This window comes from Streptomyces sp. NPDC107500, from assembly GCF_055582785.1.
On the sequence record NZ_JBVJPF010000002.1, the window covers coordinates 914072 to 970052 of the forward strand.

Consider the following 55981-nt stretch of genomic DNA (forward strand, 5'->3'; position numbering starts at 1 on the left):
GCTTGACCTCCTGTGCCGTCAAGTGAGAGGCCAGCTGGCCCATTCGGGCATCCCACGCTTCGAAATCTCTGCGTAAACCGGTCAAGAGGTCTGGCGAAAGACCCCGGACACGCTGCACAGTCTCTTCTAGATCGACGCGGTGGTACCAGCGTTTCAGAACCTCCGTGAGCTCCGGCCTGTCGGCCAGCCCTGGCCTGTTGCTCAGGAAGGCGTCTGGGAGGGTGATCTTCATCAAGCCTCTGGTGACGAGGAACTGCGTGCACCCCCTCGCCGTTCCGGTGGCGGACTCGTGCAGGAGATCCGTGGGCAGGAAGGTGAAGGGGTCCTCCGTGTTGTCCAGGACGGCGTCTACAACCCGGTCGTCCTCAAGGCACCAGACTGCCTTGAGCTCGTCGCGGACCTTCTCCGGTGGATGTGTCGACAGTCGGCGTCCCGCCCACAACTCGATCAGCAAGGCGTGCAGTCCGTACACATCCCACCACTGTTCCCACGGCACGCCGCCCTTGCGGACCGTGCGGAGGACCGGCATGACAAGGTCGCGGGCCACCACCGATCCGGGTACTCCTGGGAGGACGAGGCCGGTCGATCGAAGTCGATCGCTAATGGTCTGCGGAGAGCGGCACTCAATGTCGTCCGTCGCGACGCGGGTCAGCACAGTGGCGAGTGTCAGTTGATCATCCGCGACCCATGAGGGGAACATGTCGGAGCGGCATGTCTCTGGCCTGAGACCGTGGCAGACCCGAGCTGCGAGACTGTCAACCCACGTAGTGCGTAGGCGCAGCAGATGGTCATGCATCAGTTGTCCCAGCCTCCCCAACAGTGGGCAATCATCACGCCAGTATGTCTGTGGTACCTGCAAGTCATCGTGGGATCAGGCGACATTGGGCCATCAGGTCGCGAGGATCCTGCACCCGCTGTTCGGAAGGGCATACGACGATGCCGCACGCGCCCACCACAGTCACCCAGGTAGTGATCGTTCTTCTTCTGGTGCTCCCCGGCGTGACTTACCAGTTCGTCCGCGAACGCGCCCGTGGCCCGGTCCCGGGTCACAGAGACCTCGGAGAGCGCATACTCCGAGCCGTGACCGCGGGTATCGCTCTCGACACCCTCTACGTCCTGCTCGCCGGCCCATGGTTGGTGCATCTCGTCTACGACCGTCGCCGGGGCTGGCTGACCGGCGCGGCCGACAACCCTCGCGTCGCCGCGCTGACGGCGACGACCCTGTTGATCGTGGTGCCGGCCGCTGCCGCCTGGCTCACCTCATGGCTGGGCTCGCGAGGAAGCCGGTCCACCTACGACCCGACCCCCACCGCATGGGACAAGGTCTTCCAGCGCAGGAGCCACTGTCTGGTACGCGCCCGTCTGAAGAGCGGCCTCTGGGTAGGCGGGTACTACGGGGGGCGGTCCTACAGCTCTGGCTATCCGGAAGCCGCAGACCTGTACTTGCAGACCGCATGGGCCATGTCCGGCGCCGGATCCTTCGAACGTCCACTGCCGCGTTCCGGCGGAATCTATATTCGGATGGATGATGTGGAGTTCCTCGACTTCATCGAGGTACTTCCCGGGGCCGAAGAAGGGGACACGGCAGGTGACCGAGACACGACCACAGTTGGACCCCAACGGGAAGAGGGGGTACCGGCCCGTCGGCAATCGGCCCGAGCCGACTCAGGCTCCGCCGACGCCGGCTCCGACCGCTGAGCCGGACAACGGCGCCGGCACGGCCGACGAAGAATGAAACGGCGCTCAACACCCCGCCCTGGACCAGGCACTAGGTCGCGAGCCAGGTCGACCTGTGGAACGTGGCGGTCACCCGGGCCAAGTCGCAGCTGCTCACCGTCGGCAGCCTCGCGTTGTGGCAGGAGCAGAGCGGCTTGCCGGCCCTCCTCCCCGCACGCTCGGCGCCGCTGGAAGCGGGCGACGACGGCGCTCCAGCCGAAGCGGGCACGCCCGGCCCTGCGGCCGAGGCCCGCGAGGATCTCGCCGACCGCCTGCAGCGGTAACTGACCGGACGGGGGATCACCGATCTGGAGCGGACGTACTCGTGGGCGGGCGCCCGGTGGACCTGCTGTTCACCGACGCCGGCGAGAACACGGCGGTGCTCATCAACCTCGGGCCGGGGCCCGGCTCGGACCCGTGCGGCACCTCCGGCTCCTCCACGCGCGAGGTGACCTGCTCACCGGCCTGCCCTCCGGGGGCCACGGCGCCAAACCCTGTCCGGTGAGCCGGACGGTGCGGGTACGCGCCTGGCGGATCCTGTCGGGCGAGCCCGCGCCGGCGCCGCTGATCGACTGAGCCGCGCGTAGGACGGCCGGGTTCCTCGGAGCCTGGCCGACGGCCCGTTCACTCGTCGGACAGGCTCCGTACGACGTGGGTCATGTGCTGGAGGTTCCCCGCCTTCAGCCACTCCGTGGGCCCGCCCACACCTTCGCTGCTCGTGAGCGGGCCGTTCACACAGTCACTCAGCCACTCCTCACCCGGCCCGGCCCCAGAACCCCGGAATTCAGCCAGTTCGACGATCCGGCGGGCCGCGGCACGGTTGACGGCGACCCGGTCCGGCCCTCGGGTCAGTGTCTTGACGACGAAGTACGAACTGTCGGTCGTGTAACGGAGCGCCCCCCCCAGGGCGGGCCACCCTTCCTCCCCGGCGTCGGGGCCTGCGCGAGGGCGCCGGGGGGCTGCACTCCGTAATCGCCGTAGCCAAGCAGCGGGGCGTAGGCGCGCCCCGTCGCGCGCGCCTCGTGCCACATGCGCCACTCCGCCCGCGACACCTCGCACGATCCCTCCTCCAGCATGTCGGCGGTGGCCCGCGGAAAGCCGCCTCCGAGCAGGGCGGCGCCCCGCCAGACGGCCAAGGGCATCAGGGCGTCGAGGGCGCGCAGCGCCTCCTTGCCCGCGTCGGGCCGGTCGTCGAGGACCGCGCCCATGTCGAGAAGCAGATGCAGGGGCATCTCCGGACCGGTCAGCGCCAGCAGGCCCCTGACGCCCTCTCCGAGGCGGCCGTCCCACTCCCCCGTGACTCGCACCCGTACGCCTAGGCCGCGCTGGCAGCGCCGGGCCGTCTCCACGGCGGCCGCTTGCTGCTCCGCGGTCCTCTCCGGCCCGGTGACCGGTCGAAGCCGTCCCAACTCGCAGTAGACGGCCAGCGCTTCGGCGAGGGCGGCGGTTTGCGCGTCCTCAGCGAAGGGAGCGTCGATCCATCCACCGTGACGGCTCACGGCACTCACCCGATCGACGTACGTGCCGATCATCGTACCCAGCGTCTCCGGCAGCACCCCGGGCAATGGCGGCAGGTTCCACAGCGGCCTGATCGCAACCTGGACGTCCGGCCAGAGCCGCCGGAAGGCCCCGGCCGCGTGCGGCTTCGTCGGCAGAACGGGAACGTAGAGCGGTCCGGACATCGCGGTTCCCCCCTCGGCACCGTCCGTGCGCGTCCCTTCCCGCCAGGGTTCATTCACCTCGGAGCAGTTGAAAAGAGGGAGATTTCGGCCCGCGTGGCCGATGTGCGCAAGTGCCTGGTGAGGGTGTGACGCGAGTGTCCGCTTCGTGATGCTCGGTGGTCGGTCAGACCGCTTGAAGGGTGGTCGGCCATGAGCAAGGGGTGTCACCCTGGGACTTTCCTGGGACTTCCGGCTGCATCAACAGGCACGAACGTGAAACAACCGAAAGCCTATTCGCGCAGGTCAGCGCCCCGTGATCGACTATCACTGCAGGTCATGGCGCTGGCTGGTCTCTCCCGGGACATCTGAGGGGCGGGATGTCGTGCCCCTTGGAAGCAAGGGGCACAGCGTGGCAGAGGTCGGTTGACCTGTGGGCTCGATTGCCGCCCGGGAAGAAGTGGTGCACCGAGCCCAGGTTGGCTTCGGGTGAGGCTTGGCCTCCAGTCACGTTGTTGAACCCATGCCCGGTCTCCCCGCGCGCCCGGCCTGTTCGGCGGCCTCCGCCAGCAAGCCGTCGACGAGCCTCGCCAGCAGTCTGTCCGCGTCCCGGGCGCTACGGCCCGCCATGGCGAGCTGTACCGCGCTCTCGGTGTCGGCCTCGGCCAGGGTGACCAGCGCGTCACAGACGATATGGGTACTGTCGCCGTACTCCTTACGGATGGCATGGACCGCCTCGGCCGCGATGGTCGCGGCGGTCTCAGGGGCGAGGTCGACCAGCCTACTGGCCATCTCCTGCAGAGCGTGTTGGCGGAACTGCGCCTCCAGGGCGCAGGCTTCCAGGGCCACCCGGGCCGCCCAGTCCGGATCGAGCTCCGCGGCGACCACGACGAGGCTCGTCAGCACCGGCATCCGGTCGTCCGCGGTGAGGTCGCGGGCCATCCGTTCGCACTCCTCCAGCAGCTCCAGCGCCTGCGCGGGCCGTGTGCGCACCAGCCCGGAGGACAGCACGGCCAACCCCCATGCGTAGTCGCCCTGCGGGAATTCCAGGAGCCCCTGCCGCCTGCGCTCAGGGTCCGCAGAGCCCCGGGCGGCGGCGATCCACAGCCTGGCGGTGGGGCCCTGTTCCTCGTCCTGGGCTTCGGCCGCCAGCAGTTCGGCTTCCTGGTACAGCTGCTCCGCCCGCGCGGGGTGTTCGGGGGCCAGGCTCTGGGCGATGTCCGCGAGGGCCAAGGTCCGCAAGTCCTCCGGGATGCGCCTCGCGACGGCCAGGGCCCGCTCCGGGTCCGTGTCGCGCAGCTCGGCGGCCACGGTGTACAGAGCGTTGGCCCGTTCCTCCTCGTCGACCATGGTGCGGGCGAGCCGTTCGGCGGCTTCCAGGTCCGTCTCCAGTACGCGCTGGAAGATCCGGGACAGTGCCGAAGTCCGCTCGTTCTCGTCGGAGAGGCTTCGGGCGACGCGCTCGGCCGTCTGCGGATCCAACGGTGCAAGCGTGGTCACCAGCTCCAGCAGCGCGCCCTTCCGCTGGTTCGGTGTGGGGAGGTCGCGGGCGACACGCTCGGCGCGCCGGGGGTCCTGGGCCGCCATTCCCTTCACGACCTGGTCGAGGATGCCCGCGGACCGCCACTGGTGAGTCTCCGCGGGCAGTTCCCGGGCGATCCGTTCGGCACGGTGCGGGTCCGTCATGGCCATCCGCTCGGCGACCTTCGCCAGCGCTTCGACCCGTGCAGGGGCGGAACCGAGTCCCCTGGCGATGGCCTCCGCTTGCGCGGGTTCAGTAGGAGCCAGCGCAGCCGCCGCCGCGCTCAGCGCCGCCATGCGCGTCTGCTTGGTGCGAAAGCCCCTCACCTCCGTTGCCATGTCCAGCGCTCGCTGCGCGGCCGCCTTCGAGCGCTGTGCATCCACCGGTGCCAGCGCTGCGGCCACCTCAGCGAGCGCCTGTGCCCGCGCCACCACGTCCGGCGCGCCCACGGCAGCGCGAAACGCCTCCACGACGAGTGCCGTCCCGTGCTGGGTGTCGCCGCGGAGTCGTCCGGCAGCCACTTGGGCCAGTGCCCGGGCCCGGGCCCCGGCTTCGGTGATCCTGGCGGCCACCAGCTCCGCGCCGGCCAGCAACCGGGGGTGCCTGCCCTCTGCCCGTTGCCGCTGCCGTTCCCGGCGTTCCAGCGCCCACTCCCGCGCTGTGGGCACCGGCTCGCGTCCGCCCCTCGCGGCGGTCGTGGTCGGCCCCGGCCCCCTGCCTCCGGCGTCTCGCGCGTCGTGGTTCCGCTCGTCGACCATCGTCGCCAGATCGGGCGGCAGCCACGACTGCGCCATGCCGTTCGCCGCGGGCATCGTGTCCAGGATGTGGGCCGGCGTCGGCCGCGCGGCCGGGTCCTTGGCCAGGCACTGCGCAGCAAGCCCGGCCAGGCCGGCCGGTACCCCGGTGAGGTCCGGCTCCTCGTGCACCGCCCGGTAGTTCACCACGTGCGCCGCACCCGTGCCGAACGGTGCGCGGCCCGTGGCCGCGTACGCGAGGACCGCGCCCAGCGCGAAGACGTCCGCCGCCGGCCCCGCGTCGCCGCCCACCACGTACTCCGGCGCCATGAATCCGGGCGTTCCGATCGCCAGTCCCGCTCCGGTCAGCCGCGTCTCCTGCGCCGCCTGCGCGATGCCGAAGTCGATCAGCCGGGGGCCGTCCGCCGCGAGCAGCACGTTGCCCGGCTTGAGGTCGCGGTGCACCATCTCCCGCTCGTGCACCGCCGCGATCCCCTCGGCGAGGCCGGGCACCAACAGCCCGAGCGACCGCTCCGGCAGCGGCCCGAGCCGACGCACCGCCGCCTCCAGGGACGGCCCGGGGACATACGCCGAGGCCAGCCAGGGCGGATCGGCATCCGTGTCCGCGTCCACCACCTGCGCCGTGTAGAACCCCCCGACCCGCCGGGCGGCCTCCACCTCGCGCGCGAACCGCCGGCAGAACTCCGGATCCGCCGCGTACTCCGCCCGGACCACCTTCACCGCCACCAGCCGCCCGCCGCGCGAGTGCCCGAGATACACCTGCCCCATACCACCGCCGCCGAGCCGCTTCAGCAGCCGGTACGGACCGACCTCCCGCGGATCCCCGGCCAGCAAATTCTCCACGGTCCCCCCTGTGAACGTCTCTGCGCGGCAACGCTCTCCCGACCGTGACGCCACGTCAACAGCAGCGGTTCCACGGGGCAACCGCTCAAGCGTGAAACGACAACCCCGCCCGGCCCGAAGGCCGCGCGGGGTGGGACGCAGGCGGGGCCGGAGGGACGTGTCGTCCCTCCGGCCCCGCCGTGCTGCCTGGGCCCCGCCGGCCTCCGCGCGGGACCGGTGTCCCTGGGGCTCAGGCGGTCAGTGGGTCCGCCGGTCAGTAGGCGGAGTCGACGTTGTCCATGGAGCCGTACTTGTCGGCCGCGTAGTTGCAGGCGGCGACGATGTTGGCGACCGGGTCGGTGATGGAGTCCTTCGTGCCCTTGACGTGGTAGGCGTCGAAGGTGGGCTGAATCGTCTGGAGCAGGCCCTTCGAGGGGATGCCGTTCTGGGCGTTGACGTCCCAGTTGTTCTGCGCCATCGGGTTGCCGGACGACTCGCGCATGATGTTGCGGTGCAGACCCTCGTAGGAGCCCGGGATGTTCTTGGCGTCCATGACGTCCAGGGCGGTGCGGATCCAGCCGTCCAGGTCGTCGCCGTGCTTCTTCTCGCCGGCCTTGACGATGTCCTTGATCTTGTCGGTCTGGGCCTTCGTCTGCGCGGAGGAGGCCTTGGCCGGCTCGGCGGCGTGCGCCGGGCTCGGGGCGAGGGTGAGGGTGACGGCGGCGGCGCCCGCGGCGGCGAGGGAGGCCACGGCGGACTTGCGGATGTTGGGGCGGCGCAGGATGGCGTGCATGGGTGTACCTCTCCATTCGGGAACGTGATGGGGAGGCCGACGGGGGGTCGGCGACGCGGTGTCCGCGTTGGACGCGGCTTCGCGTCATCAGGGCCGGTGTCTGGATCACGGACGGGCTCTTCCCGTCCGGTCCCGGCGCTCGGCTCCCCGGTACGTCGAACACATTGCGGAACGCCCGGGCGCCGCGACAAGTGTGTGACCTACTACGCCGCTTCGCAGACCGGCCCTGTGATCGCCCGGGGCGGCTGGCGACCACGCGGGCGTGCGGCCGTCGGTCGTCTACTAACCCCGGCGCAGTGTGACGTGGGCCCTGTGCGCGCCCTCACAGAGCCGGTCGCCCGGCGCATACCCCTCGTCACCCTGCGGAGGCGGAAGCCTCACTCAACGGGACGGCACGGTCACCTTTCGGGGTCGCCAGGAAGGTCGGCGTCACCGCACCGCACGCACTCCGCCCAGACCGTCTTGCCCGGGCCTCCCGGCCGGAGGTGCCAGCCCCAGCGGGTGGCGAGACCCGCGACCAGCAGCAGCCCTCTGCCGCTGGTCTCCTGTGGGGCGGCGGCGGGCAGGGCGTCCGGTTCTGGTGGTGTGCGTTCGGAACGGGTGTCTGTGACCTCGATCCTGACCGTGCGGGCGGGTCCCGCGGCATGCAGGAGCAGGTGGAAGTCCCGGCCGGGGACATGGCCGTGCCGTGCCGCGTTGGCGGTCAGCTCACCGACGATCAGCACGATCTCCTCGTGCCGGTCGGTGCCGTACGGGATTCCCCAGGCGTCCAACCGGTGTGCGGCCAGCCGGCGGGCCAGGCGGGCACCCCGTGGGGTGGAGGTGAAACGCATCTCGAAGGTGCGGTTCAAGTTGAGCTTGGGACAGGTGGGTTGGGTGGTGCTGATGGGACTGGGGAGTTGACTCGTCACGCCGACCACGGTGCCGTCGGTCGCGTAGCGTGACCAGTGGTGACGCACTGACGCGGCCCGTTGTACGCGTCGGGGCGGCACGGGTACGAGCCGCGCGGCGTGACGAGGCCGCCGGGGCGCCGTTGGGCCAGGGAGGCGGTGGCGATGACCGAGGTGGCACGCGAGGGGGCCGACGCCGTGGTGGCGGACGACGCGGGACGGGCGACGGCGGACACGTCCGGCCAGGCCGTGGTCGTCGCGTTCGGGCAGACGATGAAGACGCTGCGGGTACGGGCGGGGCTGGAGCGGGAGGAGTTCGGGCGGCGCATCGGGTATTCGGCGTCCACGGTCGCGTCGTACGAGCAGGGACGGCGGATCCCGTCGCCGAAGACCATCGAGCGGGCCGACGAGGTTCTGGACGCGGGCGGGTTGCTGACCGTGTGGAAGGAGCAGGTGGAGCGGGCTCAGTATCCGGTGTTCTTCCAGGGGATGGCGACCCTGGAGAAGGAGGCCATCGAGCTGCTCGCATATGACGCCCTCGTGGTCAAAGGCTTGCTTCAGACCGAGGAGTACATGCGAGCGCTGCTCGCCATGCGGCGCCCGGTCCTGGACCAAGAGACCATCGAGCAGCGCGTGGCCGCTCGGCTGGCCCGGCAGGACATCTTCGACCGTCGGCCTTCACCTCTGCTGAGCTTCGTCATGGACGAGTCGGTACTACGGCACCGGTACGGCGGCAAAGGCGTGCTGCGAGGTCAGTTGGAACATTTGCTGTTGGTCGGCCAGAAGCGCAACGTCGAAATCCAGGTGATGCCAACCGTCTGCGAGGACAACGCGGGCGTGAACGGGCCGTTCACGGTCGTCACGCGAAAGGACGGCACGAAGTTCGTCTACGCCGAGGCACAGTCGACCAGCACCCTTCAGACCGACCCGGAGCAGACGGCGCTTGCCGCGGCCCGCTATGGGATTATCCGATCACAGGCTCTCACTCCGCGAGAGTCCCTTGAGTTCATCGAGAGGTTGCTGGGAGAGCTATGAACACCGCCGAGTACTCGACCGTCGCACCCGACCTCACCTGGTTCAAGAGCAGCTACAGCGGAACTGAGGGCGGCGACTGTGTCGAGGTCGCGGCCAGTACCGGAGTCGTACACATCCGGGACTCCAAGGCCATGGCCGGACCCGTCGTCCGTGTGTCACGCGAGGCGTGGGCCGGGTTCGTCGGGGAGGCCTGACGGTCGTACGTCAAGCGTGAGCCCATCCTCCCGATCGAGGAGGACAGGGCTCAGGCAGGTCACCCCTACTTGGGCAGGTAAGGACTCGGCTTGCCATACCAGCTGAACCGCAGGGTGTCGCGGACGCGGGTCGCCGCGAGGAACAGCAGTGACCGCGCCTTCAGCTCCTCGCGGGCGAGGCGCCGGGGGTCCGTGTCGCGGTAACGCTGGACGACGTACGCGCGGGGGATGACGCCGTCGGTGTCCAGGTAGGACATGACCTGGTTGACGGCGGCGGCACGCTCGAGGGCCTGGCCCCAGGTTTCGCGCCCTTCCTCGTCGAGCCGGTTGTACTCCTGGCGTCGCTCGAAGCAACCGATTCCCTGGCATCGTTGCAGGTCACCGGGGTGGCCGGTCCCTCCTGGGACATCTGAGCCACGACCACGCCGCTCCCGCCCCGACCCTCTCAACGGGAGCAGCCACGGCAAGCACCGTTGCAGTGGTGGCGGTGGCTATTTGGCGGCCCTGCGCGGCCGGCCCAGGTTCTCCTCCAGGAAGCGCCCCAGGGTGTCGTCCACCTTCTTCTCGACTGCCAGTCGGTGGCAGGCCTGGCGGCCACTGCTCGTGGCGCTGATCATCTCACTGCGCCCGCCCTTGACTATCAGATAGTCGCAGCCGAAGAGGTACTCCAGGAACTTGCGGGCCAGCGGCACGTTCCGCTCGGCGGCGCCCCGCTGCTGGACCCCACGGCGCTGGTGCTGCGCCCCGTCTGCGAGGACCTTGCAGATCTTCTCGATGACCTCGAAGTCGGGGTTGGTGGCGAACACGTAGTACGGGTTCACGTCGTCGGTGATCCCGCCCAGTGCCCGCAGATGACCGACGAGGTGCTCGCCGGTGATGATCTGGGTGCCCCGGGAGGTCTTGACCACGGCGGTCGAGTCCCGGTCCAGGTCGGTGAAGTCGGCCTCGGCGCACTGGAGGCCGGTGATGTCGCAGTCCATGATGAGGGCCCGCTCGAACGAGGCTCCGTCGGCCACCGCCTGGGACAGATTGCACGCCTCGAAGATCGAGTCGGAGAAGTTGGACCGCTCGATCCGGGCCCCGCGGAAGGAGACTCCCGACAGTTCGGTCTCGGAGGCGTTCAGCCGGTGCAGATCCGAGGACCGGTTGTCGGCGGAGAAATCGACCTGACTGAGCCGGGACTTGGAAATGTCCAGACCGGGGCCGACGATCCGGGCGAGGATGTCCCGCTTGTCCTCAGTGGCGAAGGCGTTCTGGAGGAGCGCGGGCCAGAGCAGCGTCAGGATGCGGTCCAGGCTCTTGCTGTAGCTACGGTTGGGCCAGCCCATGGCGAGCTGCGCGAGGGAGCCCTCCAGGACGTCCTTCGGCATCGACCGGGCGAAGGTCAGCATCGCGTCGGTGAGCTGGATCTGCCGTGGCAGCGAGCGGCCGGCCTGATGCTCGCTGACCATGAAGGTGAGGGCGAGGTACTCGCGCAGGGAGTTGTGCGAGAACTGCCAGGCGTACTCGCCGGGTTCACGGGAGCGGGTGAGCGTGGAGGAGGAGCGCAGGTCGTCGAAGAGGGCGTCGGCGGCGTCGGCGGTACCGGTGGCCCGCTGTTTGACGAGATAGCCGTGGAAGCGCTCCTCGATGAGTTCCCGGAAGGCGGCCTCGCGGATCGACCGGCGGCTTTCGGAGGAGAGCCGGACCGCGAGATGCCGCAGGAACTCGAGGCGTTCCGACGGAGGGAGGTTCTTCACCCGAGCCCAGTCGCGCAGCATCAGCTTGTTGATGATCAGCTCGTAGATCTGCCACTCGGTGAGCTTGCCGCCGCTACCGCTGGCCTCGTCGCGCTTGAGTTCCTCGACGACGTCCAGGAGATAGCTGACGATGACGGGTTTGCCGCCGAGGGAGTGCTCGCGGGTGCTCTCGGGGCGGAAGACCCGGCTGAGGATGCCGGTGACCGCCTTCTCGCCCGCGGGGTCGTTCCCAAGGCGCTTCTTCACCAGCTGGATCGTCTGGTCCGGGCTGAGGTCGCGCAATTGCCGCTCGGCGCGCTGGATGACGAACTGCTCCAGCATCCGGTCGACCTGCTGCTCCTGTTCCAGGACCTCCTTGTCGAGGGATGCCGCGCCGATCTCGGACCGGGTGTCGAGGTTGCGGTAGAGCACCTCGAAGACCTGAAGCTCCTCGGCCTCGGTGAAGTAGTTGGGCCGGCTGGTGAGGATGCCCCGGACGCCGTCGCCGGAGAGTTCGGTGAGCGCCTCCAGGCATGCCCTGCGTTCCCGCACGTTGAGGAATTGGGCCATCTCGTCGTAGCCGTCGAGGATGAGCATGACCCGCCCGTTGGCGATCATGGACTCGACGAAGCTTATGTTGAGGTGGGCCAGTTCGTTGCGGTCGAGGAAGTGGTGGAGCAGCCCGCGGGCGTCGAACTGGCGGCTGAAGTCCCTGAGTTCCACCCGGAACGGCAGCCTGGTCAGCCGACCCTCACGGTAGTCGCTCATCCAGCGCCGCTGGAGGACCCGAGTGAGGGCAGTCTTCCCCGTGCCGTACTCGCCGACGACCACCACCCAGCGGGACGTTTCGGTCTCGTCGCCCACCCAGCGGGTCAGCCACTCGGTGGCGCGGTGCACGCCTTGGTCGTCGTCGAAGTCGGGTTCCTCGTAGACCTTGTCCAGATCGCGCAGGGACTCGGCGAACTCACCATCCCCCAGGATGTGCTCGATATACGGGTCGGTGCGCTCGAACTGCCGGAAGAGCTCCTGGAAGGTGTAGACCAGAATTCCTTCCATTTTCGCGTGGTCGCGCGCCTCGTCGGTGAATCCACCGGACGAGACGAGAACCTGCTGCGAACCGAGCACCTGTTTCCGCGCCAGGGCCAGTTTCGCTATGAGCCCCTGATGCTTGACCATGTTCACATGGTCGATCGTGACTTCGATGAATACCTTCTGCTCGACCAGTCCCGCCATCTGTTTCGCAAGGAGCGGGAAAACCACGTCCTGGACGGCGACATCCTCGGTGACCGAGTAGCCGTTCGATTCGAAGAGCCAGGCCACCGCGCGAGGCAAGGTCTGCTCGGTATAGGTGAAGTCCACTGCTCAACCCCCCGGTTCCGTGCACCTTCACCTGTCAGCCTAGTGGCTCATGGGGACGTCTGTCTGCATCTCGCACCGAAGGGCAATTCACCCGATTTCAACCTGATCCCCCATCAGGTATGACGAATACTCGAAGAGTGCGACGCCATATACTGCCGACGCCCACTTCATGGACCTGGGGGGAACATGGAAACGCCAGCCGCGACCCACCGTTGTTTCTACATTGCGCCGATCGGAGCGGAGGCATCGGACATCCGGCGACGCAGCGACCAGATTCTCCGGCACATCGTGAGACCGGCCGCCCTGCAATGCGGATATCAGGCGACCAGGGCCGACGAGATCGACTCCTCGGGGCTGATCAGCACACAGGTCCTCGAGCGGATTATCGGCGACGGATTGGTGATCGCCGATCTGACCGACCAGAACCCGAACGTCTTCTACGAACTCGCGGTGCGGCACACCACCGGCAAGCCCTTCATCCAGATCATCTCCGAGGGCCAGACCATTCCGTTCGACGTACAGGGTCTGCGGACCATCGAGCTGGACCACCGGGACCTGGACAGCGCCGCGGAGGCGCGGGAGTCAATCGTCCGGGCGATCAAGGCCGTCGAGGCGGGCGAGGCCGTGAACACACCCATGACGTACACGATGGACCTCGCCGAACTCCGCAGCTCGGGCAAGGCGGAGGAGCGCGGGGTCGCGGACATCCTCGAGGTGGTCAAGGGCATCCAGCGGCAGCTCAACCGGCCCGCCAACGACACCTCCGCCCGGCACGACCTGGCCCTCCTCCAGAATGTCATCGGGATGTGGGTCCAGCAGGGCCACCTCCAGCGGGACAGCCTGATGGTCCTCATGGGCGAGCTGAAGTCGAAGAACGGCTCCGCCTGGCTCCAGGACCTGATGCACAGCACCTTCCCGGGAACCATGCCCCCGGCGCAGGACGGCTGAGCAGCCCCTGTACATCGCCGTACGTTCCTACCGCAGAAGAGACGAGTGTGGCGGGCCTCCCGCGGGGCGTACGGCCGGTGACGGCCCGAAGGTCAGAGCGTCGGCACACCGTGCTGCCCGACCACGGCCACCCCCGCGCAGGCGCGCAACCGGCCGTCGGTGGCGTCTCGGTCGGGGACGGCGCGGAGGGTGGTGTAGGGGCCCTCGGCCGGGTCGAGGCGGGGCAGGTGGCGGAGTTCGACCGCGGTGTGCGGGCCGATCAGGCCGGTCAGGACCGCCTCGGCCAGGGTGTGGTGGACGTGCACGAGGTAGTCGGCGAGGGAGACGCGGGTGGTGACGACGTCGAGCCGTGCGGTGGAGGTGGCCAAGGCGGCGGTCCGGGGCGGGATGTCGATGTGGGCCGGCAGTGGGGGCAGGGCGGCCGTGGGGAAGAGGCGCAGGAGGCGTCGCAGGGGCGGGGTTTCACCCGTCTGCTCGGGCAGGGTCCATGCCATCGTGCCGTCCGCGCTGACGTGGTGGAAGGCGAAGCGCGTACGGAGGTTGTCGGGGTTGCCGGAGAGGAAGACCGTGCGGGTGTATGCGCGCAGCCACGGCTCGCTGAGGGTGTCCGGGAGGTCCAGGGCGTAGCCCACGGCGGACTGCGCGAAGGTCGTGGGCGCGAAGCGCCGCAGGACGACCGTCACGGCCGTCCGGTCCGGCTCGGGCACCCGGTGCGCGCGGGCGGCCCGGACGCGGCGTTCGGCGTGCTCCTGGAGGTACCGCTGGGTGAACACGGGGTGCGCTCCTTGTGCCGGGCGGTCAGAGGTAGGCGGCGGCTGCCACGGCGCGCAGCGGCACGGGCCGGTGCCTGCGCAGCAGCGCGGAGGTGAGCCGGTAGGGATCCACGTGGGCCCGCCCGCCGGTCTGCCGGCGTACGAACTCCGGGGCGTCCGGGGCGGACGGCGGGTCCTCGCGGGCGAGCAGTCCGGCGGCGCGCTGGACGGTCTGGCGCAGGAGATCCTCGCGGTAGGACTGCCCGTTCTCGCCCTTGCCGAGCCCGGCGACGAAGTACAGCCGCACGCCGAGCCGGACGGCCTCCGGCGACGCCTGGTCCCGCAGCGCGCCGGTCAGCCCGGCGACGGTGTGCGCGTGGGCGACGCCGTGGCGGCTGGAGCGCACCACGCCGTCGAGCGGGACCCGGTCGAGACAGACGCGGTGCGCGCGGGCGCCGCCGAGCGCGCCGAGGATCTTCTGGAGCAGGACGTAGTCCTCCGTCAGCTCGCGGTCGTGGAGCAGGACGATCTCGTCGTACTCCTCCGCCGCCGGAAGCAGGTCGCGCAGGGCGCAGCCGAGGTAGTTGGGGCGGCCCGTGGCGGACGTGGCTGGGCGCAGGGGCAGTCCCTGGGCGGTGGCGTCCAGGTAGACGGGGCCGCCGTCGTCGCGCGTGTCCAGGCAGAGTCCGTGCTTGGCGAGCCGTTCGACCGTCTCCTCGAAGTCGAGCCCCGGCCGCCGTGTGGCGGTGAGGCCCGGGTCGTGCATGCCCAGCCGGGCGAAGTGGCCGCGCCACAGCTCCAGCAGCCGTCGGCTCACCGGGTGGGTCCAGCCGGTCTGCTCGACGGCGCGGACGTACGGCAGCAGGGCCGCGTCGCCGGGCGGGTCGCCGCGGGACTGGAACTCCGTGTAGAGCAGGCCCACTTCGTCCTCGGTGACCGCGCTCGGGTCGAGGTCGCCGTGGACGCGGTCGAGGTACTCCCAGAAGCCGGCGGTCTGCCGGGTGCCGTTGAAGGTCGTGTTGCTGTAGAGGTAGTCGACGTCACGGTCGGCCAGCATCCGCGTGGCTCGGTACATCACGTCCACCCACAGCAGCCCCTTGAGGTGGCTGAGGCCGAGCGCCTTGGTGGGGGTGACGGTGACGGGCGCGATCAGCACGCGCGGGCGGGGCGCGGTCACAGGCGCCGGCCCTGGACGAGGAAGACGCGGCCGGCCCCGGGGACGTGCCGCGGGGGGACCGGGTCGGGCCAGCGGCCGAAGTCGGCGCCGGGTTCGCCGGGTTGTCGGACCGTCGCCTTGATGCCGTACGCGGCGAACAGCGCCTCCGGCTCGTCGTGCCCGGACAGCCACGGGCAGCCCCAGGTCTCGAACACCGCGAGCAGCGGCGCGACGGCGGGTGCGGTGAGGGCCGTGGCGCTGACCAGGTCCGCGGCGACCGTGCTGCCGGGCGCGGTGGCGTCCCGCACCCGGCCCAGCACCTGTCCGACCTGTTCCTCGGTGAGGTAGTAGAGGATTCCCTCCAGCAGCCAGACCGAGGGCCGGTCCGGGTCGTAGCCGGCCTCGGTGAGCGCGGTGGTCCAGTCCGGGCCGAGCAGGTCGGCGCCCACCTGGTGCCGGGCCGCCCGCGGGGGTGCCGGCTCGGTGCGCAGCACGGACTCCTTGGCGGCGAGGACGGCCGGGCGGTCGAGTTCGAAGACGTCGACGGGGCACGGCCAGGGCAGCCGGTGGGCCCGGGTGTCCATGCCGGCCGCGGCGATCACGACCTGGGGGCGGTCGGCCTCCGCGACGCGGGCGAGCAGTAGGTCGTCGAAGTACCGGGTCCTGATGGCGTTGTAGGCGAACGTGCTGGGTACCGGGCGCGCGGAGCCGGTGCGGTGCGGCCGGGTGGCGTCGCCGATCCGGCCGAACAGGTCGGTGCCGAGGACGCCGGCCAGCCGGGCGGCGTACGGGTCCCGGAACAGCCGGTCCGGGCGCCTGCTCTCCTGGGCTCGCAGAGCCGCCGTCAGGAGGGAGGTCCTGGCGACCGCGTCGAGTGTTTCCACGGATGCTCCTTGAGGATCTCGAAGATCGGGAGGGTGCGGGGTGCGGGCCGCTCAGGCGTCGAGCAGCCGGCGCCACGCCGCGTCGTCGTTCTGGAAGACCCGGTCCTTCACCTGGGCCGGCCGCGTGCCGCGGGCGACCCTGTCCTGCCACTCGGAGGCGAACCCGCCGGGCGCGACGTGGTGCAGGTCGGGGGCGCCGAGGCGGGCGCTCACCCGGGCCGCCCGGTAGCCGTCGGACCGCCCGCCGAGCGCGGTGTCCAGGGCGCGGGCGAACGCCTCGGTCTCCTCGGGCGACCAGCGGCCGAACGGCTCCACGGCGAAGGCGTACCGCTGCGGGCCGTCCGCACCGGGTTCCGGAGTGCCCGGCCGGGCGGCGGACCCGGTGACGCGGCAGGTGGCGTTGCGGATCTCCAGGCCGGTGGCCCGCGTCGCGGCGTGCAGGGCGCTCACCACGTGTCCCTCGCGCAGCCGTTCACCGGCGGCGTCGGACAGGGTGCGGCGGCCGGCGTACTCGAGCCGGGGCACGCCGTCGGTCCGGTCCACGACGCGCACCACGTCGCCGAGGGCGTACCGGTAGAGGCCGCCGACATGGCTGAGGACGACGTGGTACTCGCCGCCCGGCGTCAGTTCGTCGCAGAGCAGCGTGTCGCTGCCGGGGAGCAGGTCGTCGTCGGCGTCGACGAACTCCAGCAGTCCGCCGGTGACCGCGGGCGACCCGGCCGTGGGATGCCGGTCCAGGGCCACCGCGACGAAGCCCTCCGACGCCGCCGCGGGAGCGGGCAGCGCGCTCACCCGGGGCCCGAACGCCTCGCGCAGCCGGGGAAGGTAGAGCGAGGACAGTCCGGTGGTCCAGCAGAACAGCAGCTCCATGCGCGGCCAGACGTGGGCGGGCAGCGGGCCGCCGGCACGTTCGGCGAGCCGGTCCAGGAGCCGGGCGCGCTCCGGGTCGGGTTCGGGCCCCGGGCGGCCGTCGACCGTGCCGTCGTGCACGTCCTTGACCAGGCGCGGCCACCACTGGACCAGTTGGTGGGGCAGCGCGGCCACCACGGCGGGGTTGATGCCGATGACGCAGCGCACGTCGTGCGCCATGGCGGCGCGCAGCCGGACGTAGGAGCGCTGGAGGTGGTCGGCCGGGTCCACGAACGACGGCAGGGTGCTCCAGGGGGCGCGGCTGCCCGGTTCCGCCGACAGCCGTTCGCCGAAGGCGCGGCCGAAGTCGACCTGGCTGGCGCCGAGATGCGGGTGGCCGGAGCGGGTCGCGGCGGGGGCGGGCGCGGGGTCGTGTTTGAGGTTGAGCGTGGCGTCGGGCCTGCGGACGGCTTCCGGGTGGTGCTCGACGATGTTCGCCCAGGCCGCGTAGTAGGGCGGGAAGAAGCAGGTCCGCATGAACTCCCGGGTGACCGGTATCCGTTTGCTGTCGCCGGTGCTGCCGCTGCTCTTGAAGAAGACCACGGGGGGATCGGCGCTCAGCACGTTGGGCCGGCCGGCGGCGGCGGCCTCCATCCAGGGGCCGAGGGCCTCGTAGTCGGCGATGGGGACGGCCGCGCGGAAGTCGTCGACACCCCGGCAGCGGGCGAACCCGTGACGCCGCCCGAACTCGGTGTCGGCGTTCGCGTCCAGCAAGTGCCGCAGGGCGCCTTCCTGTGCCGCCCGCACGTCCCCGAGCGCCTTGCGCAGCCCGTCCCGCTCGGCCAGCACCCTCTGCCGGTAGGCGGGGAACAGTTCCTCTCCCATGTCAGACACCGGCCCGGTCTCCCCTCGCGTGCACGACGGCGTCCACGGCGTCGACGGCGCGGTCGATGCCGGAGCCCTGTGGGAGGGTGGTCACCCTCATGCCCGCCACCTCGGTCCGGAGCATGTCGCGCAGGTCGTCCTGGAACCGGGTGAACCCTTCCTCGGTGGGGGTGTCGCCGTAGTGCTCCATGGGGTTCAGCGCCGCTCCCCGCCCGCTGCGTTCCCAGGCGACGGCGGGCGGAACGTCGAGGTAGACGACCCGGTCGGGCTGCGGGAACGACCGCCACCAGGAGAACAGCGCCGGATTGGCGTATCCGAGCAGCGTGCACTTGGCGAGGATCTTCAGGTAGTACGAGTCCACGATCACCGGCCGTCCGGGCGGTGCGCCGGTCACGCGGTCGCGCATGTGCACCACGGCCAGCTGCATCAGGGTGAGGAGGACGTCCGGCGAGTAGCGTCCGGCCGGCGCCCCGAGCGCCTCGGGCAGCAGTTCCCGGCGGGCCCGGCCGATCAACGGGTAGTCCGTGTCGAGCGGTCCCTGGTCGCAGGTGACCACCGTCCAGGAGCCGCTGTCGGCGAGGCGCCGCAGCACCGACGACTTGCCCGCGTAGTCGGGGCCGAGCAGCACGGTGAACTGCGGGGCCCCGGTCCGGGGTGGCGCGTACGGCGGGGCGCCGTACGGCATGGGTGGGATGGGCATCTTCACTTCCTTGTAGCTGCTCCGCGGCCGGGTCGGTCCGGGCACGGGCCGGCCCCGCGCACGGGGTTGGGCGCGTACGGCCTCGGGCGTGTACGGCCTCGGGCGCGCGTGGGCACGGCCGCTCGGGCGGCCGCCTGCGCGGCGCCGCGGTGCGGTCGGTTCTTGAGGGTTCTTGAGGGTCGGGTCGGTGCTCTCGGCGCGGCGGGCCCGGGTCCACCGCCGTTTTCCCGGCGCGGCGGGCCCGGCGCCACCGGGCGTGTTTCTCGGCGCTGCGGGCCTGCGCCCACCGCGCGCGTTTCTCGACGCTGCGGGCCTGCGCCCACCGCGCGCGTTTCTCGACGCTGCGGGCCCGGACCCATCCCCTGATCCGGCGCTGCGGGCCCGGGCCCACCCCCTGATCCGCGGCGGCGGGCCAGGATCCGCCGCCCGATCCGCGGCGGCGGGCCCGCGTCCTAGCCGCGCAGGTCGGTGGCGGAGGGGCCGGTGGGCTCGTAGTACTCGGTGAACAGCCGGCCCACCAGCTCGCCGCGGCTGGAGACGCCGAGCTTCTCGAAGATCGCCTTGATGTGGTCGCGCACGGTGTGCGGCGACAGGTGGAGCTCCTCGGAGATCCCGCTGGTGGACAGGCCCCGCGCCACCTGCCGGGTGACCTCGAGCTCCCGTTCCGACAGCTCGTAGGCCTGCACGACGAGCGGGGTGACGTCGGAGACCGGGGCCCGCTCGATGATCACCGCGGAGACGCCCAGGCGCCCGTCGGACCCGCGCAGGCAGGACGCGTGGCACACCAGCCAGCGGCCCGTGCGGGTGCGCATCCTGATCCGCGCGGTGTCCCCGCCGCCCTCCTCGGCGATCGCCCTGGCCCGCATCGCGGTGCCGTGCACCCACAGGGGTACACGCAGACCGAGTGCGGTGAGCGAGGCGGGGCCCTGCGGCATCTCCTCCAGATAGCGCCGCGCCTCGTCGTTGACGGAGACGAGGGCGCCCTCGGCGTCGAACAGCAGCAGCCCGGTGCCGGTCAGCGCGCCGGCCGAGGGATCGGGGCGCTTCTTGGCGTGCGCCCTGATCAGGCGGGCTATCGGCGTGCCCAACTCCTCTATGAACCGGCGCTCCCCGGTGGAGAACTCCGCCCGCCCCTTCTCCCGGAACAGGCTGACGTACCCGTGCGGCCGGCCGTCCACCCGCAGCACGGCACGCAACTCGTCGTGCACCCCGCGCGGCGCCAGGAAGCCCCGGTACAGGGAACTGCGCTCGGGCTCGCCCCCGGTGCTCTCCCACAGGCTGGCCACCGGCACCGGCGCCCGTGCGAGGTCCCGGAAGAGGTTGATCTTCTCCGTGAACAGCTCGTACTGCCAGTAGACGGCGCAGCTGTGGTCCTCGATGTTCTCCGCGAGGATCGGTGACGTGATCATGCCGGTCTCGGGGTCGGTGGCCCGCCAGACCGCCGCGTCGTACGGGACCGCCCTGCGCAGTTGTGTCGCGAGGGTGCTGAACAGCGTGTGCGGGCTGTCCGCGCGTCCGGCACGCAGGAGGAGTTCGTCGCGACCGAGCGCAGTGGGCATCTCCGGCACTCCGTTCCGGGGTGGTCCGCGGATGATGAGGTAAGCCTTGCCTGTCCCAATCTGCCACCACAGTACGCCACTTGGCGGCGGCAGGCCGGTGACGGTGGCCGGAACCGACCGTCACCACACCTCGTCGGGCAGCCACTGGGCGTACCGCCGCACACCGGCCAGGACGCGTCCGTCCTCGCGGACCCGCACGTCCGGCAGGTCGGCCGCCTCCGGCATCCTCGGCATCTCCGGTCCCACGTAGAGCGGGTCGATCCGGATGTGCTCGATTCCCAGTGGCCGGAGCAGCGCCAGGAGCGCGGGCCGGGACAACCGGGTCCACCGCTGGGTGGGCCCCAGCGCGGCGTGGAGCCGGTCCTCGCCGGTGAAGGCGAGGCCGACCCGCTCCCGGCCGGCACCCGGCCGGGCCGTCCGCAGGACGGCCGCCGCGCCCTCGGGGCCGCCGCCCCGGACCGGGACGTACAGGAGCGTGTCCACTACGTCACGTCTCGAGGCAGAACTCGTCGAGCGGGTAGCCGACGTGCCGGTCCTCCGTGGGCAGGAAGCCGAGCACCTTGTCGCCGGGCTTCAGCTCGGTGCTGTTGAGGACCTTGCCGCCCGGGCCGAGTACCCGCACGTGCCAGTCGTCCTGGAGGATCAGGTTGACCTCGCGGCCGTCGGCGGAGACCGCGTTCACCGAGATGAGCGGCCTGGTCTCGATCTTGACCCGGCCGACGGTGACGAGCCGGGTGCGGCCCTCGACGTCGGACGCCACGATCTTGCTGCCGGCCTTCAGCTCGCTGAGGTAGTTGGTGCGGCCGTCCTTGGACAGCGTGTACGAGTGGATGGCGCCGGCGTTCACCCGGAACGGGCGGGTCGGCATGTACGGCAGCGGGTGCGTCTCGCTGACGCAGAGGATCATGCCCTTGGAGTGCGACCCGACCAGGATGCCCTCGTCCTTGCGGAAGTAGGTGCAGGTGTCGACGCACGCACGCTCGCCCATGCCGACGTGCTCGGTGCTGACGACCTCCAGCTCGGTCAGGGTCAGGTCGGGGGTCTCGGCGTTGACCACGGCCTTCAGGGCGATGGCGTCGCCGACCTTGCGGGGCGCCATCATGACGCCGTCGGAGCCGTGTTCGAGCACCCCGAAGATGATCTCGGCCTCCTCGACGTCGGCCGCCACCGTGATGAGGCTGCCCCGGGAGGCGGCTGAGGCCGCGATGACGATCTCCAGCGGGATCTTGGTCGGGTCGCGGAACAGCAACAGGCTCCACTGCTCGGTGCGCGCCGACTCGCAGGCGTCCTCCAGCGTCTTCGCGTCGATGATCTCCACGAACCGGCCGAATTCCAGCTCCGGGTGGAGGATCTTCAGCTCGGCGGGGGTGATCTTGTGGAAGTCCGGGTCCACGATGACCACGGTGGCCTCGCCGAAGTTCTCCGGGAGGGGCTTGCCGCGGGGGAACAGCACCTTGGTGACGGTCGGGGGCAGACCCTCCAGGGACGCCGGGTCCGCCGCGACGATGCCGTCGACCCGCTGGTGCAGCGCCTCCTGGACGATGGCGTCCCGCGCCTCGTCGACGTTGCGGATGTCCAGCCAACTGAGCTTCATGTGCAGGGCTCCTAGAAGTCACTCACTGTGGATGAGGTCGGCCAGCTTCGCGGCCATGACGCCGGGATCGGGCGCCTCGAAAACGTTGCGGCCCATCGCCACGCCCGCGACGCCGGCGCTGAGCGCCTCGCTGACGTGGGCGAGGACCTGGCTCTCGTCGTCGTTGCGCGGACCGCCGACGGTGATGACGGGGACCGGCGAACGGGCGACGATCTCCTTCATCTCCGTCACCGAGCCGACGTACGGGGCCTTCACCAGGTCGGCGCCGAGATCGGCGGCCAGGGTCACCGCGTGCGCCACCAGGGCGGGGTCGCGGGGGTCGCTGATCCTGGGGCCGCGGGGATACATCATGGCCAGCAGCGGTACGTTCCAGCGGTCGCAGGCCTCGGCGACCACCGCCAGATCGGATATCTGCCGCTGCTCGCCGTCCGAGCCCAGGTTGACGTGCACGCTCACCGCGTCCGCGCCCAGCCGCAGGCTCTCCTCGACGCCGGCCACCAGGTACTTGGCGTCCGGGTCGGGAGCGTGCACGGTACTGGCGCTCAGGTGGACCATGAGCGAGGTGCCGGCGAACCAGGCGGGATCGACGTGCCGGAGGCTGCCCTTGTGCAGGACGATCACGTCCACCCGGTTGGTGGCCAGGCGGCCCACGAGCGCGTCGAGCCCTTCGCCGCCGGTGATCGGTCCCAGGCTCACCGAGTGGTCCAGCGGCACGATCAACAGCCGCTCGGAATCGTTGCGGTACAGGCGCCGCAGGCGGAGTCGCCTGCCGAACGCGCCATTGGAGATCATGGGGGTTCCTCATTTCTCCGTGCCGGTCTTGGATCAACCCTGAAGAGGGCGCGTATCTTCGGTGTCTCATCCGTATATCGCGTGCCGCGCCTTTCCGATATCGGCGAGAAACATCGGCGGTCAAGACTCGTGGGCAACCGGCGAGAAAGGTGTCCACAAAGTGACCACCATGAAGATTGACGGGCGCGGCCTGACCATCTCCCAGACCGTGGCCGCCGCATCCCGCGAAGGTTCGGAATTCGCGGTCTCCGAGGACGCGTTGCGGGCGATGAACGCCTCCCGGAACCTGAAGCTGGAAATCCTCGCGACCGGCAAGCCCATTTACGGAGTGACGACGGGTTTCGGTGACAGCGTCAACCGGCAGATATCACCGGAGAAGACCGCGCGACTCCAGAACGAGCTGATCCGCTACCACCTGAACGGAACCGGCCCGCTCGCCTCCGACGAGGTCGTGCGCGCCACCGTGCTGATCCGCGCCAACTGCCTGGCCCGGGGCAACTCCGGCGTCAGCCTCCCCGTCGTGGAGCTGCTGCTGGACTTCCTCAAGCACGACATCCTCCCGACCGTCCCCGAGCGCGGCTCGGTCGGCGCCAGCGGTGACCTCGTTCCGCTGTGCTACCTCGCCTACGCCCTGACGGGCCAGGGCAAGGTGCGCCACCGCGGCGAGACCCGGCCGACCGCCGAGGTGCTGGCCGAACTGGGCCTTGAGCCGGTGACGCTGGAGGCCAAGGACGGGCTCGCGCTGATCAACGGCACCTCCTTCAGCGCGGCGTTCGCCGTCCTGAACAGCGAGGCGGCGGCCGAACTCGCCGACGTGGCCGACATCTGCACCGCGCTGGCGAGCGAGGGGATGCTCGGCAACCGGGGCCACTACGCGCCGTTCATCCACAACGAGAAGCCGCACAGCGGCCAGGGCGCCAGCGCCGCGTACATCCACCAGATGCTCGAGGGCTCCTCGCTGGCGATGACGTACGACCAGGTCGTCGACCTGAACGTCCCGCTGGACGGCCGCCACTACCAGCGGCTCACGCGCAGCATCCAGGACCGCTACTCGCTGCGCTGCGCCCCGCACGTCAACGGCGTGCTGCGGGACATGCTCGACTGGGTCCGCACCTGGATGACGGTCGAGATCAACTCCTCCAGCGACAACCCGCTGTTCGACCCCTCCACGGGCGCCGTGTACAGCGGCGGCAACTTCTACGGCGGGCACGTCGTCACCGCGATGGACTCGCTGAAGACGGCCGTCGCCGGCATCGCCGACCTGCTCGACCGGCAGCTCGCGCTGCTGGTCGACGAGAAGTTCAACAACGGTCTCACCCCGAACCTGATCGCCCGGGTGGACGACGACGACACCGAGGCCGGGTTGCAGCACGGCTTCAAGGGCATGCAGATCGCGTGCTCGTCGCTCACCGCCGAGGCGCTCAAGCACGCCGGTCCGGCCTCCACGTTCTCCCGCTCCACCGAGGCCCACAACCAGGACAAGGTCAGCATGGCCCCGATCGCGGCACGCGACGCGCGCAACGTGATCGAGCTGACCCGGGAGGTCGCCGCCATCCACCTCCTCGCCGCCTGCCAGGCCGTCGAGCTGCGCGGCGTCGACGAGATGAGCCCCCGCACCAAGGCCGTGCACGCACGTATCCGCAAGGAGGTCCCCTTCGCCGCCAAGGACCGGCAGATGGACGGCGACATCGCCGCGGTCGTGGAGATGATCGCCTCCGGCGCCATCACCGAGGCCGCCCGCGCGGGAGGGAATCTGTGACCGTCGCCCTCGACGCCGAATCGGCCGCCTCCGGCCGGGCGCCCGGCGCGCTGCCGGCCATCGGCGACTGGAAGACCTTCGACGAACTCCGGGCGCTCCAGCGGGAGCGGATCGGGCCGACGCTGCGGCACGCCCTCGACTCGCCGTTCTACGCCGAGCGTCTGGAGGCCGGGCAGGAGCTGTCCACGGTGGGCCTCACCGGGAAGTCGGACCTGCGCGACAGCTACCCCTTCGGCATGCTGGGCGTGCCCAGGGAGCGGCTGGCCTCCTACCACGAGTCCAGCGGCAGCACCGGCAACCCGACCCCGGCCTACTTCACCGAGGCGGAGTGGACCGACCTGGCCGACCGGTTCGTCCGCAAGACGGTCCCGCTCGGTCCGCAGGACACCATGCTGGTGCGTATCCCCTACGGACTGGTGCTCGCCGGGCACATGGCCCACTGGGCCGCCATGCGGGGCGGCGCGACCGTCGTCCCCGGGGACTGCCGCTCGCTCGCGGTGCCCTATTCCCGGGTCGTGCGCGTGCTGCGCGACCTCGAGGTGACGCTGACCTGGTCGACACCGAGCGAGTGCCTGCTGTGGGTGGCGGCGGCGAAGGCGGCCGGCGTCCCCGTCGGCTCCTTCACGTCACTGCGGGCGCTGTACGTGGCGGGCGAGCCCATGAGCAACGCGCGCCGCCGCCGGATCGAGGAGATCTGGGGCGTCCCGGTGATCGAGGAGTACGGCTGCACGGAGGTCGGCCCGCTGGGCAGCGACTGCCCGTACGGCCGGATGCACTTCTGGGCCGACCGGGTGCTGCCGGAGATCTACGACCCGGAGACCGGGGAGATCGCCGCCGAGGGCGCCGGGCAACTGGTGATCACCCCGCTGTACCGCGAGGCGATGCCGCTGGTGCGCTACAACCTGGAAGACCTGGTGGAACTGCGGTACGAGGACTGCCCCTGCGGGTGGAAACTCCCCACCGTACGGGTCATGGGCCGGCTCGGCCACGGCTACACGGTCGCCGGGCGGCGGATCGGGCAGATCCAGGTGGAGGAGATGGTCTACCGGCTGCCCGCCCCGCACGGCGTGCTGTTCTGGCGGGCCAGGGCCGAACCGGACCGCCTGGTCGTCGAGTTCGAGGCGCCCGGCCCGGACGGCGCGGCGGCCGCCCTGTCACTCGCCGCGTCCGTCGAGGCGGAGCTGGGGGTGCCCTGTGTGGCCGGCGCGGTGCCCGAGGGCACGCTGGTGCCGACCGCGCTGCTGGCGGAGCAACTTGACGCCATGAAGCCGCGCAAGCTGTTCGGGCCCGACGAGGACTGGGGGCAGGCCGTTGTCCGGGGGTGAGACATGGTGATCGTGATGGCGCCGCACGCCACGGCGTCGGACGTCGCCGCGGTCGTCGCGCGGGTCGAGTCGGCGGGCGGCGAGGCCTTCGTCAGCCGTGGGACGAGCCGGACCGTCGTCGGACTGGTCGGTGACGTCGAGCAGTTCGGCACGCTCAGCCTCGGCGCCCTGCGCGGTGTCGCCGAGGTGGTGCGCATCTCGGTGCCGTACAAGCTGATCAGCAGGGAGAGCCACCCGGACCGCTCGGTGGTCCGGGTGGGCGGGGCGCCGATCGGCCCCGGGGCGCCGACGCTGATCGCCGGGCCCTGCGCGGTGGAGACGCCGGAGCAGACGCTGCGGGCGGCGCTGATGGCCCGTGCGGCCGGCGCGACCATCCTGCGGGGCGGTGCCTTCAAGCCCAGGACCTCCCCCTACGCCTTCCAGGGGCTGGGAGAGGACGGGCTGAGAATCCTCGCCGACGTGCGCGCCGAGACCGGCCTGCCGGTCGTGACCGAGGTGGTGGACGCCCACGACGTCGAACTGGTCGCCTCGTACGCCGACATGCTCCAGATCGGCACCCGCAACGCGCAGAACTTCGCGCTGCTGCAAGCCGTCGGCGACGTCGGCAGGCCGGTCATGCTCAAGCGGGGGATGTCCGGGACCATCGAGGAGTGGCTGATGGCCGCCGAGTACGTGGCGCAGCGCGGAAACCTCGACATCGTGCTGTGCGAACGCGGCATCCGGACCTTCGAGACGGCCACGCGCAACACCCTGGACATCGCCGCCGTGCCCCTCGTCCAGCGGCTGTCGCACCTGCCCGTCATCGTCGACCCCTCGCACTCGGGCGGGCGGCGCGACCTGGTGCTTCCGCTGACCCGGGCGGCGCTGGCCGTCGGCGCCGACGGGGTCATCGTGGACGTGCACCCCGACCCGGCGACCGCGCTGTGCGACGGACCGCAGGCGCTCGTCCACGAGGACCTGGCGGAACTCGGCGCGGCGATGCGCGGTGAGTGGGCCGGAGGGCACCGGGTCCTCGACGGCGTCGCGTCCCTCCCGTAACGGCGGCCGGTCGCCGGGCCGGGCCCGGCGACCGGCCGCCGCATCCTCCTCAAACGGGGGATGGGACGCGGCCCGAGCGGTTGAAAGAGTCCTTCAGTCCCGCCAAACAACCGGGTCCGGGAGGACTGAGGATGACGACAGGCAAGAGCATCGAGAAGCCGGCCGCGGCGGAGCTCTCCGACCGGCTCCGGGGCCGGGTCCTGCTGCCGGGAGACCACGACTTCGCCCCGGAGCTGGACGGGTTCAACCAGATCACCGAGCACGCTCCGGACCTGCTGGCGGTCGTGGCGGGGGCCGAGGACGTGCGCGCGGCCGTCTCCTTCGCCGCCGCCCGCGGGATGCCGGTCGCCGTCCAGGCCACCGGCCACGGTCCGTCGACCGCCGCGGACGGCGGACTGCTGATCAGCACCCGCAGGATGCGCGGCGTACGCATCGATCCTCAGGCGCGGACGGCCCGGGTCGAGGGCGGCACGCAGTGGTTCGAGGTGGTCGCGGCGGCCGCCGAGCACGGCCTCGCCCCGCTCAACGGCTCCTCCCCGCTGACCGGGGTGATCGGCTACACCCTCGGCGGCGGCCTCGGGCTGATGGCCCGCAAGTACGGCTACGCCGCCGACCACGTCACCGCCGTGGAGATCGTCACGCCCGACGGGCGGTCGCACCGGGCCACCGCCGACCAGGACACCGACCTCTTCTGGGCCGCGCGCGGCGGCAAGGGCAACTTCGGCGTCGTCACCGCCCTCGAGTTCGGCCTCTTCCCGGTGGAGCGGCTGTACGGCGGCGGGCTGTTCTTCGCCGGCGAGGCCGCCGCCGAGGTGCTGCACGCCTGGCGCGAGTGGACCGCGACCGTGCCGGAGGAACTCACCTCCTCGCTGGCCCTGCTGCGGCTGCCGGACGTCGAGTCGATCCCGCCCTTCCTGCGCGGCCGGCTGGTCGTGCACGTCCGGGTCGCCCACCTGGGCTCGGCCGAGGACGGCGAGAAGCTGGCCGCGCCGCTGCGCGCCGCCGGTCCACTGGTCGCCGACACACTGGCCGAGATGCCGTACACGAGGTTCGGGGAGATCCACAACGATCCCACCGAGCCGATCCCGTACAGCGAGCGGTCGCTGATGCTCCGCGAGCTGGACGAGGCGGCCGTGGGGGCGCTGCTGGAGCTGGCGGGACCGGGCGCCGACTGCATCGACCTGATCGTGGAGCTGCGGCAGTTGGGCGGCGCGGTCGGCCGGCCGCCGAGGACGCCCAACGCCGTCGACCACCGGGACGCCGCCTTCGCGCTGTCGACGCTCTCGCTGCCCGACAACCGGCCGCCTCTCGTGGTGGACGGCCTGGCGGCGTGGGGCACCGGGCGGCGCTATCTCAACTTCCTGGCCAGTCCCGACACCGCGGACCTCGCCGAGAGCGGCTACGAACCGGCCACCTTCGCCCGGCTGGCCGGGATCAAGGCCCGCGTCGATCCGGACAATCTCTTCCGGTTCAACCACAACATCGCGCCACGCCCCCAGCGGGTCTGAGCCCGCACCGGCCGTGCGGCGCGCCCCCTGGCGCGCCCCCGGCGCACCCCCCGGCGCACCCCCGGCGCGACTGCCGGTGGCGCGCCTTGGGCGCGATATCTCGGCGATACATCCCATTGCAAGGCTGACCGGGACCAATACCACTGTTTGGTGGTTTGTCAATTGGGAGGATCCCAGTGAAACGACGTGACGTGATGAAGGGCGTGGCGGGCGCCGTCGCGGTCGCGGCGGCGCCCGCCGCCGTCATCCACGCGGGCAACACCTGGGCGGACTCGCACGCGGACGCGCCTGTCGCCCGGGCGGCCGCGGACGAGTCGGGGGACGTGTACACCGAGCAGTACAAGGGCCGCACGATCACCGTGTCGAAGAGCGCCGAGAAGGTGCACATCGACGGCGAGGAACTGCACCTCATGAAGCTGGGCGAGGGCGCCTACCTCAGCTCGATGTGCCACTACCGGTTCGAGGCCACCCCGCTGGCCGCCGGCCGGCAGGCCGTCGACGAGCTGCGTGGGGCGAACCTGCTGCCCTCCGGCGGCCACCACCAGGTCTGACCCGCCCGCGAGAGATCCGAGAGGGAAGAAACCGATGGTTCCCGTTCGCAAGAACCACCTCAACATGACCACCCGGGAGAAGAGACGTTTCATCCGCGCGCTCCTGCGGGTCAAGGAGTCGGGCGTCTACGACGAGCTGGTCCGGATACACATACGGATCAACTCGGGTGACTACCTGGACAAGGACGGCGGGGTCGGCAAGCGCTGGGGTCACATGAGCCCGGGCCTGTTCCCGTGGCACCGCCAGTACCTGCTGGTCCTGGAGCGCGCGCTGCAGCAGTTCGATCCGACCGTCACCATCCCGTACTGGGACTGGACCAAGGACCAGAGCCCCGACTCGCCCCTGTGGGCCGACGACTTCATGGGCGGCAACGGCCGGCCCGGCGACCGAAGGGTCATGACCGGACCCTTCGCCCGCTGCAACGGCTGGAAGCTCAACGTCAGCGTGGTGCCGGTCGGCGAGGAGCACCCGGCGTTCAACGGGCACTACACCACCGATGACCGGGACTACCTCGTCCGCGACTTCGGCACCACCAACCCCGCCCTGCCGACGACGAAGGAGTTGGAGGACACCCTCGCCATCCCGACGTACGACACACCGCCCTACAACTACACCTCGGGGTACGGCACCGAGACGCAGTCACTGCGCAACCACCTGGAGGGGTACGCGAAGTTCCCCTACGAGGCCAACCTGGGCAAACTGCACGGCGCGGGTCACACCTGGGTGGGCGGCCACATGCTGTACATAGGGTCGCCGAACGACCCCATCTTCTTCATGCACCACTCTTTCCTCGACAGGGCCTGGTCGATCTGGCAGAAGCAGCACCCGGACGTTCCGCAGTACCTTCCGGTGGAAGAACACCCGGACGTCCCCTCGCTGCACACGAAACTCGCGCCGTGGTACACGATGACACCGGCCGATCTGCTGGACCACACGAAGTTCTATCGCTACGAATAGTATCGACCTGCCGCCGACCACAGTTGCCATCGACATTCTCACCAATGCCGATGGCAACTGCATTGGCAGCATTCGCACATCACTACCGGGGGTATAGATATGTGCGCCGACTACGTATTCCGAATACTTGGCCCGCTGTTAGTGACCAACGGCGGGGAACCCATCGAAATAAGCGGGATCCGCCGGCAGAAGCTGCTGGCGGCGCTGCTGTTGCAGCCGAACCAGATGGTGAGCCTGGACCGGCTCGTCGACGCCATGTGGGACGACAAGCCGCCCGCTTCCGCCCACGGGCAGATCCGCATCTGCGTCTCCGGCCTGCGCCGCCTGCTCAGGGGCGGCGAGCGCGACAGCGTGATCGAGACGCACCCTTCCTGCTACCGGATCAGCGTCCACGACGAAGACGCCCTGGACCTGTTCACCTTCGAGCGGCTGGTCTCGCAGGGGCGGGCGATGGTCCACGACAACCAGCTGGAGCGCGCCGAGCGGCTGCTGAAGTCCGCGCTCGCGCTGTGGCGGGGACCGGTCGTCACCGGGCTCGACAGCTCGGCGCTGAACTCGCTCGTCGTCCGGCTCCACGAGGACCGGCTGACCGTACAGGAGGAGTACTTCGACGTGGCGCTGAAGCTGGGGCGCCACCAGCAGATCATCGGTGATCTGACCGGTTTCGTCGCCGAGAACCCGTTCCGGGAGCGCGCCTGCGCGCAGCTGATGCTGGCGCTGTACCACGCCGGGCGCCAGGCGGACGCCCTGGAGACCTTCCGCGCCATCAGGATGCGGTTCTCCGAGGACCTCGGCATCGAGCCGGCGCGTGACCTGCACGTGCTGCACCAGTCGATCCTGGTCGGACGGCTCGCTTCGGCGGCCCCGCATCCTTCGGACGTACTGGCGCCGCCCTCCCCCCGCACGACCCGCAGCCAGGGCCGGCCGGGCGGGGTCGCGCTGCTCTCCCGCACCTCGCCGAGCGCCGTCGGCGGCGACCCGCTGGAGCAGCTGCGGCTGGAGAACGACCTGCTCCGCGTGGAGCGCGACGGGCTCCGCCGGATCCTGTCCCTGTGGCTGGACCTGAACGACGGCGACGCGGGCGCCGCGGCCGTCTGATCCCTCGTACGACAACGCCCCTCCCCCTGGTCTCCGACGAAGTGGACCGGGAGGAGGGGCATTGCCGGCTCGGCGCCGTGCGGGTCAGGCCTCCTGCTGCGCCCGGGCGGGCGGGAGGGTCAGGGCGATCAGACCGGCCAGCAGCGGGAGCGCCGCGACGACGGCGAGCGCGCTGGTGAGGTCCATGTGCTCGGAGAGGGCTCCGGCCGCGGCCGAGCCGATCCCGCCGCCGACGAAGAACAGCAGGTTGAGCACGCCCATGGCGCCACCGCGCCGGGCGGGCTCCAGGCGGCTGGAGAGCACCGCGGTGGTGAGCACCTGCGTGGCGGCGAAGGTCGCCATGCCCATGGAGGTGCCGATGAGCATCACGACGATGCCGCCGTCGACGAGGCCGACGATGCCGAGGAACACCGCGCAGCTCACGGCGGTCACGGCGAGCAGCAGGCTGCCGCCCTTGCCGACGGTGAGCTTGCTGGCCACCCGGGCGGCCACGGCGCCGACCACCGCGCCCGGCAGCAGCCAGGCACCGATCTTGAACACGCCCCAGCCGTACTGGATGGCGAGGATCTGCGGCACCGCGTACATGGCGGCGAACAGCCCGGCGTAGCCGCCGACGCCGATCATCGCGGAGGTCAGGAAGGTGCGGTCGGTGGCCAGGTCGCGGGGGAGGAAGCCGTCGGGCCGCTTGCCGATCCGGGCCAGCAGGCCGGCCACCGACACCACGAGGAGCACCGCCAGTCCGATGACCAACGGGGTGTCGAGGTCGAGGGAGGAGGCCTGGATGAGCAGCAGCAGCGAGGTCGCGCCCGCGCCCAGCAGCACCCCGCCGGGCACGTCGACGGCCTTGCCGTAGCCGGGGCGGGAGGCCGCGAGCTCCAGGCAGAAGGGCACCAGCAGCAGCGAGAGCGCCGGCAGCACCAGGGTCAGCCGCCAGTCCAGCCAGTCCGTCACCATGCCGCCCATGAGGGTGGCGGTGGAGGAGAACAGGGCCATGGACGCGCCGAAGATGGCCAGGATCTTCGTCCGCTGTTCGGGCGCCGCCGCCGAGGCGAGCGTGAGGGCGCTGGAGGTGATGGCGCCGGAGCCCGCCGCCTGCACGAACCGGCCGGCGATCAAGGTGCCGAAGTCCTGGGCGACCAGGCACAGCACCGCGCCGACGGCGAGGAACAGGGCGCCGGTGAGGAGGGAGTTGCGCACCCCCCACTTCTCGGAGAGCCGCCCGAAGAACGCGGTGCCCACGCCGAGTGCGAGGGCGTGCGCCGTCAGCACCCAGCCGGCGACGGCCGGGCGGACCTCCATCTCCATCGCGACGTCGGGCAGCGCCACGCCGGCCGCCGTCACTCCGAAGATCACAGGGCCGAAGAGAGCGCCGAGCCTGAGCCCGGTCAAGCCCGCACCGGGTGCGGTTCGCGGCGGGGCCTGCACCGCGCTGTTGGTGGTCATCGAGAGTCGTCCCTTCCAGGATTCGTGAGGTGTGCCGAGTCGGCGTCTTCGTGCGGTCGGGGGGTTCGTCACGCGGGGCGTTCAGACGGCCGTCGCGCGCGGCGAGATGGTGTGGTTGAACCGGAAGAGGTTGTCCGGGTCGTAGCGGGCCTTGATCTCGCCCAGCCGCGCGTAGTCGGCGGGCGGGTAGCCCCGGGCGGCCAGCCGGGCGGTGCCCGGTCCGGCGAGGAAGTTGAGATGGCTGCGGCCCGTTCCGTGGTGCGCCATGCCGTCCACGACGTGATCCGGGCGTCCGCCGGGCGGTCCGAGCGTGGTCAGGCAGTACAGGGCGTCGCGGTGGTCGGTCGCGCCCGGCACCGGGGCCGGCCGGCCGAGCGCTCCGCCCAGGTGCCGCAGCTCGACCATGACGTCCGTGCAGCCGCTGCCGGGTCCGGCCAGGCGGAGCAGGTCGTCGGCCGCGTCCGGGCCCAGCTCGCGCAGCATGACGGAGCGTTCGTCGTAGGGGGTGGGGAAGGCCGGGTCGTTGTGGATGTCCGCGAAGCGGGTGTACGGCATCTCCCCCAGCGTGTCCGCGAGCGTCGGGGCGGCGGCTCGCAGGGGCCTGACCAGTCGCTCCCCCTCGTCGCCCGGGCCGAGGTGGGCGACGCGGACGTGCACCACGAGCCCGCCCCGCGGGAACGGCGGGATCGGATCCTGGTCGGGCATCCTCAGCAGCGCCAGCGAGGAGGCGGTCCGCTCCGGCACGGACTCCGTCCACGCCCGCCAGGCGTGCAGCACCTCGGCGACGCCGTCACCGGGGAAGAAGAGGCCGCCGCCGTAGAGCCGGGTGACCGGCACGAGCCCGAACTCCATGGCCGTCACCACGCCGAAGTTGCCCTTGCCGCCGCGCAGCGCCCAGAAGAGGTCGGGATTCCGCTGCGCGGTGGCGGTGCGGAGCAGTCCGTCGGGGGTGACGATGTCCACGGCGGTGACGTGGTCGGCGGCGAAGCCGTACGCGCGGGAGAGCAGCGCGAGGCCGCCGCCCAGGGTGTAGCCGACCACCCCCACCAGCGGTGAGGAGCCGTTGAGCGGGGCGAGTCCGTGCACGGCGGCCGCGTCGACGACCTGCCGCCAGCGCGCCCCGGCCTCGACCCGGGCGGTCCGGGCCACCGGATCGACGCTCACGCCGGTCATCCGGCGGGTGTTGATGAGCAGCCCGGATCCGTCGGTGACGCGGGAGGGGCCGTGGCCGGTCGCCTGGACCGCCGTCGGCAGTCCGGTCTCGGCGGCGAAGGCGACGGCCTTGCGCACCTGCGTGGCGTCCCGTGCGCCGAGGACCATCGCGGGCCGGTGCCGCAGGACGCGGTTGAACCCGGCGACCTCGGCCGCGTATCCCTCGTCCCCGGGCCCCAGCACCGGACCGGAAAGGCGGCCGGCAAGCCGGTGCGCGGTTGCCGGTCTGTACATGCGTCAGCCCTCCCAGGCGGAGCCAGTCGGTTCGCTGATCACACTTCCAGCGCCGGCTCGGAGGGCCCATCCCTCTATTGAGGGGAAGTGGGCTGCGGCATGTCTCCCATCACGCGGAGCATCTCGACCAGTTGCCCCGTCCGCTCCTCGCCCAGCAGCTCCTCCACCCGTGCGTGCAGGAGCGCGGCCTCCTCGACCCCCTCGGCCAGGCGCCGGCGGCCGGCGTCGGTGAGGGCGACGATGCGGCGCCTGCGGTTCGCCGGGTCCATCTCCTTGGTCACCAGGCCGCGCGCCTCCAGGCGGTCGAGCAGGACGGTGAGCGTGGAGCGGTCGACGGCGGCCAGGGCCCCCAACGCGGACTGGTCCAGGCTGCCGTGGTCGTCCAGGGCGAGCAGCACCGCGAACTGAGGACTGGTCAGGTCGGGCAGGCGCTGCTGCCACAGCGCCGTCCACGCCTGTCCGGCCCGGCGCAGCTGATGCGGCAGCGCGTCCTCCAGTTGTGGCCGGGGTCGGGGGCTTGTGTTCGTCATGACGACCAGTATATTCAGTACAAGGATATTCCGTGTACGGAAGGTTCGATGGGGGCAGGATGCGGCTGATCGTGGGAATGACCGGCGCCACCGGAGCGGCACTGGGTGTGCGACTGCTCAGCGAACTGCGCGGGAACCCGCGGGTGGAGACGCACCTGGTGGTCAGCCGCTGGGCGCGGGCGACGGTGGAGCTGGAGACCGGGCTGAGCGCCCGCGAGGTGGCCGCGCTGGCCGACGTCGTCCACTCCCCCGACGACCAGGGGGCGTCGATCTCCTCCGGCTCGTTCCGCGCCGACGGCATGGTGATCATTCCGTGCAGCATGAAGACGCTGGCCGGCATCCGGGCCGGGTACGCCGAAGGGCTGTTGGGCCGCGCCGCGGACGTGACGCTCAAGGAGCGGCGCCCGATGGTTCTGGTGCCGCGGGAGACGCCGCTCAACGAGATCCATCTGGCGAACATGCTGGAACTCGCCCGCATGGGCGTCTCGATCGTGCCGCCCATGCCCGCCTTCTACAACCGGCCGGAGTCGGTCGACGACATCGTCGACCACATCGTCACGCGTGTTCTCGACCAGTTCGGGATCGAGACCGCCGGCGCCCGGCGCTGGAACGGCTTCCCGCGGTCGCCGGCCGGGCGGGCGGGCCCCGCGGCCGACGCCCCCGCGACACGCCACAACGGTACGAAGCAGAGGAGCGCCCGTTCATGACCGACCCCACGACCAGGCAGCCGATCCGGTTCGGTGAGCTGCGCGGTTACCTCGACGCGCTGGAAGCCCTCGGCGACCTGCGCCGCGTCACCCGGCCGGTGAGCGCCGACCTGGAGGCCGCCGCGATCACCCGGCTCTCCTGCGAACGGGAGTCCCCGGCCCCGCTGTTCGAGAACGTGGAGGGCGTAGCGCCGGGCTTCCGGCTGCTCGGCGCGCCCGCCGCGCTCAGCTCCGCCCCCGGCAGGCCACTGGCCCGGGTCGCCCTGTCCGTCGGCCTGCCCGCCCGGACCACCGCCGCCGAACTGGTCGACCACCTGGCCGCCACCCGCGTCGCGAAGCCCGTGCCCCCTCGGCGGGTCGCGCGGGAGGACGCGCCCTGCAAGCAGAACGTGCTGCTGGGCGACGACGCCACCCTCGACCGCTTCCCGGTCCCCCGGGTCCACGAGTTCGACGGCGGCCCCTACGCCAACACCTGGGGCATCATCGTCGCCAGAACGCCGGACGGCCGGTGGACCAACTGGTCCATCGCCCGGATCATGCTGATCGACGGCAAGCACATGACCGGCCTGGTCATCCCGGCGCAGCACATCGGCATGATCTGGTCGGAGTGGGTGGCGATCGGCGAGCCGATGCCGTACGCGCTGGTGCAGGGCGGCGACCCGGCCATCCCGTTCGTCGGGGGCGTCCCGCTGCCGCCCGGAGTCGACGAGGCCGGCTACATCGGGGCGCTGCACGGCGAGCCGGTCGACGTCGTGCGGTGCGAGACGGTGGACCTTGACGTGCCCGCGGGCGCGGAGATCGTCATCGAAGGGCACCTGTCCGTCGGCCGCGACGCGCGGGAGGGGCCGTTCGGCGAGTTCGCCGGGTACGGCTCCACCGAGACGTCGATGCAGCCGGTGTACTCGGTCGAGGCCATCACCCACCGCGACGACCCGATCTGGCCGCTGGTGGCCGAGGGCCGGCCGGTGGACGAGTTCCACACCGTGACGGGCGTCGGTCAGGCGGCCGAGGTCCTGGCGGAACTGCGGGCCGCCGGGCTGCCGGTCACCACTGCCTGGTCGCCGCTGCGCGCGGCGTCGCACTGGATGGTGGTGACCGTCCCGCCGGACTGGCGGGAGCGGCTGCCCGGCGTCGACTCCGCCGAACTCACGCACCGGATAGGAAAGGTGCTCTCCGATTCCCACTCGGGCCGCGCCACGGCGGCCACCTTCGTCCTGGACGACGACGTCGACCCGGCCGACGACACCGACCTGCTGTGGGCGCTGGCCACCCGGATCCACCCCCTGGACCGGGCGGAGCCCTGGTACGGCTTCGTCCACCCGCTGCTGAACTGCTACACCCACGAGGAGCGCGCCGCCCAGTCCGGCCCGATCGTCTTCCACGACGGGCTGCTGCCCGCCCCCGGCGAGGGCCGGCTTCCGCACAGTTCCTTCGCCCAGGCGTATCCGGAGCGGATCCGGAGCCGGGTTCTCGAGCACTGGGACGACTGACACCGGACCGGCGTGGTCCTGGTGGCCGGTCCCTCCGAAGCAAGGATGGAGCGCGTGAACACCGAGCAGCAGCACGCAGGGCTCGCAGCCCTCCCCCGCCGCGCGGCGACCCGGCACGAGGGCGGTGTCCGATGAGGAGCGCCCTGGTCATAGGAGCCGGTCTGATCGGTACGTCCGCGGCACTGACCCTCGCCGGACGCGGCGTCACCGTCCATCTGACCGACCACGATCCGGACCGGGCCCGGACGGCGGCGGCCCTCGGCGCCGGCACCGACGAGCCGCCCCTCGGCCCCGTGGACCTCGCGCTCGTCGCCGTGCCGCCCGCGCACACCGCCGCCGTGCTCGCCGGGGCCATGCGCGCGGGGGTGGCGCGCGGGTATGCCGACGTCGCGAGCGTCAAGGGCGGTCCCCGGCGCGAGTTGGAGGACCTGGGCCTCGACCTCGGCTCGTACATCGGCACCCATCCCATGGCGGGCAAGGAGAGTTCCGGACCGCTCGCGGCGAGCGCCGATCTGTTCGAGGGCCGGCCCTGGGTGCTCACCCCGATGCCGGACACCGACACGGAGGCGCTGAACCTCGCCCTCGAACTGGTCGCGCTCTGCCGCGCCGTGCCCGTCGTCATGGACGCCGCCGCCCACGACCGGGCCGTCGCCCTCGTCTCGCACACGCCGCAGCTCGTCTCCTCGATGGTCGCCGCACGGCTGCGGGCCGCCGACGAGACGGTGGTGCGGCTGTGCGGACAGGGCATCCGCGACGTGACCCGGATCGCCGCGTCCGACCCGCGGATGTGGATCGAGATCCTCTCGGCCAACCCGGGTCCCGTCGCGGAGGTGCTCGCGGGGGTGGCGGCCGATCTGGAGGACACCGTCGAGTCGCTGCGCGCCCTCCAGTCCGCCGACGAGGCCAAGCGGCGCGGCGGCGCGGCGGGCATCGAGGACGTCCTGCGCCGGGGCAACGCGGGCCGGGCCAGGGTGCCCGGCAAGCACGGCGAGGCGCCCGCCACCTACGAGACGGTGGCCGTCCTCATCAGCGACCAGCCGGGCGAACTGGCCCGCATCTTCGCCGACGCCGGGCGCGCGGGCGTCAACATCGAGGACATGCGCATCGAGCACGCGACGGGCCGGCAGGCGGGCCTGGCCCAGCTGATGGTGAGCCCCGCGGCGGCCCCCGCGCTGAGCGCCGCCCTGAGCGAACGCGGCTGGTCGATCCGCCGGTGACGGCGCCGGGACCGAGCCGGTGTGAATTCGGGATTGGGTAAGTATCGCAGAAATCGTTCACTCGACTGCCGCGCATCCGACGGAGTAGGCAGACGTTACTTCGGATATGACCGAGGAACAAGGGGAATTGACGGCGCTCGGCCCGTACACCTACAGGCCCGGCAAAGATCACTCTCCGTCACCGAGTGACGGAACCCTGACCAGAGGCGGGCACCCCGTTCCTCTCCGGGTGACCGAACCGGTCCTGCAACGCTTCCTGGACGTCATGGCGGAACTGGAGACCGGCCTCGCCGAGCGCTGGGGCAGGGCGCAGTCCTCCCTCACGTGCCCTCGGGCGGAGTGACCGGCGCGTCGTGCACGAAGAACACACCTACCCTCACATGCCGTACGGCGAAGGCTCGTTCCGCACCACGGGCACCGGGCGGCACCGGGCACCCCAGGAAGCCTTCGGGGAAGCCCTCGTCCCGCCCGAACCCGGCTGGGACCCGGCCGAGGAACTCGCCTTCCTGCTCCAGGACGCGGTGGAGCAGCAGCCCGCCGTCCCGTACGGCATGGACACCTCGGCGATGCCGCCGGTGCCGGGCACGCCGCTGAGCAATTTGCAGGAAATCACCGCGGAACTCCCCCCGTTGAGGGACGCGCCCACCAGCCACCGCCGCGTCCGCCGCCCGAAGGTGAGCCGGCTGCGCGCCGCGAGCCTGTTCGTGGCGGCGCTGGCCGCGGTCATCGCGGCCTCCGTCAGCCTGTTCGGCGGCATGGTGGCCTACGAGCCGCTGCGGCTGGCCGCCGTCACGCGTACGCGCGGCAGCGTCGTGTCCTGGTGGCCGCTGCTGGTCTACGGACCCTGGCTGGTGGCGTCGCTGGCGGTGCTGCGGTCGGCCCTGCACCAGCGCCGCGCGGTCCACTCCTGGGCCGTCGTCCTGCTGTTCTCGGCCATCGCGATGCTGCTGTGCATCGCGGAGGCGCCGCGCACGGTCAACGACGGGGCCGCCGCGGCGCTGCCGGGTCTCGCCTCGCTGGTCTGCTTCCAGCAGATCGTCCGGCAGATCACGCTCACCCGGCCGCCCCGGCGGGCGGTGCCTCGCCACCGGCAGCGTGCGGCGGACGCGTCGGGCGACGAGGCGGCGGACACGGCCGGCCAGGACCCGGTGTCCCTTCCGCAGCAGCGGCAGAGCGTCCAGCGCGCACCCCGGCCGGGCACGGGACCCAAGAAGCGAACATGACTCTGTGTGACTTGCCGCGGGGATAAATTCAGTCTTTACGAAAGGCGCCCAATTCCTTCCCGCCGCTTCCCGGAGAGCGAATGGGTAATTCGTTCTCCGGGGCGTGGTGGAGGAATTGGGCGCCGTCCGCTCAGCCCGCGACCAGCTTCACGTCCTGGTCCTTCCGCGCGTGGAAGCTCGGCAGCGGGAGGACGCTGGTGATCCGCAGCTCCATCAGTGTCGCCTCGACGTGGGCCGCGCCGGGCTTGAGCGCGCCGGTGGAGAGCGTGCCCGTGTTGGTCCAGCGGTGCTCCTTGCCGTCGCAGACCGCGCGGGTGCCGCCGATGCCGTGGCGGACGGACGAGTCGTCGCCCTGGCGCACGACGGAGCTGACGAAGACGGCACCGTCGGCGGCGGTGCAACGGTAGGTGCCGGTGAGGGTGACGGTGCCGTCGGCGGCGACGCGGCCGGTCCGGTCCACCGTCACGGACTCCGTGACGGCGGGGGTGTCGGCGGGGGTGTCGGCGGGGGTGTCGGTGGAGGCCGCCGTCGCGGCGGGGGCGGCGGGCAGGAACAGGGCGGCGCCGGCGGCCGCGGCGAGAACCGCGGATCGTACGGGCATGGGGGGACCTCCCGATCGGTTGGAATGGGGTGTTCCACTGGTACCGGGCGGACGGGCCGGGGCCAGTGACCGTCACCCCTTCGGTGGCGAGTCCGCGTCGGCCGCCGTCCGTGAACCGTCGCCGGGTTGTCCGGGTGTTGTCACGCTTGCCGCCCGGGGCTTGGCGATGAGTTCCCGGCGGGCGCACGGTCTGTTCATGCGACGGTCCCGACGACGGGACGGTCTCCCGACGTGGAGGTGCGCCATGTGTACCCACCGGTCTTCCTGCCCCGCGGCCGACTCCCCCGCGACCGACTCCGTCGTCGCGCACGTCGTCGCCGCCCACCCGGAGCAGGGGTGGAACCTGCTGTGCGACGGCACGATCGTCTTCGACGACACCGGTGAGCTGCGGCCCGACGGCCGGGTGGTCGCGCCGCGCCGGATGCCCGCCGGGCACCTGGCGATGGCGGCCTGAGCCCTGCCGTCCGCCGGGGGCCGCTCAGAGTTTCCCGGCTCAGTGCTTCCCGGCTCAGCGCTTCTCGGCGATGAACTCCCGCAGCAGGGAGGCGAGCAGCTCCGGCTGGTCCTCGGGGATCAGCGTCCGGGCGTCCTCGACCTCCACCAGCCGTCCCTGCGGGAGGAGTTCGGCCAGGCGACGGCCGTGGGCGCGGGGCATCATCAGGTCCTCGGTCGCCCAGACGACGAGCGCGGGCCGGTCGAACCTCCGCAACCCCTGGGCGGCCTCCAGCAGTTCGTCACCGCGGACGTGGGTGTTGTAGTGCCGGAAGTCGCGCCGGATCGCCGGATCGGTGCGCAGGGGGCGCAGCCAGCCGTCGACGACCGCGTCCGGCACGGGCCGCTTGGTGAGGGCGCCGAACCCGACGGGGAGGCGGCGCAGCGGCTTCAGGCCCAGGGTGCGGACCAGCAGGGGCACGCCGCCTGGCAGGCGGCAGGCGACGCCGATCAGCTTCCCCGGCAGTCCCGGCGGGTAGTTGTCGAACGCCTCGCACGCGACGAGCACCAGCCGTGCCAGCCGCTCCGGGTGCCGCGCCGCCACCGTCTGGGCGCGTCCGCAGTCGTTCTCGACCAGGGTCACGTCGGTCAGGTCGAGGCGGCCGAGGAACTCCGCGACCAGTTCGTTGACGAGGTCCGGCGTGGGCGGCCGGGTCAGCGGCCGCCGGTGCGAGCCGTAGGGCAGGGTCGGCGCGATCACCCGGTGGTCGGCGCGGAGGTCGGCGAGAACCCCGCGCCAGACGGTCGCGTCGTGGACGAGCCCGTGCAGGAGCACGACGACCGGGCCGTCCCCGCCGGTGTCCTCGTACTCGATGGTCCCCGCGCTCAGCTCGATGTCCGGCATGCCGGAACTCTAGGGCGGGCGGGCGCTTCGCGGCAGTGGGCCCTAGGGCAGGACCGCGAAGCCGTCGAGTTCCACCAGCGCCCGTTCGTCCCAGAGGCGTACGACCTCCACGACCGCCATCGCCGGGTAGTCGCGGCCGGCCAGCCGGCGCCAGGTGCGGCCGAGGTCGGCGGCGTGGGTGCGGTAGGCGGCGACGTCCGTGGCGTAGACGGTGACGCGGGCGAGGTCGGCGGGGGTGCCGCCGGCGGCTCGCAGGGCGGTCAGGAGGTTGGTGAGGGCCTGTGCGAACTGGGCGGGGAGGGTGTCGCCGGTGACCTTGCCGTCGGTGTCCAGGGCCGTCTGGCCGGCCAGGAACACGACACGGGTGCCGGTCGCGACGACGGCGTGCGAGAAGCCGGTGGGCGGGGAGAGTTCGGGCGGGTTCACCCGTTCGGCGGTCATGTACCGGCCTCCTCGGTCGTCGTGTCGTGCGTGCGGTACAGCTCCTTGGCGATGATGCCGCGCTGCACCTCGCTCGCGCCCTCGTAGACGCGGGGTGCGCGCACCTCGCGGTAGAGGTGTTCGAGGAGGTGGCCGCGGCGCAGGGCGCGGGCGCCGTGCAGTTGGACGGCCCGGTCGACGACGTACTGGGCGGTCTCGGTGGCGAGGAGTTTCGCCATCGCCGCGCGCCGCGGGACGTCCGGGGCGCCCTCGTCGTACGCCGTCGCCGCCGCGTAGACCATCAGGCGGGCGGCCTCGGTGCGCAGGGACATCTCGGCGACCTGGTGGGCGACGGTCTGGAGGTCGCGCAGCTTGCCGCCGAAGGCGTCGCGGGAGGTGGTGTGCGCGACCGTGGCGTCGAGGGCGGCCTGCGCCATGCCGACAGCGAAGGCGCCGACGCTGGGCCGGAACAGGTTGAGGGTGTCCATCGCGACCCGGAAGCCACGGTCCGGCTCGCCGAGCACGTCGTCCGCGGTGACGGGCACGGCGTCGAAGGCGAGGGCGCCGATGGGGTGCGGCGAGAGCATGTCGAGCGGGCTGCCGGAGAGGCCGGGCCGGTCGGCGGGCACCAGGAAGGCGGTGACGCCGCGGGCGCCGGCGCCGGGTGTGGTGCGGGCGAACACGGTGTAGAAGTCGGCCTCGGGCGCGTTGGAGATCCAGCACTTCTCGCCGGTGAGCCGCCAGCCGGAGCCGCCGTCGGGGTCGGCGCCCAGGACGGCGGGGTCCGACGGGGCGCCGGCGGCTCCGGCGCGGTCCCCGGGCGCGGGCACGTTCGCGTCGTCCTCGGCGGCGGGTGCCACCGCGTCCCCGGCGGTGCCGGTGCCCCCGGTGGCCCAGGCGGACTCGGCCGACGGGGCCGTGCTCGTGCCGCTGCCCGCGGCCTCCGTCGCCGCGCCCCCGCGCTCCCCCGCGGCGGGCCGCGACGCGGGCGGGGTCGCCGTCAGGGCCAGGGCCGCCGCGTCCGAGCCGGCGTCGGGCTCGCTGAGGGCGAAGGCGGCGACCGTCGTGCCGGCGACGACGCCGGGGAGCCAGCGGGCGCGCTGGGCCCCGGTGCCGTGGGCGTGCACCGGGTGGGCGCCGAGGCCCTGGAGGGCGAGGGCGGTCTCGGCCTCCGTGCAGGCGTGGGCGAGGGACTCGCGCATCAGGCACAGGTCGAGCGCGCCCGAGGTGAACAGGCGGTCGAGCAGCCCGAGGGCGCCGAGTTCGGCGACGAGGGCACGGTTGACGTGGCCGGGCTCCCCCTTGTCCGCCAACGGACGCAGCCGTTCGGCGGCCAGGGTGCGCAGTTCCCCGCACCAGGTGAGCTGTGCCGGTTCGAGCGAGAATGCGGTCATCGCCGGTCCTTCCCCTGCTCCGCTGCGGCCGCTGGGTCCCACCCGAGGTTATCGCGCACCGTTGACTGTCGTCACCAACGCGATACGCTCGATGCGCGTGCCCACCACGACAAAGGGGGCGAACCGCCATGGCAGCTCCGCACCGCGCGGAACCGAGCCGCTCCGCCCACGTCGACACCTTCGCGCGCGAGCACCTGCCACCCCCCGACCAGTGGCCGCAGCTCCGCTTCGACCTGCCTGAGCTGCGCTACCCCGCGCGGCTGAACTGCGCCGCCGAGCTGCTCGCCGGCCCGCCCGGCGACCGCCCGGTCTTCCGCACCGCCACCGGGGACACCTGGAGCTACGGCCTGCTCCGGGACCGCGTGGACCGGATCGCCCACGCGCTCACCGGCGAGCTGGGCGTCGTACCGGGCAACCGGGTGCTGCTGCGCGGCCCCACCACGCCCTGGCTGGCCGCCTGCTGGCTGGCGGTGCTCAAGGCGGGCGCGGTGGCCGTCACCGTGCTGGCCCAGCAGCGCCCGCACGAGCTGGGCGCGATCTGCGAGATCGCCCGGGTGCGGCACGCCCTCTGCGACGTCCGGTCCGTCGACGACCTCGCCAAGGCGGAGATCCCCGGCCTGCGGATCACGACGTACGGCGGGGACGCCCCCGACGACCTGCTGGCCCGCACGGCGGCGGACACGGCGCCCGGCACGCCGTACCCGGCCGTGGACACCGCGGCCGACGACGTGGCGCTGATCGCCTTCACCTCGGGCACCACCGGCCGCCCCAAGGGCTGCATGCACTTCCACCGCGACGTGCTGGCCATCGCCGACACCTTCTCCCGGCACGTGCTCAGGCCGGACCCGGACGACGTCTTCGCGGGCAGCCCGCCGCTCGGCTTCACCTTCGGGCTCGGCGGGCTGGTGATCTTCCCGATGCGGGCCGGCGCGAGCGCCCTGCTGCTCGAACAGGCGGGCCCCAGGCAGCTGCTGCCGGCCGTCGCCGAGCACCGGGTGTCGGTGCTGTTCACCGCGCCGACGGCGTACCGCGCGATGCTCGACGAGCTGGACGGGTACGACGTGTCGAGCCTCAGGCGGTGCGTCTCGGCGGGCGAGAACCTGCCCGCGGCCACCTGGCAGGCCTGGTACGAGCACACCGGGCTGCGCGTCATCAACGGCATCGGCGCCACCGAGCTGCTGCACATCTTCGTCTCCGCCGCCGACGGCGACATCAGACCGGGCACGACGGGCGTCCCGGTGCCGGGCTGGCACGCGCGCGTGCAGGACGCCTCCGGCGTGCCGGTGCCCGACGGCGAGCCGGGACTGCTCGCCGTGCGCGGCCCGGTGGGCTGCCGCTATCTCGCCGACCCGCGGCAGCGGGAGTACGTGCGCGACGGCTGGAACATCACCGGGGACACGTACATACGGGAGCCCGACGGCTACTTCCGGTACGTGGCCCGGGCCGACGACATGATCATCTCCGCCGGGTACAACATCGCGGGACCGGAGGTCGAGGACGCGCTGCTGCGGCATCCGGACGTCGTGGAGGCGGCCGTGGTGGGCCGGCCCGACACCCGGCGCGGGCAGATCGTGGTGGCCCACGCCGTACTGAAGGACGGCGCCGTCCGGGACGCCGAGGCGCTGCGCGCCTTCCTGCGGGAGGAGCTGGCGCCGTACAAGTGCCCGCGGGAGATCGTCTTCCTGGACGCGCTGCCGCGCACGGCGACCGGCAAGCTCCAGCGGTACCGGCTCCTGTCCGACGACATAAGATGATCAACGTGTACGACCAGCACGCGCAGCACGCCCCGAGGTCCCTCATCGTCACGCTCTACGGCGCCTACGGCCGTTTCGCGCCGGGCCCGGTGCCCGTCGCGGAGCTGATCCGGCTGCTGGGCGCGGTCGCGGTGGACGCCCCTTCCGTGCGCTCGTCGGTGTCCCGGCTGAAAAGGCGCGGGCTGCTGCTGCCCGCCCGGACCGCCGAGGGCGCGGCGGGCTACGAACTGTCGGCCCAGGCACGTCAGTTGCTGGACGACGGCGACCGGCGCGTCTATGCCACGGCCCCGCACGACGACGAGGGCTGGGTGCTCGCCGTGTTCTCCGTGCCGGAGTCGGAGCGGCAGAAGCGGCACGTCCTGCGCTCCCGGCTGGCCGGCCTCGGCTTCGGCAGCGCGGCCCCCGGCGTGTGGATCGCCCCGGCCCGGCTGTACGAGGAGACGCGGCACACGCTGGGCCGACTGGACCTGGACTCCTACGTGGACTTCTTCCGCGGCGAGCACCTGGGTTTCACACCGACCGCGCAGGCCGTGGCGCGCTGGTGGGACCTGGCGGCGATCGCCAAGGAGCACGAGGCGTTCCTCGACCGCCACGCGCGCGTACTGCGCGACTGGGAGGCCCGGGCGGACACTCCGCCGCAGGACGCCTACCGCGACTACCTCCTCGCCCTGGACTCCTGGCGCCACCTGCCCTACACGGACCCGGGGCTGCCCGCCCGGCTGCTGCCCGCCCAGTGGCCGGGCACGCGCTCGGCCGCCGTCTTCCGCGCCCTGCACGAGCGGCTGCGCGACGCGGGCTCCCGCTTCGCGGCACTCGGAGCACCCACCAGCCCCACCGAGTGACCCGCGTCACACTTTTCCGGCATCAGGGAACCCTCAGTCTTCTCAGACCCTCTTCTCAGGTTTCTCACCTACCGTGCGGACGCATGAGTCTCGCGCGCAACTTGAACCGGGCCCTCACCGTCACCACCGGCCTCCAGGTGCGGAGAGCACCCCAGGCCGTGAAGGGGAAGGAGAAGTCCGCCGCGCCGAAACCGGCGGCGGCCCGCCCGGCGCCCACCTACCGATGTCCGTCCTCCGAGGAACTTCCCACCGAGCGGCTGCTGCGGCGGCCCGTCTTCATCATCTCGTCCATCCGTTCCGGCTCCACCCTGCTGCGCATGATGCTGGGCGCCCACCCGCGGCTGCACGCCCCGCACGAGCTGCACATAGGCAGGCTGGAGGTCAGCTGCACCAACTGGTTCTCCGAGCGGGCCATGGGCGCCCTCGACCTGAAGCGCGGCGACCTGGAGCACCTGCTCTGGGACCGGGTCCTGCACCGCGAACTGATCAGGTCGGGCAAGGACTTCGTGGTCGAGAAGACCCCGGCCAACGTCTACATGTACCAGCGCCTCAAGGACTGCTGGCCCGACGCCCGCTTCGTCTTCCTGCTGCGCCACCCCGTGTCGGTCGCGCGCAGCTGGCACGAGACCGACCCCGTCAAGCGGCCGTACGACACGGCCGTCACCGACGTGCTCAAGTACCTGACGGCCGTCGAGGAGGCCCGCGCGGCGGACACCGAGGGCTTCACCGTGCGCTACGAGGACATCACCGACGACCCGGGGCGCGAGATGCGCCGCCTGTGCGCGTTCCTCGGCGTCGAGTACGCCCCGGCCATGCTGGACTACGGCAAGAAGAGCGGCGGCGAACTGGTCAGGGGGCTCGGCGACTGGCGCGACAACATCCGCACCGGCACCGTGCAGCCGGGCCGCGCGCTGCCCGGCGCGGACGAGGTCCCCGAGCCGCTGCGCCCGGTCTGCGCGGCCTGGGGCTACGCCTCCTGAGGCCCGCCGTGCAGCGTGAGCCGGGGCCTCGGGGCGTCGGTGCGTCCGGTGCGCGGCGGACGGCTGCCCGCCCGGTACGGCGCCGGCCAGACCGCTCCCGGGCCCTCGTACCCCTGCTCGGCCGCGGCGTGCAGCGTCCAGTGCGGGTCGTAGAGGTGCGGGCGGGCGAGGGCGCACAGGTCGGTGCGCCCGGCCAGGATCAGTGAGTTGACGTCGTCCCAGGAGGAGATCGCGCCGACGGCGATCACCGGGACGCCCGCCTCGTGGCGGATGCGGTCCGCGTACGGCGTCTGGTACGACCGCCCGAACTCGGGCCGTTCGTCGGACACGACCTGCCCCGTGGACACGTCGACGGCGTCCACGCCGTGCGCCGCGAAGGCGCGGGCGATCGCCACGGCCTCCTCCGGCGCGGTGCCGCCCTCGGCCCAGTCGGTGGCGGAGACGCGCACGGTCATGGGCCGCTCCCCGGGCCACACCTCGCGCACGGCGTCGAACACCTCCAGCGGGAAGCGGAGCCGCTTCTCCAGTGAGCCGCCGTAGGCGTCGGTGCGCCGGTTGGTGAGCGGGGAGAGGAAGCCGGAGAGCAGGTAGCCGTGGGCGCAGTGCAGTTCGAGCAGGTCGAAGCCGGCCCGGGCGGCGCGGGTCGCGGCGGACGTGAACTGCTCGCGGATGTCCGTCAGTTGCGCCCGGGACAGCTCGCGGGGCGTCTGGCCACCGGGCCTGTACGGCAACGGGGAGGGCGCTACCAGGGGCCAGTTGCCCTCGGGCAGCGGTTCGTCCATGCCCTCCCACATCAGCCGGGTCGAGCCCTTGCGTCCGCTGTGCCCGAGCTGCACGCCGATCGCGGTGCCCGGGGCGCTCGCGTGCACGAAGTCGGTGATCCGCCGCCACGCCTCGCCCTGCCGGCCGGTGTAGAGGCCCGCGCAGCCGGGGGTGATGCGGCCTTCGACGCTGACGCACACCATCTCCGTCATCACCAGGCCGGCGCCGCCGAGGGCGCGGGCGCCCAGGTGGACCAGGTGGAAGTCGCCGGGGACGCCGTCGACGGCGGAGTACATGTCCATCGGCGACACCACGACGCGGTTGCGCAGGGTCAGGTCGCGCAGCCGGAACGGCGTGAACATCGGAGGCGTGCCGGGCGGGCAGCCGAACTCGCGCTCCACGGACCCGGTGAAGCCCGGGTCGCGCAGCCGCAGGTTGTCGTGGGTGACCCGGCGGCTGCGGGTGAGCAGGTTGAAGGCGAACTGGCGGGGCGGCCGGCCGACGTAGCGGTCCAGGTCCTCGAACCACTCCAGGCTGGCCTTGGCCGCGCGCTGGGTCGAGGCGACGACGGGGCGCCGTTCCTCCTCGTAGGCGGCCAGGGCCTCGGCGAGGGAGGGCTGCTCCTCCAGGCAGGCGGCCAGCGCGAGGGCGTCCTCCACGGCGAGCTTCGTGCCGGAGCCGATGGAGAAGTGCGCGGTGTGGGCGGCGTCGCCGAGCAGGACGGTGTTGCCGTGCGACCAGCGTTCGTTGACGACGGTGCGGAAGGTGGTCCACGCGGAGTTGTTGGAACGCAGCGGGTTGCCCCCGAGGGCCTCGGCGAAGACCTTGGCGCAGCGTGCGGTGGACTCCGCCTCGTCGAGTCCGTCGAATGCGGCCGCCCGCCAGACCTCCTCGCGCATCTCCACGATGACGGTCGAGGCGTCGGCCGCGTAGGGGTAGCCGTGCAGTTGCATGAGGCCGTGCTCGGTCTCGGCGATCTCGAAGCGGAAGGCGTCGAAGGCGAAGTCGGCGGCCAGCCAGATGTAGCGGCAGCGGTGGCCGGTGACGTGGGGGCGGAACACGTCACGGAAGGCCTCGCGGGTGGCGCTGTGCACGCCGTCGGCGGCGACGACGAGGTCGTACGTCCGCGCCAGCGTCCCGGGGTCCGGGGCCTCGGCCCGGAAGCGGAGGTCGACGCCGAGGGCGTGGCAGCGGTCGTGCAGGATCTCCAGGAGGCGGCGGCGGCCGAGGGCGGCGAACCGGTGCCCTCCGGAGGTGTGGCGGTGGCCCCGGTGGACGATGTCGATGTCGTCCCAGCGGACGAAGTGGGCCTTGAGGGCGGCGTAGACGTCCGCGTCGGCGTGTTCGATGCCGCCGAGGGTTTCGTCCGAGAGGACGACTCCGAAGCCGAAGGTGTCGTCGGGGGCGTTGCGTTCGTAGACGGTGATCTCGCGGTCGGGGGCGAGGCGTTTGAGGAGGGCGGCGGTGTAGAGGCCGCCGGGGCCTCCGCCGATGATGGCGATGCGGCGGGGGTGGGTGCGGTGGTCTGCCGGGTGCGGGTGCGTTGTGGCTGGTCGCGCAGTTCCCCGCGCCCCTTGGGTTGGCATGCTCCCCTGCGCCGAGAACATCTCTACCTCCCTCGCCACTTCGGGGGGCGTTTCTCCGTGAAGGAGGCGTGGAATTCCGCGTAGTCCTCGCCGGTCATCAGGAGGGCCTGGGTGGCGGCGTCCAGTTCGATCGCCGTGGCCAGGGGCATGTCCAGCTCGGCGGTGAGGAGGGCCTTGGTCTGGGCGTGGGCCAGGGCGGGGCCGTCGGCGAGGCGGTGGGCGAGGGCGTGGGCGGCCTCGTCGGCGCGGCCCTCGTCGGTCAGCTCGCTGATCAGGCCGATGCGCTCGGCCTCGGGCGCCCGCACCGTGTCGCCGAGCATCAGGAGCCGGGTGGCGTGGCCGAGGCCGACGACGCGGGGCAGCAGGTACGCGGCACCCATGTCGCCGCCGGAGAGGCCGACGCGGGTGAAGAGGAAGGCGAAGCGGGCGGACGGGTCGGCGACGCGGAAGTCGGCGGCCAGCGCGAGGACCGCGCCCGCGCCCGCGGCGACGCCGTGCAGTGCGGCGATCACCGGGAACGGGCACTCCCGTACCGCGCGCACCACCTGGCCGGTCATCCGGTTGAAGTCCAGGAGCTGGGCGGTGTCCATGGAGAGCGTCGCGCCGATGATCTCGTCGACGTCGCCGCCGGAGCAGAAGCCGCGGCCCTCGCCGGCCAGCACCAGGGCGCGTACGGAGCGCTCCCGGGACAGTTCCGCGAGCAGGTCGCGCAGGTCGGCGTAGGCCTCGAAGGTGAGGGCGTTGAGCTTGTCGGGGCGGGCGAGGGTGACGGTGGCGACGCCGTCGGCGCGCTCGACGCGCAGGTGCCGCCAGTCGGAGGTGGGGGCGGCGGAGCCGGTGAAGGGACTCATGACGGGCGGGGCCTCCTAGGGCGGGCACGGCCTCACTGAGCGTGGTGTCTCGCGGCCCTTCGAAGTTATCACCCTTCCGTGACCGTCGTCACGAGGGCGCGATACTTTCGTCCCGTACCGGAGGGCCGAAGGTCCCGGGGGTGCCCGTCGAACGGCTCTGCCGGATGGAGCCGTACCATTCATACGGTTGAAAGCAGGACAGGACGCCCTGCTCCACGAAACGGACCCGCCGTGCAAGATCACTCCAAAGCTCCCGCCTCCTGGCGCATCGCGCTGCCGCACTCCGCCGCGGCCGTGCCGGTGGCCCGTGCCCTGGTGCGCACGGCCCTGGCCGAGCTGGAGCACACGGCGGACGGCGACACCGCGGAACTGCTGACGGCGGAGCTGGTCGCCAACGCGGTGGAGCACACCTCGGGCGGGACGCCGATCGAGCTGGTGGTGGAGCTGAGGCCGACCGGCTGCCAGGTCGAGGTGCACGACCCGGACCCGGCACCGCCCGCCGACCTCACCCGACCCGGGATCGAGCCGCCCGACCCGTGGCAGGAACACGGGCGCGGTCTGCTGCTGATCCGCGCCCTCAGCTCGTCCTGCGGTCACCGGCCCGCCGGCTCGGGCAAGGCGGTCTGGTTCAGGCTTCCTGCGGTACCCGCTCCGCGTCGCTCTCCGGAGTGACCTGCGCGCGGGCGAGACGGGAGTGCCGGCGGCCGTAGGCCGTGTACACCAGCAGCCCCACCGCCAGGAACACCGCGAACTGGAGCCAGGTGGCGCCGCCCGTCTCGTACATCAGGTAGAGGCAGAAACCGACGCCGAGGAGCGGGGTCACCGGGTACAGCGGCACCCGGAAGGTGCGGGCCAGGCCCGGCTCGCGGCGGCGCAGCGCGATGACGGAGACGTTCACGGCGGCCATGGTGGCGAGGGTGCCGATGGTGCAGAGGTTGACCACCGCGTCCAGCGGCGCGAAGGCCGCGGGGAGGGCGAAGACCACGCCGACGATCAGGGTGCCGGCGACCGGGGTGGCGGTGCGCGGCGAGACCTTCTCGAAGACCCGCGGGATCAGCCCGTCCCGGGACATCGACATCAGGATGCGGGTCTGGCCGTACATGACGGCGAGCACCACCGAGGCGATGGCGACGACCGCGCCGAAGGCGACCACGCCGCCGCCGACCGTGGAGCCGGTGACCTCGTTCACGACGTACGACAGGGCGGCGGGCCGGTCGCCGACCGCGTCGCCGCCGACGGCGCCGATCGCGGCGACGGCGACCGCGCAGTAGAGCAGGGTGACCAGGCCGATGCAGACCAGGATCGCGACGGGGATGTCCCGGCGCGGGTTCTTGGCCTCCTCGCCGGCCGTGGTGATCGCGTCGAAGCCGATGTACGAGAAGAAGGCGGCCGTGGTGCCGGCGCCGATGCCGCCGAGGCCGGCCGGCGAGAACGGGCTGAGGTTGCCGTCCTCGAAGGCGACGAAGCCGATGGCGCAGAACGCGATCAGGACGGCCAGCTTGAGGACGGCCATCGCGGCCGTGGCCCGGGCGCTCTCCCGCACGCCGCGCACCAGCAGGACGCAGGCCAGGGCGATGACGATCACGGCGGGCAGGTTGACCGCGCCGCCGTCGCCGGGGCCCGCGGACAGGGCGTGCGGCAGCTGGATGCCGAGGACGCTGTCGAGCAGCTCGTTGACGTACTGGCTCCAGCCGACCGCGACCGCGGAGACCGAGACGCCGTACTCCAGGAGCAGGCACCAGCCGACGAGGAAGGCGGTGCGCTCGCCGAGCCCGGCGTAGGCGAAGGAGTACGAGGAGCCGGAGACCGGGATCGCGCCGCCCAGCTCGGCGAAGGCGAACGCGGTGAAGACGCAGGTGATCGCGGCCAGCACGAAGGAGACGACGACGGCCGGGCCGGCCTCGGCGACGGAGTCGGACAGGCCGACGAAGATGCCGGTGCCGACGATCGCGCCGACGCCGAAGCAGACGAGCTGGAAGAGGCCCATCGTGCGCTTCAGGCCGTGGCCTTCGCGGTCGGCGCCGGATTCGGCGATGAGGACCTGGGGGGACTTGATACGGGAAGCGGGCATTGCGGGTGGTGCTCGTTTCTGGTGGTGCGGGGCGCGACGGTGGTCGCGGCGGCGACTCCGGAAGGGGTGGCTCCGGGCCGCCGGACAGCATAGGGCCTGTTCAGGCGAGGGTGGCCACGAGTACGGCCTTGATCGTGTGCAGCCGGTTCTCCGCCTCGTCGAAGACGAGGGAGTGCGTGGACTCGAAGACCTCGTCCGTGACCTCCAGGGACTCCAGGCCGTGGGCCTCGAAGATCTCCTGGGCGACCTTGGTGCCCAGGTCGTGGAAGGCGGGCAGGCAGTGGAGGAACTTGACGTCCGGGTTGCCGGTGGCGCGCAGGACGTCCATGGTCACCGCGTAGGGGGCGAGGGCCTTGATCCGCTCGGCCCAGACCTCCTTGGGCTCGCCCATGGAGACCCAGACGTCGGTGACGACGAACCCTGCGCCGCGCACCCCCTCGTCCACGTCCTCGGTGAGGGTGATCCGCGCCCCGCTGGACTCGGCCAGTCCCCTGGCCCGGTCGACGACCTCCTGAGCGGGCCAGTAGGCGCGCGGGGCCACGATGCGCACGTCCATGCCGAGCAGGGCGCCGGTGACCAGGTAGGAGTTGCCCATGTTGAAGCGGGCGTCACCGAGGTACGCGAAGGCGGTCTCCGACAGGGGCCGGTCGGTGTGCTCGGTCATCGTGAGCACGTCGGCGAGCATCTGGGTGGGGTGCCAGTCGTCGGTCAGGCCGTTGTAGACGGGGACGCCGGCGAAGGCGGCCAGCTCCTCGACCTTGGCCTGGCTGTCGCCCCGGTACTGGATCGCGTCGTACATGCGCCCCAGGACGCGGGCGGTGTCCTTCACGGACTCCTTGTGCCCGATCTGCGAGCCGGCGGGGTCGAGGTAGGTCGTCGAGGCGCCCTGGTCGGCGGCGGCGACCTCGAACGCGCAGCGGGTGCGCGTCGAGGTCTTCTCGAAGATCAGCGCGATGTTCCTGCCCCGGAGATACCGCGTCTCGGCCCCGGCCTTCTTCGCCGCCTTCAGCTCCGCGGCCAGTTCGACCAGGCCGCGGAACTCCTCCTCGGTGAAATCCAGCTCCTTGAGGAAGTGACGGCCGGCGAGGGCGGTCGGGACTGTCGCCATGGGGCGCTCCAGAGATACAGGGTCGGGGGACTGACTCCTGGAAGTCTATACGACCCTCTGAATTTCTATACAGGCGCGCGCTCCACCGGGCAGCTCATGCAGCGCGGGCCGCCCCTGCCCCGACCCAGCTCGCTGCCGGGGATCTCGATCACCTCGATGCCCCGCTTGCGCAGGTGGGTGTTGGTGGTGGCGTTCCGTTCGTAGGCGACCACGACCCCCGGCTCGACGGCCAGCACGTTGCAGCCGTCGTCCCACTGCTCGCGTTCGGCGGCGTGGACGTCCTGGGTCGCGGTCAGGACCCGGATCTCGCCCAGCCCGAGCGCGGCGGCCATCGCGCGGTGCATGTGCTCCGGCGGATGGTCGGTGACCTTCAGGTCCTTCTCCCCCGCCCCCGGCTCGATGGTGTAGGAGCGGAGCATGCCGAGACCGGCGTACTGGGTGAAGGTGTCGCCGTCGACCATCGTCATCACCGTGTCCAGGTGCATGAAGGCACGCCGCTTGGGCATGTCGAGGGCCACGATGGTGCGGGCCGAGCCCGCGGCGAACAGCTTGTGGGCGAGCATCTCGACGGCCTGGGGCGTGGTCCGCTCGCTCATGCCGATGAGCACCGCGCCGTCGCCGATCACGAGGACGTCGCCGCCCTCGATGGTGGAGGGGTAGTCGGCCTGCCCCTCGGACCACAGGTGGAAGGTCTCGTCCCGGAACAGCGGGTGGTGCCGGTAGATCGCCTCGAAGTGGACCGTCTCACGCTGCCGGGCGGGCCAGCGCATGGCGTTGATGGAGACGCCGTCGTAGATCCAGGCGGAGGTGTCCCGGGTGAAGAGGTGGTTGGGCAGCGGGCCGAGCAGGAAGTCGTCCAGCTCCATGGCGTGGAAGCGCACGGAGGTCGGCTCCGGGTGCGCGTCGAGGAACTCCCGTTTGGTCATGCCGCCGACCAGTACCTCGGCGAGTTCGTGGGCGGGCAGGTTCTCGAAGGCGGCCCGGAGATGGTCCGTGGCCAGCACTCCGTACTCCTTCTCGTCGAAGACCCGGTCCAGGACGAGCCGGCGGGCCGCCGGGACGTCGAGGGTCTCCGTGAGCAGGTCGCCGAAGAGGTGGACGGCGACCCCGCGGTCGCGGAGCACGTCCGCGAACCCGTCGTGCTCGGCGCGCGCCCGGCGCACCCAGAGCACGTCGTCGAAGAGAAGGGCGTCCTTGTTGCTGGGGGTGAGCCTTTTGAGCTCGAGATCCGGCCGGTGCAGGATGACGCGGCTGAGCCGCCCGGCTTCGGATGCGACGTGGAATCCCATGTCTCCATCCTGACCATTCGGGCGCGCGTTCACCCCCTGCTTTCACGTGCCCGTGGCCACGAGTGCGCCCTCCCGGTGCACCCGTGCGACGTCGGTGTGCCCCGGGGTCCTCGCGTAGACCAGAGAGAGGGCCGGAGCGCCCGGCCACGTGTCAGGGGGGAGACCGGGTGAGTCCCGATTCGATGATCGCCCATTTCGTGGGTGCCTCGGCGCTGATCCTGGTGGCCGCGCACGCCGGCGGCTGGCTGGCCCGGCGGCTGCGCCAGCCCTACATCGTGGGACAGCTGGCGGCGGGGATCGCCCTCGGCCCGTCCCTGCTCGGCAGTCTGGCGCCCGACGCGTACGCCGCCCTGTTCCCGGCGGCGATCGGCCCGGCGCTGACCGGCTTCGCGCAGTTCGCCCTCGTGGTGTTCCTGTTCGCGGTGGGCTACGAGCTGGACCTGAAGGTCCTCGGCGACCGGGCGCGCACCTCGCTGCTGGTGGCCCTGGCCTCCTTCGCGGTGCCGATGGCCGTGGGGTGCGGCACCGCGCTGCTGTTCCGGGACGCGCTGCACGACCTGGGCATGGAGCGGGACCCGTCGGTCGCCACGGTGCTCTTCGCGGGGATCGCCCTGTCGATAACGGCGGTGCCGGTGCTGACCGCGATCGTGCGGGAGAACGGGCTGTCGCGTTCGGTGCCGGGGGTGGTGGCGGTCTCGGCGGCCGGGGTGCTGGACGCGGTCTGCTGGACGGTACTCGCGGCCGCGCTGCTGGACAGCGGTGCGGGTGACGCGACGCTCGGCTGGCCCTGGCGGGCGGCGCTCGCCGTCGGCTTCGTCACCGTGATGGCGCTCGCCGCCCGGCCGGTACTGCGCCGGCTGCTGTGGCGCACCCGCCTGGAGCCGTCGCTGCGGCTGGCGCTGCTGATCGGGTTCGCGCTCGGGTCGGCCTGGGTGACGCACTCCCTGGGGCTGCACGTGATCTTCGGGGCGCTGCTCGCCGGGGTGGTGGTCCCGCGCGAGGAGGCCGGCACGCTCGACCCCGATCTGCTGCGGCCGCTGCACGAGGTCGGTTCCCTGCTGCTGCCGTTCTTCTTCGTGCTCTCGGGGCAGTCCGTGGCCCTGAACAGCATGACCGGCACGGGCTGGGCGGCCCTGCTGGTGGTGACGGTGCTGGCGGTCGCGACGAAGATCGGCAGCGGGACGGTGGCGGCCCGGCTGGGCGGACTGGACCGGCACGAGGCGCGCACGGTCGGGGTCCTGCTCAGCGCCCGGGGCCTCACCGAGCTGATCGCCCTCAACGCCGGCCTGGAGGCGGGGCTGCTGAGCGGCCCGCTCTACACGGTCCTGGTCTTCATGGCGCTGACCACCACGCTGCTGACCCAGCCGTTCCTGCTGCTGACCCGCCGCCTGGCCGACCGGGACCGCCGCGCGGCCCCGGTCCCGGACAGCGCCGTGAAGCCGTCCGCGGGGTGACGCGGCGGTGTCGCCGCGTCACCCGGTTCACAGTCGCGGGTCCACCGGCTCCGACTCCAGCGCCAGCACCCCGAACACCGCCTCGTGCACCCGCCACAGCGGCTCGCCGTCCGCGAGGCGGTCCAGGGCCTCCAGGCCGAGGGCGTACTCGCGGATCGCCAGGGACCGCTTGTGGCCCAGGAACCGTCCGCGCAGGCGGGTGAGGTTGTCGGGGCGGGTGTACTCGGGGCCGTAGATGATCCGCAGGTACTCGCGGCCGCGGCACTTGACGCCGGGCTGGACCAGGCGCCCTCGCGGGTCCCGCACCAGGGCGCCGACCGGCTTGACCACCATGCCCTCACCGCCCCGGCCGGTCATCTCCAGCCACCAGTCGACGCCGGCCGCGACCGACTCGGGGTCGCCGGTGTCGACGTACAGCCGCCGCGTGGTGTGCAGCAGGCCGGTGGTGTCGTGCTCGACGAGGCGGTCGATGAGGGCGAGCTGCTCGTCGTGCGGCAGGGCCGCGAGGCTGCGGCCCTGGGCGGCGAGGATCTGGAACGGGGCGAGACGGACGCCGTCCAGGCCGTCGGTGGTCCAGCAGTAGCGGCGGTAGGCGTCCGTGAACGCGGCGGCGTCGGCGGACCGTTCGCGCTGGCGGGCGAGGAGGCCGGCGACCTCGA

At 71.9% G+C, this 55981-nt stretch carries 52 protein-coding genes (2 of these 52 cut by a window edge); 22 read left to right on the forward strand and 30 right to left on the reverse strand.

Translation table 11 applies throughout. The features are described from left to right. A protein-coding gene (locus ACZ67M_RS10085; RefSeq protein ID WP_469850401.1) for a CHAT domain-containing protein crosses the window boundary here: on the reverse strand, window positions 1–655 show its 5' end (the start). Its footprint begins 2066 nt before the window's first position; only the first 655 of its 2721 coding nucleotides appear in the window; its start codon is at window positions 653–655; the stop codon falls past the left edge of the window. A 281-nt stretch (window positions 656–936) separates the two neighbouring features. On the opposite strand from ACZ67M_RS10085, the gene ACZ67M_RS10090 reads away from it, so the two are divergent. Continuing rightward, window positions 937–1698 carry a DUF6338 family protein gene (locus tag ACZ67M_RS10090; RefSeq protein ID WP_469850403.1) on the forward strand — a complete coding sequence of 254 codons (762 nt, stop codon included), beginning with the start codon at window positions 937–939 and terminating at the stop codon, window positions 1696–1698. 101 nt (window positions 1699–1799) lie between these two features. Continuing rightward, on the forward strand, window positions 1800–2000 hold the full coding sequence (locus tag ACZ67M_RS10095) for a hypothetical protein (protein WP_469850405.1): 201 nt from the start codon (window positions 1800–1802) through the stop codon (window positions 1998–2000). Window positions 2001–2340: 340 nt separating this feature from the next. On the opposite strand, the gene ACZ67M_RS10100 is transcribed toward ACZ67M_RS10095, so the two are convergent. The 5 genes from ACZ67M_RS10100 to ACZ67M_RS10120 all read right to left on the reverse strand — a co-directional run bounded on the left by ACZ67M_RS10100 (window position 2341) and on the right by ACZ67M_RS10120 (window position 8177). After that, complete coding sequence (locus ACZ67M_RS10100; protein ID WP_469850704.1) at window positions 2341–2622, reverse strand: beta family protein; 282 nt, start codon at window positions 2620–2622, stop codon at window positions 2341–2343. Beyond that, window positions 2565–3398 carry a beta family protein gene (locus tag ACZ67M_RS10105; protein WP_469850406.1) on the reverse strand — a complete coding sequence of 278 codons (834 nt, stop codon included), beginning with the start codon at window positions 3396–3398 and terminating at the stop codon, window positions 2565–2567. The genes ACZ67M_RS10100 and ACZ67M_RS10105 overlap by 58 nt, the downstream gene beginning before the upstream one ends. Window positions 3399–3881: 483 nt before the next feature. Further along, window positions 3882–6494 (reverse strand): serine/threonine-protein kinase, encoded by a 2613-nt coding sequence (locus tag ACZ67M_RS10110; protein WP_469850408.1) that lies wholly within the window; start codon window positions 6492–6494, stop codon window positions 3882–3884. 253 nt (window positions 6495–6747) lie between these two features. Beyond that, the gene (locus ACZ67M_RS10115; protein WP_469850409.1) at window positions 6748–7266 is read right to left on the reverse strand and encodes a transglycosylase SLT domain-containing protein; all 519 of its coding nucleotides are present in this window, start codon (window positions 7264–7266) and stop codon (window positions 6748–6750) included. 398 nt (window positions 7267–7664) lie between these two features. Continuing rightward, window positions 7665–8177 carry an ATP-binding protein gene (locus ACZ67M_RS10120; protein WP_469850411.1) on the reverse strand — a complete coding sequence of 171 codons (513 nt, stop codon included), beginning with the start codon at window positions 8175–8177 and terminating at the stop codon, window positions 7665–7667. A gap of 144 nt (window positions 8178–8321) precedes the next feature. Here ACZ67M_RS10120 and ACZ67M_RS10125 point away from each other — a divergent pair, with 144 nt between their 5' ends. Beyond that, window positions 8322–9191: a helix-turn-helix domain-containing protein gene (locus ACZ67M_RS10125; protein ID WP_469850413.1), complete on the forward strand. Its 870-nt coding sequence runs from the start codon at window positions 8322–8324 to the stop codon at window positions 9189–9191. Then, complete coding sequence (locus ACZ67M_RS10130; RefSeq protein WP_469850414.1) at window positions 9188–9385, forward strand: DUF397 domain-containing protein; 198 nt, start codon at window positions 9188–9190, stop codon at window positions 9383–9385. The genes ACZ67M_RS10125 and ACZ67M_RS10130 overlap by 4 nt, the downstream gene beginning before the upstream one ends. A gap of 65 nt (window positions 9386–9450) precedes the next feature. Here the strand turns inward: ACZ67M_RS10130 and ACZ67M_RS10135 are convergent, their stop codons facing one another. Both ACZ67M_RS10135 and ACZ67M_RS10140 read right to left on the reverse strand, forming a co-directional pair. Next, entirely contained in the window at window positions 9451–9642 is a 192-nt protein-coding gene (locus ACZ67M_RS10135; protein ID WP_469850416.1) for a hypothetical protein, read from the reverse strand. Window positions 9643–9876: 234 nt separating this feature from the next. After that, on the reverse strand, window positions 9877–12462 hold the full coding sequence (locus tag ACZ67M_RS10140; RefSeq protein WP_469850418.1) for an NACHT domain-containing protein: 2586 nt from the start codon (window positions 12460–12462) through the stop codon (window positions 9877–9879). Window positions 12463–12750: 288 nt separating this feature from the next. On the opposite strand from ACZ67M_RS10140, the gene ACZ67M_RS10145 reads away from it, so the two are divergent. Then, window positions 12751–13410 (forward strand): hypothetical protein, encoded by a 660-nt coding sequence (locus tag ACZ67M_RS10145; RefSeq protein WP_469850420.1) that lies wholly within the window; start codon window positions 12751–12753, stop codon window positions 13408–13410. A 92-nt stretch (window positions 13411–13502) separates the two neighbouring features. Here the strand turns inward: ACZ67M_RS10145 and ACZ67M_RS10150 are convergent, their stop codons facing one another. From ACZ67M_RS10150 to bagB, 9 genes are all read right to left on the reverse strand, one after another. Further along, complete coding sequence (locus ACZ67M_RS10150) at window positions 13503–14183, reverse strand: DUF6182 family protein (protein ID WP_469850421.1); 681 nt, start codon at window positions 14181–14183, stop codon at window positions 13503–13505. A 25-nt stretch (window positions 14184–14208) separates the two neighbouring features. Beyond that, window positions 14209–15339: a hypothetical protein gene (locus ACZ67M_RS10155; protein WP_469850423.1), complete on the reverse strand. Its 1131-nt coding sequence runs from the start codon at window positions 15337–15339 to the stop codon at window positions 14209–14211. Continuing rightward, on the reverse strand, window positions 15336–16202 hold the full coding sequence (locus ACZ67M_RS10160) for a class I SAM-dependent methyltransferase (protein ID WP_469850424.1): 867 nt from the start codon (window positions 16200–16202) through the stop codon (window positions 15336–15338). Before ACZ67M_RS10160 ends, ACZ67M_RS10155 begins: the two co-directional genes overlap by 4 nt. Before the next feature lie 51 nt (window positions 16203–16253). After that, window positions 16254–17936, reverse strand: coding sequence for a GH3 auxin-responsive promoter family protein (locus ACZ67M_RS10165; protein WP_469850706.1), 1683 nt, complete (start codon window positions 17934–17936; stop codon window positions 16254–16256). 1 nt (window position 17937) lies between these two features. Next, a complete protein-coding gene (locus tag ACZ67M_RS10170; RefSeq protein ID WP_469850426.1) occupies window positions 17938–18636 on the reverse strand; it encodes a dTMP kinase in 699 nt (232 codons plus the stop codon). Window positions 18637–19088: 452 nt separating this feature from the next. After that, entirely contained in the window at window positions 19089–20195 is a 1107-nt protein-coding gene (bagY, locus tag ACZ67M_RS10175; RefSeq protein WP_361364717.1) for a LuxR family transcriptional regulator BagY/FevT, read from the reverse strand. Between the two features lie 120 nt (window positions 20196–20315). Beyond that, a complete protein-coding gene (locus tag ACZ67M_RS10180) occupies window positions 20316–20678 on the reverse strand; it encodes an SAV_915 family protein (RefSeq protein ID WP_361364720.1) in 363 nt (120 codons plus the stop codon). A gap of 4 nt (window positions 20679–20682) precedes the next feature. Continuing rightward, a complete protein-coding gene (gene bagC / locus ACZ67M_RS10185; protein ID WP_161329343.1) occupies window positions 20683–21789 on the reverse strand; it encodes a bagremycin/ferroverdin biosynthesis 3,4-AHBA synthase BagC/FevH in 1107 nt (368 codons plus the stop codon). Between the two features lie 18 nt (window positions 21790–21807). Further along, entirely contained in the window at window positions 21808–22581 is a 774-nt protein-coding gene (gene bagB, locus ACZ67M_RS10190) for a bagremycin/ferroverdin biosynthesis DhnA-type aldolase BagB/FevI (RefSeq protein ID WP_361364724.1), read from the reverse strand. 169 nt (window positions 22582–22750) lie between these two features. Here bagB and bagA point away from each other — a divergent pair, with 169 nt between their 5' ends. From bagA to bagI, 7 genes are all read left to right on the forward strand, one after another. Beyond that, window positions 22751–24340 (forward strand): bagremycin/ferroverdin biosynthesis tyrosine ammonia-lyase BagA/FevW, encoded by a 1590-nt coding sequence (bagA, locus tag ACZ67M_RS10195; RefSeq protein WP_392012457.1) that lies wholly within the window; start codon window positions 22751–22753, stop codon window positions 24338–24340. Then, window positions 24337–25665, forward strand: a complete 1329-nt coding sequence (bagE, locus tag ACZ67M_RS10200) for a bagremycin/ferroverdin synthetase BagE/FevW (RefSeq protein ID WP_392012459.1) — start codon at window positions 24337–24339, stop codon at window positions 25663–25665. The genes bagA and bagE overlap by 4 nt, the downstream gene beginning before the upstream one ends. A 3-nt stretch (window positions 25666–25668) precedes the next feature. Further along, window positions 25669–26703 carry a phospho-2-dehydro-3-deoxyheptonate aldolase BagF/FevY gene (bagF, locus tag ACZ67M_RS10205; protein WP_361364732.1) on the forward strand — a complete coding sequence of 345 codons (1035 nt, stop codon included), beginning with the start codon at window positions 25669–25671 and terminating at the stop codon, window positions 26701–26703. 131 nt (window positions 26704–26834) lie between these two features. Further along, the gene (gene bagG / locus ACZ67M_RS10210; RefSeq protein ID WP_392101197.1) at window positions 26835–28211 is read left to right on the forward strand and encodes a bagremycin/ferroverdin biosynthesis FAD-dependent oxygenase BagG/FevA2; all 1377 of its coding nucleotides are present in this window, start codon (window positions 26835–26837) and stop codon (window positions 28209–28211) included. Window positions 28212–28387: 176 nt separating this feature from the next. Continuing rightward, entirely contained in the window at window positions 28388–28762 is a 375-nt protein-coding gene (gene bagZ, locus ACZ67M_RS10215) for a bagremycin/ferroverdin biosynthesis copper chaperon BagZ/FevE (protein WP_361364738.1), read from the forward strand. Window positions 28763–28796: 34 nt separating this feature from the next. Continuing rightward, window positions 28797–29720: a bagremycin/ferroverdin biosynthesis o-aminophenol oxidase BagH/FevF gene (gene bagH / locus ACZ67M_RS10220; RefSeq protein WP_361364741.1), complete on the forward strand. Its 924-nt coding sequence runs from the start codon at window positions 28797–28799 to the stop codon at window positions 29718–29720. Between the two features lie 141 nt (window positions 29721–29861). Further along, window positions 29862–30818, forward strand: coding sequence for an AfsR/SARP family transcriptional regulator BagI/FevR (gene bagI, locus ACZ67M_RS10225; protein WP_392239961.1), 957 nt, complete (start codon window positions 29862–29864; stop codon window positions 30816–30818). Window positions 30819–30902: 84 nt separating this feature from the next. Here bagI and bagJ read toward each other — a convergent pair whose 3' ends face one another. From bagJ to bagL, 3 genes are all read right to left on the reverse strand, one after another. After that, window positions 30903–32261: a bagremycin/ferroverdin transporter BagJ/FevB gene (bagJ, locus tag ACZ67M_RS10230; RefSeq protein ID WP_361364747.1), complete on the reverse strand. Its 1359-nt coding sequence runs from the start codon at window positions 32259–32261 to the stop codon at window positions 30903–30905. Window positions 32262–32342: 81 nt separating this feature from the next. Beyond that, window positions 32343–33707, reverse strand: coding sequence for a bagremycin/ferroverdin biosynthesis FAD-dependent oxygenase BagK/FevA1 (bagK, locus tag ACZ67M_RS10235; protein WP_392101201.1), 1365 nt, complete (start codon window positions 33705–33707; stop codon window positions 32343–32345). 74 nt (window positions 33708–33781) lie between these two features. Further along, entirely contained in the window at window positions 33782–34237 is a 456-nt protein-coding gene (gene bagL / locus ACZ67M_RS10240; RefSeq protein WP_385802571.1) for a MarR family transcriptional regulator BagL/FevM, read from the reverse strand. A gap of 59 nt (window positions 34238–34296) precedes the next feature. On the opposite strand from bagL, the gene bagM reads away from it, so the two are divergent. From bagM to ACZ67M_RS10260, 4 genes are all read left to right on the forward strand, one after another. Further along, window positions 34297–34944 (forward strand): bagremycin/ferroverdin biosynthesis UbiX family decarboxylase BagM/FevK, encoded by a 648-nt coding sequence (bagM, locus tag ACZ67M_RS10245; RefSeq protein ID WP_361364756.1) that lies wholly within the window; start codon window positions 34297–34299, stop codon window positions 34942–34944. After that, window positions 34941–36434, forward strand: coding sequence for a bagremycin/ferroverdin biosynthesis UbiD family decarboxylase BagN/FevL (gene bagN / locus ACZ67M_RS10250; protein ID WP_392012470.1), 1494 nt, complete (start codon window positions 34941–34943; stop codon window positions 36432–36434). Before bagM ends, bagN begins: the two co-directional genes overlap by 4 nt. A 131-nt stretch (window positions 36435–36565) precedes the next feature. Then, a complete protein-coding gene (locus ACZ67M_RS10255) occupies window positions 36566–37651 on the forward strand; it encodes a prephenate dehydrogenase (RefSeq protein WP_361364762.1) in 1086 nt (361 codons plus the stop codon). 380 nt (window positions 37652–38031) lie between these two features. Continuing rightward, on the forward strand, window positions 38032–38874 hold the full coding sequence (locus ACZ67M_RS10260; RefSeq protein WP_385802565.1) for a DUF2637 domain-containing protein: 843 nt from the start codon (window positions 38032–38034) through the stop codon (window positions 38872–38874). Window positions 38875–39004: 130 nt separating this feature from the next. Here ACZ67M_RS10260 and ACZ67M_RS10265 read toward each other — a convergent pair whose 3' ends face one another. Then, entirely contained in the window at window positions 39005–39475 is a 471-nt protein-coding gene (locus tag ACZ67M_RS10265) for a DUF6299 family protein (RefSeq protein ID WP_469850434.1), read from the reverse strand. Window positions 39476–39719: 244 nt separating this feature from the next. Between ACZ67M_RS10265 and ACZ67M_RS10270 the strand changes: the two genes are divergently transcribed. Beyond that, a complete protein-coding gene (locus ACZ67M_RS10270; protein ID WP_385802561.1) occupies window positions 39720–39929 on the forward strand; it encodes a DUF5999 family protein in 210 nt (69 codons plus the stop codon). A gap of 54 nt (window positions 39930–39983) precedes the next feature. On the opposite strand, the gene ACZ67M_RS10275 is transcribed toward ACZ67M_RS10270, so the two are convergent. The 3 genes from ACZ67M_RS10275 to ACZ67M_RS10285 are packed head-to-tail and all read right to left on the reverse strand — an operon-like array spanning window position 39984 to window position 42625. After that, window positions 39984–40811, reverse strand: a complete 828-nt coding sequence (locus ACZ67M_RS10275) for an alpha/beta fold hydrolase (RefSeq protein ID WP_392012476.1) — start codon at window positions 40809–40811, stop codon at window positions 39984–39986. Between the two features lie 42 nt (window positions 40812–40853). Next, window positions 40854–41252, reverse strand: coding sequence for a RidA family protein (locus ACZ67M_RS10280; protein WP_361364776.1), 399 nt, complete (start codon window positions 41250–41252; stop codon window positions 40854–40856). Further along, entirely contained in the window at window positions 41249–42625 is a 1377-nt protein-coding gene (locus ACZ67M_RS10285; RefSeq protein WP_469850436.1) for an acyl-CoA dehydrogenase family protein, read from the reverse strand. Before ACZ67M_RS10285 ends, ACZ67M_RS10280 begins: the two co-directional genes overlap by 4 nt. 65 nt (window positions 42626–42690) lie before the next feature. Here ACZ67M_RS10285 and ACZ67M_RS10290 point away from each other — a divergent pair, with 65 nt between their 5' ends. The 3 genes from ACZ67M_RS10290 to ACZ67M_RS10300 all read left to right on the forward strand — a co-directional run bounded on the left by ACZ67M_RS10290 (window position 42691) and on the right by ACZ67M_RS10300 (window position 46201). Further along, window positions 42691–44379, forward strand: coding sequence for an AMP-binding protein (locus tag ACZ67M_RS10290; protein ID WP_361364984.1), 1689 nt, complete (start codon window positions 42691–42693; stop codon window positions 44377–44379). Then, window positions 44376–45221, forward strand: coding sequence for a PaaX family transcriptional regulator (locus ACZ67M_RS10295; protein ID WP_392012484.1), 846 nt, complete (start codon window positions 44376–44378; stop codon window positions 45219–45221). Before ACZ67M_RS10290 ends, ACZ67M_RS10295 begins: the two co-directional genes overlap by 4 nt. 83 nt (window positions 45222–45304) lie before the next feature. Next, a complete protein-coding gene (locus ACZ67M_RS10300; protein ID WP_469850438.1) occupies window positions 45305–46201 on the forward strand; it encodes a sulfotransferase family protein in 897 nt (298 codons plus the stop codon). Here ACZ67M_RS10300 and ACZ67M_RS10305 read toward each other — a convergent pair. Together ACZ67M_RS10305 and ACZ67M_RS10310 are read right to left on the reverse strand one after the other, a co-directional pair. Then, complete coding sequence (locus ACZ67M_RS10305) at window positions 46189–48570, reverse strand: bifunctional salicylyl-CoA 5-hydroxylase/oxidoreductase (protein ID WP_469850439.1); 2382 nt, start codon at window positions 48568–48570, stop codon at window positions 46189–46191. The two genes, ACZ67M_RS10300 and ACZ67M_RS10305, sit on opposite strands and share 13 nt — an antisense overlap. A gap of 2 nt (window positions 48571–48572) precedes the next feature. Then, window positions 48573–49400 (reverse strand): enoyl-CoA hydratase family protein, encoded by an 828-nt coding sequence (locus ACZ67M_RS10310; RefSeq protein WP_361364791.1) that lies wholly within the window; start codon window positions 49398–49400, stop codon window positions 48573–48575. A 231-nt stretch (window positions 49401–49631) separates the two neighbouring features. Here ACZ67M_RS10310 and ACZ67M_RS10315 point away from each other — a divergent pair, with 231 nt between their 5' ends. Continuing rightward, a complete protein-coding gene (locus ACZ67M_RS10315; RefSeq protein WP_361364794.1) occupies window positions 49632–50072 on the forward strand; it encodes an ATP-binding protein in 441 nt (146 codons plus the stop codon). On the opposite strand, the gene ACZ67M_RS10320 is transcribed toward ACZ67M_RS10315, so the two are convergent. From ACZ67M_RS10320 to ACZ67M_RS10330, 3 genes are all read right to left on the reverse strand, one after another. Then, complete coding sequence (locus tag ACZ67M_RS10320) at window positions 50029–51471, reverse strand: amino acid permease (RefSeq protein ID WP_361364796.1); 1443 nt, start codon at window positions 51469–51471, stop codon at window positions 50029–50031. The two genes, ACZ67M_RS10315 and ACZ67M_RS10320, sit on opposite strands and share 44 nt — an antisense overlap. Window positions 51472–51571: 100 nt before the next feature. Beyond that, window positions 51572–52579: an ornithine carbamoyltransferase gene (gene argF / locus ACZ67M_RS10325; protein ID WP_469850442.1), complete on the reverse strand. Its 1008-nt coding sequence runs from the start codon at window positions 52577–52579 to the stop codon at window positions 51572–51574. Window positions 52580–52644: 65 nt separating this feature from the next. Beyond that, window positions 52645–53868, reverse strand: a complete 1224-nt coding sequence (locus tag ACZ67M_RS10330; protein WP_361364802.1) for an arginine deiminase — start codon at window positions 53866–53868, stop codon at window positions 52645–52647. Window positions 53869–54035: 167 nt separating this feature from the next. On the opposite strand from ACZ67M_RS10330, the gene ACZ67M_RS10335 reads away from it, so the two are divergent. After that, the gene (locus tag ACZ67M_RS10335; RefSeq protein ID WP_361364805.1) at window positions 54036–55322 is read left to right on the forward strand and encodes a cation:proton antiporter; all 1287 of its coding nucleotides are present in this window, start codon (window positions 54036–54038) and stop codon (window positions 55320–55322) included. 27 nt (window positions 55323–55349) lie between these two features. Here ACZ67M_RS10335 and ACZ67M_RS10340 read toward each other — a convergent pair whose 3' ends face one another. Beyond that, a protein-coding gene (locus ACZ67M_RS10340) for a polynucleotide kinase-phosphatase (RefSeq protein ID WP_469850444.1) crosses the window boundary here: on the reverse strand, window positions 55350–55981 show its end. 1945 nt of this gene lie beyond the right edge of the window; the window shows 632 of its 2577 coding nt (coding positions 1946–2577); its start codon lies beyond the right edge, outside the window — the gene reads right to left on this strand; it ends in the stop codon at window positions 55350–55352.

Excerpts from the sequence above, each read along its gene's own strand:
- ACZ67M_RS10090 (WP_469850403.1), top strand. The coding sequence starts at position 937 with ATGCCGCACGCGCCCACCACAGTCACCCAGGTAGTGATCGTTCTTCTT.
- ACZ67M_RS10105 (WP_469850406.1), bottom strand. The coding sequence starts at position 3,398 with ATGTCCGGACCGCTCTACGTTCCCGTTCTGCCGACGAAGCCGCACGCG.
- ACZ67M_RS10115 (WP_469850409.1), bottom strand. The coding sequence starts at position 7,266 with ATGCACGCCATCCTGCGCCGCCCCAACATCCGCAAGTCCGCCGTGGCC.
- ACZ67M_RS10125 (WP_469850413.1), top strand. The coding sequence starts at position 8,322 with ATGACCGAGGTGGCACGCGAGGGGGCCGACGCCGTGGTGGCGGACGAC.
- ACZ67M_RS10130 (WP_469850414.1), top strand. The coding sequence starts at position 9,188 with ATGAACACCGCCGAGTACTCGACCGTCGCACCCGACCTCACCTGGTTC.
- ACZ67M_RS10135 (WP_469850416.1), bottom strand. The coding sequence starts at position 9,642 with ATGTCCTACCTGGACACCGACGGCGTCATCCCCCGCGCGTACGTCGTC.
- ACZ67M_RS10165 (WP_469850706.1), bottom strand. The coding sequence starts at position 17,936 with ATGGGAGAGGAACTGTTCCCCGCCTACCGGCAGAGGGTGCTGGCCGAG.
- ACZ67M_RS10170 (WP_469850426.1), bottom strand. The coding sequence starts at position 18,636 with ATGCCCATCCCACCCATGCCGTACGGCGCCCCGCCGTACGCGCCACCC.
- bagY (WP_361364717.1), bottom strand. The coding sequence starts at position 20,195 with ATGCCCACTGCGCTCGGTCGCGACGAACTCCTCCTGCGTGCCGGACGC.
- bagC (WP_161329343.1), bottom strand. The coding sequence starts at position 21,789 with ATGAAGCTCAGTTGGCTGGACATCCGCAACGTCGACGAGGCGCGGGAC.
- bagB (WP_361364724.1), bottom strand. The coding sequence starts at position 22,581 with ATGATCTCCAATGGCGCGTTCGGCAGGCGACTCCGCCTGCGGCGCCTG.
- bagA (WP_392012457.1), top strand. The coding sequence starts at position 22,751 with ATGAAGATTGACGGGCGCGGCCTGACCATCTCCCAGACCGTGGCCGCC.
- bagF (WP_361364732.1), top strand. The coding sequence starts at position 25,669 with ATGGTGATCGTGATGGCGCCGCACGCCACGGCGTCGGACGTCGCCGCG.
- bagG (WP_392101197.1), top strand. The coding sequence starts at position 26,835 with ATGACGACAGGCAAGAGCATCGAGAAGCCGGCCGCGGCGGAGCTCTCC.
- bagH (WP_361364741.1), top strand. The coding sequence starts at position 28,797 with ATGGTTCCCGTTCGCAAGAACCACCTCAACATGACCACCCGGGAGAAG.
- bagJ (WP_361364747.1), bottom strand. The coding sequence starts at position 32,261 with ATGACCACCAACAGCGCGGTGCAGGCCCCGCCGCGAACCGCACCCGGT.
- bagK (WP_392101201.1), bottom strand. The coding sequence starts at position 33,707 with ATGTACAGACCGGCAACCGCGCACCGGCTTGCCGGCCGCCTTTCCGGT.
- bagL (WP_385802571.1), bottom strand. The coding sequence starts at position 34,237 with ATGACGAACACAAGCCCCCGACCCCGGCCACAACTGGAGGACGCGCTG.
- bagM (WP_361364756.1), top strand. The coding sequence starts at position 34,297 with ATGCGGCTGATCGTGGGAATGACCGGCGCCACCGGAGCGGCACTGGGT.
- bagN (WP_392012470.1), top strand. The coding sequence starts at position 34,941 with ATGACCGACCCCACGACCAGGCAGCCGATCCGGTTCGGTGAGCTGCGC.
- ACZ67M_RS10255 (WP_361364762.1), top strand. The coding sequence starts at position 36,566 with ATGAGGAGCGCCCTGGTCATAGGAGCCGGTCTGATCGGTACGTCCGCG.
- ACZ67M_RS10260 (WP_385802565.1), top strand. The coding sequence starts at position 38,032 with ATGCCGTACGGCGAAGGCTCGTTCCGCACCACGGGCACCGGGCGGCAC.
- ACZ67M_RS10265 (WP_469850434.1), bottom strand. The coding sequence starts at position 39,475 with ATGCCCGTACGATCCGCGGTTCTCGCCGCGGCCGCCGGCGCCGCCCTG.
- ACZ67M_RS10270 (WP_385802561.1), top strand. The coding sequence starts at position 39,720 with ATGTGTACCCACCGGTCTTCCTGCCCCGCGGCCGACTCCCCCGCGACC.
- ACZ67M_RS10275 (WP_392012476.1), bottom strand. The coding sequence starts at position 40,811 with ATGCCGGACATCGAGCTGAGCGCGGGGACCATCGAGTACGAGGACACC.
- ACZ67M_RS10280 (WP_361364776.1), bottom strand. The coding sequence starts at position 41,252 with ATGACCGCCGAACGGGTGAACCCGCCCGAACTCTCCCCGCCCACCGGC.
- ACZ67M_RS10285 (WP_469850436.1), bottom strand. The coding sequence starts at position 42,625 with ATGACCGCATTCTCGCTCGAACCGGCACAGCTCACCTGGTGCGGGGAA.
- ACZ67M_RS10295 (WP_392012484.1), top strand. The coding sequence starts at position 44,376 with ATGATCAACGTGTACGACCAGCACGCGCAGCACGCCCCGAGGTCCCTC.
- ACZ67M_RS10300 (WP_469850438.1), top strand. The coding sequence starts at position 45,305 with ATGAGTCTCGCGCGCAACTTGAACCGGGCCCTCACCGTCACCACCGGC.
- ACZ67M_RS10305 (WP_469850439.1), bottom strand. The coding sequence starts at position 48,570 with ATGTTCTCGGCGCAGGGGAGCATGCCAACCCAAGGGGCGCGGGGAACT.
- ACZ67M_RS10310 (WP_361364791.1), bottom strand. The coding sequence starts at position 49,400 with ATGAGTCCCTTCACCGGCTCCGCCGCCCCCACCTCCGACTGGCGGCAC.
- ACZ67M_RS10320 (WP_361364796.1), bottom strand. The coding sequence starts at position 51,471 with ATGCCCGCTTCCCGTATCAAGTCCCCCCAGGTCCTCATCGCCGAATCC.
- argF (WP_469850442.1), bottom strand. The coding sequence starts at position 52,579 with ATGGCGACAGTCCCGACCGCCCTCGCCGGCCGTCACTTCCTCAAGGAG.
- ACZ67M_RS10330 (WP_361364802.1), bottom strand. The coding sequence starts at position 53,868 with ATGGGATTCCACGTCGCATCCGAAGCCGGGCGGCTCAGCCGCGTCATC.